This is a genomic window from Pseudomonas sp. MIS38 (genome assembly GCF_019891575.1).
Lineage (GTDB): Bacteria > Pseudomonadota > Gammaproteobacteria > Pseudomonadales > Pseudomonadaceae > Aquipseudomonas > Aquipseudomonas putida_A.
Map to the genome: position 1 here is coordinate 1 of NZ_JAFLXF010000025.1, position 55,616 is coordinate 55,616.

The 55,616-nt window shown below is 61.3% G+C and carries 57 protein-coding genes and 1 pseudogene (1 of these 58 running past the window's edge); 37 read left to right on the plus strand and 21 right to left on the minus strand.

All coding sequences use genetic code 11. The features are described from left to right. Positions 1-105: 105 nt before the first annotated feature. Both J1G18_RS23515 and J1G18_RS23520 read right to left on the minus strand, forming a co-directional pair. Positions 106-1,893 (minus strand): thiamine pyrophosphate-requiring protein, encoded by a 1,788-nt coding sequence (locus J1G18_RS23515; RefSeq protein ID WP_007960474.1) that lies wholly within the window; start codon positions 1,891-1,893, stop codon positions 106-108. A 198-nt stretch (positions 1,894-2,091) separates the two neighbouring features. Beyond that, entirely contained in the window at positions 2,092-2,367 is a 276-nt protein-coding gene (locus J1G18_RS23520; protein ID WP_134786637.1) for a DUF2798 domain-containing protein, read from the minus strand. A gap of 126 nt (positions 2,368-2,493) precedes the next feature. On the opposite strand from J1G18_RS23520, the gene J1G18_RS23525 reads away from it, so the two are divergent. Then, positions 2,494-3,423, plus strand: a complete 930-nt coding sequence (locus J1G18_RS23525; RefSeq protein WP_134786638.1) for a LysR family transcriptional regulator — start codon at positions 2,494-2,496, stop codon at positions 3,421-3,423. Between the two features lie 21 nt (positions 3,424-3,444). Here the strand turns inward: J1G18_RS23525 and J1G18_RS23530 are convergent, their stop codons facing one another. Further along, positions 3,445-4,338 (minus strand): LysR substrate-binding domain-containing protein, encoded by an 894-nt coding sequence (locus J1G18_RS23530; RefSeq protein WP_223008697.1) that lies wholly within the window; start codon positions 4,336-4,338, stop codon positions 3,445-3,447. A 176-nt stretch (positions 4,339-4,514) separates the two neighbouring features. Between J1G18_RS23530 and J1G18_RS23535 the strand changes: the two genes are divergently transcribed. From J1G18_RS23535 to J1G18_RS23555, 5 genes are all read left to right on the plus strand, one after another. Continuing rightward, positions 4,515-5,135, plus strand: coding sequence for a LysE family translocator (locus tag J1G18_RS23535; RefSeq protein ID WP_223008699.1), 621 nt, complete (start codon positions 4,515-4,517; stop codon positions 5,133-5,135). Positions 5,136-5,208: 73 nt separating this feature from the next. After that, entirely contained in the window at positions 5,209-6,048 is an 840-nt protein-coding gene (gene yghU / locus J1G18_RS23540) for a glutathione-dependent disulfide-bond oxidoreductase (protein ID WP_223008701.1), read from the plus strand. 230 nt (positions 6,049-6,278) lie between these two features. Continuing rightward, positions 6,279-6,647 carry a hypothetical protein gene (locus tag J1G18_RS23545; protein ID WP_223008703.1) on the plus strand — a complete coding sequence of 123 codons (369 nt, stop codon included), beginning with the start codon at positions 6,279-6,281 and terminating at the stop codon, positions 6,645-6,647. Between the two features lie 66 nt (positions 6,648-6,713). Continuing rightward, positions 6,714-7,565, plus strand: a complete 852-nt coding sequence (locus J1G18_RS23550; RefSeq protein ID WP_135296022.1) for an AraC family transcriptional regulator — start codon at positions 6,714-6,716, stop codon at positions 7,563-7,565. A gap of 44 nt (positions 7,566-7,609) precedes the next feature. Beyond that, positions 7,610-7,996 (plus strand): cupin domain-containing protein, encoded by a 387-nt coding sequence (locus tag J1G18_RS23555; RefSeq protein WP_098964329.1) that lies wholly within the window; start codon positions 7,610-7,612, stop codon positions 7,994-7,996. Between the two features lie 114 nt (positions 7,997-8,110). Here J1G18_RS23555 and J1G18_RS23560 read toward each other — a convergent pair whose 3' ends face one another. Further along, positions 8,111-8,737, minus strand: a complete 627-nt coding sequence (locus tag J1G18_RS23560) for a TetR/AcrR family transcriptional regulator (RefSeq protein ID WP_262415662.1) — start codon at positions 8,735-8,737, stop codon at positions 8,111-8,113. A gap of 105 nt (positions 8,738-8,842) precedes the next feature. On the opposite strand from J1G18_RS23560, the gene J1G18_RS23565 reads away from it, so the two are divergent. The 4 genes from J1G18_RS23565 (at position 8,843) to J1G18_RS23580 (ending at position 12,789) form a co-directional block, all read left to right on the plus strand. Continuing rightward, positions 8,843-9,943, plus strand: a complete 1,101-nt coding sequence (locus tag J1G18_RS23565) for an alkene reductase (RefSeq protein ID WP_223008705.1) — start codon at positions 8,843-8,845, stop codon at positions 9,941-9,943. Positions 9,944-9,982: 39 nt separating this feature from the next. Beyond that, on the plus strand, positions 9,983-10,771 hold the full coding sequence (locus J1G18_RS23570; protein WP_223008707.1) for an SDR family NAD(P)-dependent oxidoreductase: 789 nt from the start codon (positions 9,983-9,985) through the stop codon (positions 10,769-10,771). 82 nt (positions 10,772-10,853) lie between these two features. Beyond that, the gene (locus tag J1G18_RS23575) at positions 10,854-11,723 is read left to right on the plus strand and encodes an alpha/beta fold hydrolase (RefSeq protein ID WP_223008709.1); all 870 of its coding nucleotides are present in this window, start codon (positions 10,854-10,856) and stop codon (positions 11,721-11,723) included. Positions 11,724-11,790: 67 nt separating this feature from the next. Further along, positions 11,791-12,789: an NADP-dependent oxidoreductase gene (locus tag J1G18_RS23580; RefSeq protein WP_223008795.1), complete on the plus strand. Its 999-nt coding sequence runs from the start codon at positions 11,791-11,793 to the stop codon at positions 12,787-12,789. A 31-nt stretch (positions 12,790-12,820) separates the two neighbouring features. Here the strand turns inward: J1G18_RS23580 and J1G18_RS23585 are convergent, their stop codons facing one another. Next, positions 12,821-14,017, minus strand: coding sequence for an MFS transporter (locus J1G18_RS23585; RefSeq protein ID WP_223008711.1), 1,197 nt, complete (start codon positions 14,015-14,017; stop codon positions 12,821-12,823). Positions 14,018-14,260: 243 nt separating this feature from the next. Here J1G18_RS23585 and J1G18_RS23590 point away from each other — a divergent pair, with 243 nt between their 5' ends. The 5 genes from J1G18_RS23590 to J1G18_RS23610 all read left to right on the plus strand — a co-directional run bounded on the left by J1G18_RS23590 (position 14,261) and on the right by J1G18_RS23610 (position 20,390). After that, positions 14,261-15,193, plus strand: a complete 933-nt coding sequence (locus J1G18_RS23590) for an AraC family transcriptional regulator (protein ID WP_223008713.1) — start codon at positions 14,261-14,263, stop codon at positions 15,191-15,193. A gap of 88 nt (positions 15,194-15,281) precedes the next feature. After that, complete coding sequence (locus tag J1G18_RS23595) at positions 15,282-15,737, plus strand: (2Fe-2S)-binding protein (RefSeq protein WP_011333895.1); 456 nt, start codon at positions 15,282-15,284, stop codon at positions 15,735-15,737. Then, entirely contained in the window at positions 15,737-17,989 is a 2,253-nt protein-coding gene (locus tag J1G18_RS23600; protein WP_223008715.1) for a xanthine dehydrogenase family protein molybdopterin-binding subunit, read from the plus strand. Before J1G18_RS23595 ends, J1G18_RS23600 begins: the two co-directional genes overlap by 1 nt. A 17-nt stretch (positions 17,990-18,006) precedes the next feature. Further along, positions 18,007-19,359 carry a c-type cytochrome gene (locus J1G18_RS23605; protein ID WP_223008718.1) on the plus strand — a complete coding sequence of 451 codons (1,353 nt, stop codon included), beginning with the start codon at positions 18,007-18,009 and terminating at the stop codon, positions 19,357-19,359. An 11-nt stretch (positions 19,360-19,370) separates the two neighbouring features. Next, positions 19,371-20,390: an XdhC family protein gene (locus tag J1G18_RS23610; RefSeq protein WP_223008720.1), complete on the plus strand. Its 1,020-nt coding sequence runs from the start codon at positions 19,371-19,373 to the stop codon at positions 20,388-20,390. 27 nt (positions 20,391-20,417) lie between these two features. Here the strand turns inward: J1G18_RS23610 and J1G18_RS23615 are convergent, their stop codons facing one another. After that, a complete protein-coding gene (locus J1G18_RS23615; protein ID WP_097090345.1) occupies positions 20,418-21,428 on the minus strand; it encodes a zinc-dependent alcohol dehydrogenase family protein in 1,011 nt (336 codons plus the stop codon). 168 nt (positions 21,429-21,596) lie between these two features. On the opposite strand from J1G18_RS23615, the gene J1G18_RS23620 reads away from it, so the two are divergent. Both J1G18_RS23620 and J1G18_RS23625 read left to right on the plus strand, forming a co-directional pair. After that, positions 21,597-22,493, plus strand: a complete 897-nt coding sequence (locus tag J1G18_RS23620; RefSeq protein ID WP_178083245.1) for a LysR family transcriptional regulator — start codon at positions 21,597-21,599, stop codon at positions 22,491-22,493. 52 nt (positions 22,494-22,545) lie between these two features. After that, positions 22,546-23,025, plus strand: coding sequence for a GNAT family N-acetyltransferase (locus tag J1G18_RS23625; protein WP_098964342.1), 480 nt, complete (start codon positions 22,546-22,548; stop codon positions 23,023-23,025). Positions 23,026-23,141: 116 nt separating this feature from the next. On the opposite strand, the gene J1G18_RS23630 is transcribed toward J1G18_RS23625, so the two are convergent. The 3 genes from J1G18_RS23630 to J1G18_RS23640 form a co-directional block, all read right to left on the minus strand. Continuing rightward, positions 23,142-24,095, minus strand: a complete 954-nt coding sequence (locus tag J1G18_RS23630; protein WP_223008721.1) for a helix-turn-helix domain-containing GNAT family N-acetyltransferase — start codon at positions 24,093-24,095, stop codon at positions 23,142-23,144. A gap of 217 nt (positions 24,096-24,312) precedes the next feature. After that, positions 24,313-24,654, minus strand: a complete 342-nt coding sequence (locus J1G18_RS23635) for a hypothetical protein (RefSeq protein ID WP_095136448.1) — start codon at positions 24,652-24,654, stop codon at positions 24,313-24,315. A gap of 86 nt (positions 24,655-24,740) precedes the next feature. Next, complete coding sequence (locus tag J1G18_RS23640) at positions 24,741-25,385, minus strand: ATPase (RefSeq protein ID WP_135296037.1); 645 nt, start codon at positions 25,383-25,385, stop codon at positions 24,741-24,743. Between the two features lie 170 nt (positions 25,386-25,555). Here J1G18_RS23640 and J1G18_RS23645 point away from each other — a divergent pair, with 170 nt between their 5' ends. The 6 genes from J1G18_RS23645 to J1G18_RS23670 all read left to right on the plus strand — a co-directional run bounded on the left by J1G18_RS23645 (position 25,556) and on the right by J1G18_RS23670 (position 32,515). Beyond that, the gene (locus tag J1G18_RS23645) at positions 25,556-25,804 is read left to right on the plus strand and encodes a hypothetical protein (protein WP_027613011.1); all 249 of its coding nucleotides are present in this window, start codon (positions 25,556-25,558) and stop codon (positions 25,802-25,804) included. 103 nt (positions 25,805-25,907) lie between these two features. Then, the gene (locus tag J1G18_RS23650) at positions 25,908-27,065 is read left to right on the plus strand and encodes a GGDEF domain-containing protein (RefSeq protein ID WP_139054763.1); all 1,158 of its coding nucleotides are present in this window, start codon (positions 25,908-25,910) and stop codon (positions 27,063-27,065) included. 8 nt (positions 27,066-27,073) lie between these two features. After that, on the plus strand, positions 27,074-27,568 hold the full coding sequence (locus J1G18_RS23655) for a PaaI family thioesterase (RefSeq protein ID WP_098964346.1): 495 nt from the start codon (positions 27,074-27,076) through the stop codon (positions 27,566-27,568). 108 nt (positions 27,569-27,676) lie between these two features. After that, positions 27,677-28,549, plus strand: coding sequence for a GyrI-like domain-containing protein (locus J1G18_RS23660; protein ID WP_223008723.1), 873 nt, complete (start codon positions 27,677-27,679; stop codon positions 28,547-28,549). Positions 28,550-28,637: 88 nt separating this feature from the next. Beyond that, positions 28,638-30,182 (plus strand): class I SAM-dependent methyltransferase, encoded by a 1,545-nt coding sequence (locus J1G18_RS23665; RefSeq protein ID WP_223008725.1) that lies wholly within the window; start codon positions 28,638-28,640, stop codon positions 30,180-30,182. A gap of 203 nt (positions 30,183-30,385) precedes the next feature. After that, complete coding sequence (locus tag J1G18_RS23670) at positions 30,386-32,515, plus strand: TonB-dependent receptor family protein (protein ID WP_223008727.1); 2,130 nt, start codon at positions 30,386-30,388, stop codon at positions 32,513-32,515. Between the two features lie 31 nt (positions 32,516-32,546). Here the strand turns inward: J1G18_RS23670 and J1G18_RS23675 are convergent, their stop codons facing one another. After that, on the minus strand, positions 32,547-32,915 hold the full coding sequence (locus J1G18_RS23675; RefSeq protein WP_223008729.1) for a lysozyme inhibitor LprI family protein: 369 nt from the start codon (positions 32,913-32,915) through the stop codon (positions 32,547-32,549). Between the two features lie 41 nt (positions 32,916-32,956). On the opposite strand from J1G18_RS23675, the gene J1G18_RS23680 reads away from it, so the two are divergent. From J1G18_RS23680 to argE, 5 genes are all read left to right on the plus strand, one after another. Beyond that, the gene (locus J1G18_RS23680) at positions 32,957-33,187 is read left to right on the plus strand and encodes a hypothetical protein (RefSeq protein WP_096796409.1); all 231 of its coding nucleotides are present in this window, start codon (positions 32,957-32,959) and stop codon (positions 33,185-33,187) included. A 250-nt stretch (positions 33,188-33,437) separates the two neighbouring features. Next, entirely contained in the window at positions 33,438-34,757 is a 1,320-nt protein-coding gene (locus J1G18_RS23685; protein WP_223008731.1) for a flavin-containing monooxygenase, read from the plus strand. A gap of 58 nt (positions 34,758-34,815) precedes the next feature. Next, positions 34,816-35,232: a RidA family protein gene (locus J1G18_RS23690; protein ID WP_003225869.1), complete on the plus strand. Its 417-nt coding sequence runs from the start codon at positions 34,816-34,818 to the stop codon at positions 35,230-35,232. A gap of 118 nt (positions 35,233-35,350) precedes the next feature. After that, on the plus strand, positions 35,351-36,028 hold the full coding sequence (locus tag J1G18_RS23695; RefSeq protein WP_223008733.1) for a DUF1028 domain-containing protein: 678 nt from the start codon (positions 35,351-35,353) through the stop codon (positions 36,026-36,028). Further along, entirely contained in the window at positions 36,025-37,176 is a 1,152-nt protein-coding gene (gene argE / locus J1G18_RS23700) for an acetylornithine deacetylase (RefSeq protein ID WP_223008735.1), read from the plus strand. Before J1G18_RS23695 ends, argE begins: the two co-directional genes overlap by 4 nt. Before the next feature lie 24 nt (positions 37,177-37,200). Here the strand turns inward: argE and J1G18_RS23705 are convergent, their stop codons facing one another. Next, on the minus strand, positions 37,201-38,112 hold the full coding sequence (locus J1G18_RS23705; RefSeq protein ID WP_098964356.1) for a LysR family transcriptional regulator: 912 nt from the start codon (positions 38,110-38,112) through the stop codon (positions 37,201-37,203). Positions 38,113-38,511: 399 nt separating this feature from the next. On the opposite strand from J1G18_RS23705, the gene J1G18_RS23710 reads away from it, so the two are divergent. Together J1G18_RS23710 and J1G18_RS23715 are read left to right on the plus strand one after the other, a co-directional pair. Beyond that, on the plus strand, positions 38,512-39,927 hold the full coding sequence (locus J1G18_RS23710) for a purine-cytosine permease family protein (protein WP_096796404.1): 1,416 nt from the start codon (positions 38,512-38,514) through the stop codon (positions 39,925-39,927). Positions 39,928-40,031: 104 nt separating this feature from the next. After that, complete coding sequence (locus J1G18_RS23715) at positions 40,032-40,655, plus strand: glutathione S-transferase family protein (protein ID WP_223008737.1); 624 nt, start codon at positions 40,032-40,034, stop codon at positions 40,653-40,655. 3 nt (positions 40,656-40,658) lie between these two features. On the opposite strand, the gene J1G18_RS23720 is transcribed toward J1G18_RS23715, so the two are convergent. Then, positions 40,659-41,321: a M24 family metallopeptidase gene (locus J1G18_RS23720; RefSeq protein ID WP_115989532.1), complete on the minus strand. Its 663-nt coding sequence runs from the start codon at positions 41,319-41,321 to the stop codon at positions 40,659-40,661. Between the two features lie 83 nt (positions 41,322-41,404). Next, on the minus strand, positions 41,405-42,283 hold the full coding sequence (gene ptrR / locus J1G18_RS23725) for a putrescine utilization regulator PtrR (protein WP_135296939.1): 879 nt from the start codon (positions 42,281-42,283) through the stop codon (positions 41,405-41,407). 103 nt (positions 42,284-42,386) lie between these two features. On the opposite strand from ptrR, the gene J1G18_RS23730 reads away from it, so the two are divergent. Then, the gene (locus J1G18_RS23730) at positions 42,387-43,778 is read left to right on the plus strand and encodes an aldehyde dehydrogenase family protein (RefSeq protein WP_223008739.1); all 1,392 of its coding nucleotides are present in this window, start codon (positions 42,387-42,389) and stop codon (positions 43,776-43,778) included. Positions 43,779-43,910: 132 nt separating this feature from the next. Here the strand turns inward: J1G18_RS23730 and J1G18_RS23735 are convergent, their stop codons facing one another. Beyond that, positions 43,911-45,455 carry an MFS transporter gene (locus J1G18_RS23735; protein WP_223008741.1) on the minus strand — a complete coding sequence of 515 codons (1,545 nt, stop codon included), beginning with the start codon at positions 45,453-45,455 and terminating at the stop codon, positions 43,911-43,913. A gap of 102 nt (positions 45,456-45,557) precedes the next feature. Here J1G18_RS23735 and J1G18_RS23740 point away from each other — a divergent pair, with 102 nt between their 5' ends. Further along, on the plus strand, positions 45,558-46,454 hold the full coding sequence (locus tag J1G18_RS23740) for a LysR family transcriptional regulator (protein WP_223008743.1): 897 nt from the start codon (positions 45,558-45,560) through the stop codon (positions 46,452-46,454). A 3-nt stretch (positions 46,455-46,457) separates the two neighbouring features. On the opposite strand, the pseudogene J1G18_RS23745 reads toward J1G18_RS23740, so the two are convergent. After that, positions 46,458-46,733, minus strand: a pseudogene (locus J1G18_RS23745) (hypothetical protein); the annotation flags it as partial. Positions 46,734-47,010: 277 nt separating this feature from the next. On the opposite strand from J1G18_RS23745, the gene J1G18_RS23750 reads away from it, so the two are divergent. Both J1G18_RS23750 and J1G18_RS23755 read left to right on the plus strand, forming a co-directional pair. Next, positions 47,011-47,607 carry a paraquat-inducible protein A gene (locus J1G18_RS23750; protein ID WP_003225887.1) on the plus strand — a complete coding sequence of 199 codons (597 nt, stop codon included), beginning with the start codon at positions 47,011-47,013 and terminating at the stop codon, positions 47,605-47,607. Further along, on the plus strand, positions 47,604-48,293 hold the full coding sequence (locus J1G18_RS23755; protein WP_027612991.1) for a paraquat-inducible protein A: 690 nt from the start codon (positions 47,604-47,606) through the stop codon (positions 48,291-48,293). The genes J1G18_RS23750 and J1G18_RS23755 overlap by 4 nt, the downstream gene beginning before the upstream one ends. On the opposite strand, the gene J1G18_RS23760 is transcribed toward J1G18_RS23755, so the two are convergent. Continuing rightward, on the minus strand, positions 48,226-51,252 hold the full coding sequence (locus tag J1G18_RS23760) for an FAD-binding and (Fe-S)-binding domain-containing protein (protein ID WP_223008745.1): 3,027 nt from the start codon (positions 51,250-51,252) through the stop codon (positions 48,226-48,228). The genes J1G18_RS23755 and J1G18_RS23760 overlap by 68 nt on opposite strands. A gap of 159 nt (positions 51,253-51,411) precedes the next feature. Here J1G18_RS23760 and J1G18_RS23765 point away from each other — a divergent pair, with 159 nt between their 5' ends. Next, positions 51,412-52,296, plus strand: a complete 885-nt coding sequence (locus tag J1G18_RS23765) for a LysR substrate-binding domain-containing protein (protein ID WP_223008747.1) — start codon at positions 51,412-51,414, stop codon at positions 52,294-52,296. A gap of 140 nt (positions 52,297-52,436) precedes the next feature. Here J1G18_RS23765 and J1G18_RS23770 read toward each other — a convergent pair whose 3' ends face one another. Continuing rightward, entirely contained in the window at positions 52,437-53,042 is a 606-nt protein-coding gene (locus tag J1G18_RS23770; protein ID WP_135296052.1) for a DUF6338 family protein, read from the minus strand. 183 nt (positions 53,043-53,225) lie between these two features. Continuing rightward, complete coding sequence (locus J1G18_RS23775; protein WP_003225912.1) at positions 53,226-53,561, minus strand: hypothetical protein; 336 nt, start codon at positions 53,559-53,561, stop codon at positions 53,226-53,228. Between the two features lie 186 nt (positions 53,562-53,747). On the opposite strand from J1G18_RS23775, the gene J1G18_RS23780 reads away from it, so the two are divergent. After that, entirely contained in the window at positions 53,748-53,987 is a 240-nt protein-coding gene (locus tag J1G18_RS23780) for a hypothetical protein (RefSeq protein ID WP_098964368.1), read from the plus strand. 61 nt (positions 53,988-54,048) lie between these two features. On the opposite strand, the gene J1G18_RS23785 is transcribed toward J1G18_RS23780, so the two are convergent. Beyond that, positions 54,049-54,246, minus strand: coding sequence for a DUF2188 domain-containing protein (locus tag J1G18_RS23785; protein WP_096796397.1), 198 nt, complete (start codon positions 54,244-54,246; stop codon positions 54,049-54,051). Positions 54,247-54,468: 222 nt separating this feature from the next. Here J1G18_RS23785 and J1G18_RS23790 point away from each other — a divergent pair, with 222 nt between their 5' ends. Then, complete coding sequence (locus tag J1G18_RS23790; protein WP_098964369.1) at positions 54,469-54,831, plus strand: NUDIX hydrolase; 363 nt, start codon at positions 54,469-54,471, stop codon at positions 54,829-54,831. 4 nt (positions 54,832-54,835) lie between these two features. On the opposite strand, the gene J1G18_RS23795 is transcribed toward J1G18_RS23790, so the two are convergent. Beyond that, positions 54,836-55,078 carry a DUF1652 domain-containing protein gene (locus J1G18_RS23795; protein WP_003225919.1) on the minus strand — a complete coding sequence of 81 codons (243 nt, stop codon included), beginning with the start codon at positions 55,076-55,078 and terminating at the stop codon, positions 54,836-54,838. Between the two features lie 109 nt (positions 55,079-55,187). Next, positions 55,188-55,616 carry the end of a polysaccharide deacetylase family protein gene (locus J1G18_RS23800; protein WP_223008749.1) on the minus strand. The gene runs 471 nt beyond the window's last position, so 429 of the gene's 900 nt are visible here — the last part of the coding sequence; its start codon lies beyond the right edge, outside the window; it ends in the stop codon at positions 55,188-55,190.

The window sequence follows — 55,616 nt, forward strand, 5'->3', positions numbered from 1 at the left end:
TACATCCACAAACGCTGTGCCTGACACAACGCTTTCGCGAGCAAGCTCGCTCCCACAGGGTTCAGCGGCGCTCACAGATTTGGAGCGCGACAAGCGCCTACACGATTATTTTTTGCCGGGGAGGACGCTGGCCAGTACTTGCTTGGCGGCTTGCACGATCACGCCCGCCTCGTCCGGGTCGCCTTTGAGCAAGGTCGTGGCAAATTTCTTCGCCTGTTCGAGCTTGATGTGCGGCGGCAATGGCGGCACGTTGGGGTCGGTCTTGAACTCGATCAGCACCGGTACGTCCGAGGCCAGTGCCTGCTCCCAGGCGGCGGCGACGTCTTCTTCGCGGTCGACGAAAATTCCTTTCAGGCCGATGGAAATGGCGAACAGGTGATACGGCACGTCGGGAATGCTTTGCGAGGCTTCGAACTTCGGATCGCCCTCCATCACCCGCTGCTCCCAGGTAACCTGATTCAGGTCCTCGTTGTTGAACACCGCACAGATCCACTTCGGGCTGTCCCACTGGCGCCAGTATTTGGCGACGGTGATCAGCTCGGCCATGTTGTTCATCTGCATCGCGCCGTCACCCACCAGCGCAATCACCGCGCGCTCGGGATGGGCGAACTTGGCGGCGATCGCGTACGGCACGGCAGCGCCCATCGAGGCCAGGCCACCGGACAACGAACATTGCATGCCGCGACGAATTTTCAGGTCACGGGCGTACCAGTTGGCACAGGAACCCGAGTCGCTGGTGATGATCGCCTGATCCGGCAGACGCGGTGACAGCTCGTACACCACCCGTTGTGGATTGATCGGATCGGCTTTGGACATCGCGCGTTTTTCCAGGGTCTTTTCCCAGGTGCTGCGCCAGCCTTCGATTTTCTTGCGCCACTTGTGCGAAGTTTTCTGTTCGAGCAACGGCAGCAGTGCAGCAAGGGTTTCGGCGGAGTCGCCGACCAGATTGACCTCCATCGGATAACGCAGGCTGAGCATGTCTGGCTGCAGATCGATCTGCACGCCACGCGCCTGACCTTCCTTGGGCAGGAACTCGGCATAGGGGAAACCCGAGCCAATCATCAGCAAGGTGTCGCATTCGTTCATCATCTTGTAGCTCGGTTCGGTGCCCAGCAGGCCGATGCTACCGGTGACCCACGGCAAATCGTCCGGCAGCGCAGCCTTGCCGAGTAACGCCTTGGCGACGCCAGCACCGAGTTTTTCCGCGATGGCGATCACTTCATCCGTCGCCTGCAACGCGCCGGCGCCGACCAGAATCGCGACTTTTTCGCCACTGTTCAAAACGTCGGCGGCGCGTTGCAGATCGGCCTCGTAGGGCAGCACTTTCGGCTTGGTGTAACCGACGCCGGAATGCGCGGTGCCGTGTGCCCGCGCCGGTGGCTCATACTCAAGATCCTGCAGATCATTGGGCAGGATGATCGCCGTCACCCGCCGCTCGCCAACCGCCGTGCGCACGGCGCGATCAAGCAAATGCCGCACTTGCGACGGTGCCGAGGCCTGCTGTACAAAAGCCCCGGCCACATCCTTGAACATCGAGACCAGGTCCAGCTCCTGCTGGTAATGACTGCCGAGCGCCGTCCGAGCCTGCTGGCCGACAATCGCCAGCACCGGTTGATGATCCATGCGTGCGTCGTATAAGCCGGTGATCAGGTGCGAGGCACCCGGTCCCGAAGTGGCGATGCACACACCCAACTCGCCCGTGAACTTGGCGTGGGCCGAGGCCATGAAAGCGGCCATTTCTTCGTGCCGCGCCTGAACGAATTCGATCTTGCCATTGGCTCGGGCGAGCGCGCCGAACACGCCATTGATGCCGTCCCCCGGATAACCAAAAATCCGCGTGACGCCCCATTGGCTGAGCCGCTCAACCAGAAAATCTCCCACTGTCGTCGTCATCTCGTTCCTCGCCTGTCACCGATGCATGAAGCCTGCCCGGCGAGATATCCGCCGGGCGGTACATGGGTCTGGACAGTCGGGTCGCCCGCGAAGTTTCGATTGTTTTTACCCGACGGCGTTGCCGAGCCGATCCCTGCAGGAGCTGCCGCAGGCTGCGATCTTTTGCTGTTGTTTTTGAAGATCAAAGATCGGGGCTCATCAACGATGCGGATGCACCGTCATCGCCACCAGCTTGATCACGATCGGCCGCACCACGAGGATGCAAAGGAAAGCCACCGGCATCGCCAGCTTGTAGGCGTGCAGCGCATTACTCAGGTAGTCGTTATCAATCCCGGAGTTGGCCGCAGTGATCACCAGCGACATCAGGAACGCCATGATCGTCGCCATGTACAACGCAAACACATACGGCGTCGCCCGTGCAGAAAGCTTGCGTCGACCGAGATACAAGGCATCGGTAGTGGTTCTTTGATTCATATGGCTTTTCCATCCATTGACAGGGAGCCGGCACCTTAGCAAAGCCCCCTGCCCTCAACTAGACGGCCCGCCACAGGTACTTTATAAAGCACAACTTACGAATCAAACCCACGCGGCGGGACACGGATGAATCTGTTGGCGGCGATTGCCAGTTTTATCAAAGTGGTCGAAGCAGGCTCCATCGTCGGCGCCGCCAAGACCCTGGGCGTCAGTGCGGCCGCGGTCAGCCAGACCCTCAATCGCTTGGAAACGCACCTCGGCGTTCGCCTGCTGCAACGCACCACCCGCAGCATGGCCCTCACCGAAAATGGTGCGCTGTATTACGAAAAGGTCCGACGCATCGCGGCTGATCTGGAGTCGGCGCAAAGTGCGATCGTCGGCGATGAAAGCGAACTGCAAGGGCGTTTGAGCATCGCCTCCACCAGCGCCTTCGGCCGTCACGTCCTGGCGCCGTTACTCGCCAGTTTCGCCGCGCTGCATCCGCGCCTGCTGGTCGAGCTGTCGACCACCAACGGCAAGATCAATCACATCCAGGACGGCATCGACCTGAGCCTGCGGATCAAGCCGCAACTGGAAGACGGCATCGTCGCGCGCCGGATCGTGTCCCTGCCCTTCGTCTTCTGCGCCGCTCCCGCCTACTTTGCGCGCGCCGGCGTACCGCAAACACCGCAAGACCTGCAGCATCACGCCTGCCTAGCATTCCGCTATCCACTGGATGGGCGCTTTCTGCGCTGGGGTTTCATCCGAGACGGCCAGCACTACGACGCCCCGATCAACGCCACCGCCATCAGCGACGACATCGATGCCTTGGCGCAAATGGCAGTCAACGGCGCAGGTGTCACGCGCCTGGCCGAATTCGTCGCTGCACCCTATCTCGAGAGCGGTCAACTGGTGCAACTGTTCGAAGATCTTCCGGGTGAAACCCACGGGCATGTCGAACCGATGGACATCTATGCATGCGTGCAGGAACGAGCAGCGATGACGCCGAAGGTCAGAGCCTTCATGGATTATTTGACGGAGCACTTGAATAGGCGCTGGCCAGTGCAAGCTGGTTGATCCACAGCAGCTCTTGCACTTTCAAGGCTGCAGATCACCCCCGAGCCATTGGCTGCACGCACTCATCTGCTGGGTAATCCACTCGCGAAAAAGCATGGCATTGGCGCTCTGTTCGAAGGGTCGCGGTGACAGCAGGCAATAACTCGAACCGTCGCGAACGAAGCCGAACGGCGCGATCAACTGGCCGGATTTGAGTTCGTCCTGCACCATCAGAAACGACGCCATACCGACGCCCAGCCCGGCCAGCGCGGCCTGAATGCACAGGTAGAAATGCTCGTAATCGACCCGACTGCCCCCTGCCGCGCTGATCCGGGTCTGTCGCATCCAGTTATCCCACGCCTGCGGGCGGGTCTTGCTGTGCAGCAGGCAGGCGCCGCGCAAATGATCGCCGTCAGGACGACTGGACGGCACGCAAACCGGACCGATCCACTCCTCGCAAATGGTCACGCCGTGCACGGTCTCGTCCCAATGGAAATCGTCACGGCGGATCGCCAGATCCACGCCTGAACGAGCGAAGTCGATCGGTCCGCCGGCCGTCAGCAATTGCACCTGCAACTGTGGGTGTGCGCTGTGGAAGTCAGGCAAGCGCGGGATCAACCACTTCATGGCGATGGTTGGCTCGCAGGACACCACCAGCACATCGTCGTGGACTTCACGCTGCAGGCGATAAACCGTGCTCTGCAACTGTTCGAACATCGGCGCGGTGACATTGAACAGCAGGCGCCCGGCATGGTTGAGAAAGATCGCGCGGTTGCGCCGTTCGAACAGCTCGACGCCGATCGCCTCCTCCAGCAAGCGCACCTGGCGGCTGACCGCGCCGTGGGTGACGTGCAGCAGCTCGGCGGCCTTGACGAAACTCTGGGTCTGGGCGGCGGTGTTGAAGAAGCGAAAGGCAGCCAGCGGAGGCAGGTTCATATAGACGATGATTTCTCACAGATTTTCGCGACTATAAATCGTTTTTCTTGCCAAAGACACTTCTCCATCATGTCGCCGCTCAGGGCCTGTTAATTCCATCCACGCTGTTGGCGGCGATGCTGCAGGCGCTGTATCTGTGAATTCAAGTAGCGCAAATAACGCGATGGAGCGTATGGATGAATGAATTGTTTCTGGTAATCGCCATCACTGTTCTGGCGGTGATCAGCCCCGGCCCGGACTTTGCCATGGTCACCCGCAACAGTTACGCCTACGGGCGGCGCAGTGGTTTGCTGGCTGCGCTGGGCATCGCCTGTGGCGTGCAGGTTCACGTGTTCTACACGGTGTTCGGGGTGGCGCTGATCATCACCCAATCGCCGCTGCTGTTCTGGATGATGAAACTGCTGGGTGCCGGCTACCTGGTCTATCTGGGCATCAAATCCTTTACCAATAAATCTGTTCTGACATTTGCCGATGCGAGCGCTTCGGCACCCCGTGCCTGGAAGGTGTTCTGCTCAGGTTTTCTGACCAATGCACTGAATCCGAAAACCATGTTGTTCGTGGTGGCGGCGTACAGTCAGGTGGTGGAGCCAGGCAGTTCGCTGACGATGAACTTCGCCTATGGCCTGTTCATGTCGGTCATTCATTGGCTGTGGTTCAGCCTGGTCGCGCTGTTTTTCTCCACCGAACGGTTACGCCGGCGCCTGCTGGAAAAACAGCGGCTCCTCGACAAGGTCATCGGGATCGCGTTGATGGGTCTGGCGGCGTGTTTGATCATTCCGGGGGTTGCGCAGTCTTGAGCTAGAGCGTTTATGCTGTCTGGTCTGATACCCGTCAGGTCATTCTCGGCAAGTTCACCATGAGGCCCATTTCATGAGTAAAGCGCCCTACGTACCGCCCAAAGTCTGGAAACACGAAGCCCCGTCCGGCGGCCATTTCGCCAGCATCAACCGCCCGATTGCCGGGCCGACGCATGAAAAGACCCTGCCCGTGGGCAAACACCCGCTGCAGCTGTATTCACTGGCGACGCCCAATGGCGTCAAGGTGACCATCCTGCTGGAAGAATTGCTCGCACTGGGGCACACCGAGGCCGAGTATGACGCGTGGCTGATCCGCATCAACGAGGGCGATCAGTTCTCCAGCGGTTTTGTCGAGATCAATCCGAACTCGAAGATTCCGGCGCTGCTCGACCACAGCGTACAGCCGCCGATTCGGGTATTCGAATCCGGTTCGATCCTGCTGTATCTGGCAGAGAAATTCGGCGCCTTCCTGCCGAAAGGTCCCGCCGGCCGGACGGAAACCCTGAACTGGCTGTTCTGGCAGATGGGCGCCGCGCCTTATCTGGGCGGCGGTTTCGGGCACTTCTACGCGTATGCGCCGGAGAAGCTCGAATACCCGATCAACCGCTTCACCATGGAAGCCAAGCGTCAGCTCGATGTGCTCGACCGACGCCTCAAGGAAAGCCGCTACCTGGCCGGCGACAGCTACACCATCGCCGACATCGCGGTCTGGCCGTGGTACGGCCAACTGGTGCGTAATAACGTGTATTCGGCGGCCGAATTCCTCGCAGCACAGGAGTACACCCACGTACAACGCTGGGCAGAAGAAATCGCCGAGCGCCCGGCAGTCAAGCGTGGCCAGCGGGTCAATCGCACCTGGGGTGACGAGGCGAGCCAGGTTGCGGAGCGACATCAGGCCAGCGATCTGGACTGACGCCACATTCCCACAAAGATTTGTGCTGGACAGGGGCATTCCGGTTCACAGCAACCTTTGTGGGAGCGAGCTTGCTCGCGAAGGCGCCAAGTCAGTCAACACTGACATAACAGACCTACCGCTTTCGCGAGTAAGCTCGCTCCCTCAGGGAATTCGGGTTGGACATGAGGATTTGTGAACCTCAGCAATTACATTGAGACCACACCACCACTGTCGTCAAAGGATCTGCAATGCCCCCTGGAAAACGTGAACTGGCGCGGATCGAGCGGCGCTTGATTGCCACGCTCACCGACGCATGTGAAGCCGCAAAAGCTGAAATCCAGGGCTTCACCTGGCTAACCCACACCGCTGACCTGAACGCATTGGCGGCGACCCTGAATGTCATTTGGGTGTTCGACACCGAAGCCGACAAAAACCTCGCCCTGACTGACGCCAAGGCACGCCTCTTCGAACTGACGGCCACTGCGCTGAGGGAGGCCGATATCGACCTGTCCCCTTCAGAGCGCAACGTGCGTTTCGACTCCGAGGAGGCGTGCCAGCGTAATCACGGTGGCAACTGGCGTGAGCGTCTGGCGCAAAATACGCGAGGGCAACGGTGACACCCTGCTTTCGATCAGGTTGGCTATCATCGCTCGCAGCAGGCTTCTCTCAGAGACAGTGAAACCATGGAACAGCCCAGACCAGATCCAGATTCCGATTGGGTAGTGCGCAGCACTCAACCGGGGCGGATAGAACGTATCGAAGCCCGGTTTGGCGGCCATGGCTACCACCCACATCGGCACGATACTTACTCGATCGGTCGCACACTCTCTGGCGTGCAAAGCTTTCACTACAAGGGCAGCCTGCGCCACGGCTTACCGGGAAATACCTTGCTCCTGCATCCTGATGAACTGCACGATGGCATGGCCGGGACCGAAGCGGGGTTTCGCTATCGAATGGCCTATATCGATCCGGCTTTGATTCAGCAGGTGTTGAAGGGTGAACCGCTACCCTTCATCGCCGGCGGTCTGTCCAGCGACCCACGCCTGTATCGCGCCAGCGAAGCGTTCGTCCAGGCGATGGATTACTCACTTGATCCGCTGGAAGAACAGGACGCCCTGTTTGATCTGGCAATGGCCCTGCGCACCGTGGCCGGCAAACCTCGCGGGCGCAAACTGCTCGATTACCCGGCAGCCGAGCGCGCAAGGGAATTCATCATGGCTCACCTGCACCAGAGCATTACGCTGGAAATGCTGGAGCGCGCCAGCGGCCGTGAAAGATGGAGCCTCTCTCGGGACTTCAGAGTGCTGTTTGGCACCAGCCCCTATCGCTTCGTGACCCTGCGTCGCCTGGATATATTGCGCACGTTGCTGCTTGACCGATTCTCGCTGGTGGATGCCGCACTGGCTGCGGGTTTTCACGACCAAAGTCATATGACCCGGCACTTCACCCGCACTTATGGGGTATCTCCGTCGCGTTGGCTGGAACGCGTCCTGGGGCAAAGGCAACTTGCAGGATCGTACAAGCATCGCCAATAGCGCCTTCGCTAGGCTGACGACTTCTATCTGATAGAGGATTTGTCATGCCACATACCAGCAAAGTACCAGCACTGCACGCCATCAATCTGGCGCAGAAATCCGCGCTGATCGATCAGCAGTGGAGCCCCCGTGTGGTCGCCGAAATGAATGACTACCAGTTCAAAGTGGTTCGCATCGAAGGTGAATTCATCTGGCACTCCCACCCGGAAACCGATGAGGCCTTTATTGTGATCGAGGGCACGCTGCGGATCGACCTGCCCCATGGCCGCGTATACGTCGAACCGGGTGAGCTGTACGTCGTGCCGTGCGGGATCGAACATCGGACGGCAGCGGAAGGAGAAGCGCGCCTGATGATGATCGAGCCTCGGGGTGTGCGTAACACCGGGCACGAAGGTGGCGAGCGCACGGCTGACAACGACGTCTGGATCTGAGCAGGAGGCGCCGTCAATCTGCGATTTGACGGCGCTTTTTTTGAGTGGCGGGCCGTTGGTTGGCCGCTGATTGTACGGGCGTTTTTGTGCTGGGTTTACTGAGCGAGCGTCGCCTCAGACCACCTCCTCGTCAACCGGCAACGAAGCCAGCATTTCAGCGCGGCACACCTCAAGGATCTCGTCGGCCAGCGCGGAATCATCCGGACAGGCGCGCGACAGCACAATCGCGCCGACAGCCCGCGACAGCAGGTCGATCATTTTCTTTCTCCCCTCGCCCACCACGGCGTCCGGCCCGGTTGGATATTTGTCTCCGAGGGTCTGCAGGGTGCGCTCGATCCCTTCGGCAAACGTCGTTTTCACCTCATCCGATTGACGCGCCGCGTCGCCACACAGCGCGGCCATGGTGCAACCGCTGCCACGTCCGTCGCGATGTTCTCTCGTCACATAGACATCGATGAAGCCTGGCACGTCGAGCGCTTCGGCACCTGCCAGCGACTTGGCAAGACTGCAGGACGCGGCTTCAGCCATCAGGTCGGCCTTGGAGCCGAAATGCTTGTAAAAACCACCGTGGGTGAAACCGGCAGCCGCCATGAGATCCGCCACACCGACGCCGTCAAAGCCCCGCTCACGGAACAGCTCGGAAGCGGTCTCGACGATGTGTTCTCGATTGGCCTGCGCCTGGGCCTTGGTCACTCGCACGTGCAGTACCTCGTGTTCATTGGGAATGCGTGCGCCAATCATACATAGATGCTGGTCATAATCAAAACCGTTGACAGTTTAGATTTCGATCATCATCCTAATTGCACGCACACCGATCTCCACCAACGGGCACGGAAGAAATACCAGATGAGTAACCAGACTCTGTTCACCCCTTACACACTTGGCGACCTGACGCTGTCGAACCGCGTCGTCCTCGCACCGCTGACTCGCAACCGTGCAGGCGCAGGCTTCGTACCCAGCGAGTTCGCCGCCACCTATTACAGCCAACGGGCCAGCGCAGGTTTGCTGATCAGTGAAGCCACGCAGATTTCCCGACAAGGTCAGGGCTATCAGGACACCCCGGGAATCTACACGCCGGCGCAGATTGACGGCTGGCGCCAGGTGACCGATGCAGTCCATGCCAAGGGCGGAAAAATCTTTCTGCAACTGTGGCATGTCGGCCGCGTGTCGCACGTTGATCTGCAAGAAAACGGCGCCGCCCCCGTGGCCCCTTCTGCGCTGCGCGCCGCCACCAAAGTCTTCGTCAACAATCGCTTTGAAGATGTCTCGGCGCCGCGCGCGCTGGAGACCAGTGAACTGCCGGGCATCGTCAACGGTTTTCGCCAAGCTGCGGCAAACGCGATTACCGCCGGATTTGATGGTGTGGAAATTCACGGTGCGAACGGCTATTTGCTCGATCAATTCCTCAGGGACAGCGCCAATCTGCGAACCGACGCCTATGGCGGCTCGATTGAAAACCGGGCGCGTCTGTTGCTTGAAGTGACGGCGGCCGTCGTTGATGAAATCGGCGCCAATCGCACCGGTGTGCGCCTGTCTCCGGTGTCGCCGGCCAACGGCGTCTCCAGCAGCGATCCGCAGGCGCAATTCGATTACGTCGCCGAGCAACTCGATGCCCTCGGCGTGGTTTATCTGCACGTGGTCGAAGGCGCGACCGGTGGCCCGCGCGACGTGGCGCCCTTCGACTTCGGCGCACTGCGCCAGCGCTTCAAAAACACCTACATCGCCAACAACGGCTATGACCTGGACCTGGCGACTTCGCAGCTCGCCGAAGACCACGCCGACCTGATCGCCTTCGGTCGCCCGTTCATTGGCAACCCGGATCTGGTGGAGCGCCTCAAGCAGGGCGCGCCGTTGTCCGCGTTCGATCCCGCCACCCTCTATGGCGGCGGTGCGGCAGGCTACATCGACTACCCGACGCTGGCTGAATCAAGCGTCAGCGCCAGCTGAGCGCGTTCTGTTTCTCACACCCTGAAAGAGAGATCCCCCATGAGCACTCGCCCTACTGTTCTGATCACTGGCGCCTCCACCGGCATTGGTGCGGTCTACGCCGAGCGCTTCGCGCAACGCGGCCACGATCTGGTATTGGTCGCCCGCGACCAGGCACGCCTGGACGCACTTGCAGCCCGCTTGCGCAGCGAACACGATGTCACCGTCGATGTGATCCCGGCGGACCTGACCCAACTCGCTGATCTGAGCACCGTTGAAAACCGCCTGCGCGACGACGCCCGTATCGGCATCCTCGTCAATAACGCCGGCGCCGCCCTCTCCGGTAACTTCATCGACCAAAGCACCGACAGCGTTGCGCAACTGGTCGCCCTCAACACCACCGCACTGGTGCGCCTGGCCAGCGCCATCGCTCCACGTCTGGTCAAGGCCGGTGACGGCGCGATCATCAACATCGGTTCGGTGGTGGGTCTGGCACCGGAGTTCGGCATGACCGTCTACGGTGCGACCAAGGCCTTCGTCCTGTTCCTGTCCCAGGGACTGAGCCTGGAACTTTCACCTCAGGGCGTCTACGTGCAAGCCGTACTCCCCGCCGCCACCCGTACGGAAATCTGGGATCGCTCCGGCATCGACATCAACACCTTGAGCGACATCATGGAAGTGGGCGATCTGGTGGATGCCGCTCTGGTCGGCTTCGATCGTCGCGAACCGGTAACCATCCCGCCGCTGCACGAAGCGCAACGCTGGGATGATCTGCAAGGCGCACGTCAGGGCCTGATCGGGCAAATCCGTCAGTCTGCGGTTGCCCAGCGCTACCTCGACCCACAGTGATTGTCTGGTAGCGAACACGCGCGGCGGATTCGATGCAGGCGCAAGTCACTGCATCGAATCCGGCTCGCGATCCGGAGCAGAAATGAATCAAACCCTGGCAAATAACCACACTTGCACGTCGACGTCGTTCAGCAACGCGGCGAATCAGTCGATCACGGTCAACGGCGTGCGCTTCGCTTACCGCGACATCGGCCCCGCGATCGGCGTGCCTCTGGTGCTGTTCAACCATTGGGGCGCCGTGCTGGACAACTTCGATCCCGCGATCATTGATGGCCTGGCACGAACCCGACGGGTCATTACCACTGACTATCGCGGTATTGGCGGCTCTGGTGGAACCGCGCCACTGACTGTCGGTGAAATGGCAGACGATGCCATTCAGTTGATCCGGGCGCTGGGCTTGGAAACCGTTGATGTACTGGGATTCTCGCTCGGCGGCTTCGTTGCTCAGGACATTGCCCTGAAGGCGCCTGATCGGGTGCGTCGCTTGATTCTGACCGGTACCGGTCCGGCCGGCGGCAGCGGTATCGACAAGGTCGGTTCGGTGACGTGGCCATTGATCCTCAAAGGCTTGCTGACCTTGCGCGATCCCAAGGTCTACCTGTTCTTCACCTCGTCAGCCAATGGCCGTCGATCTGCGTCGCAGTATCTGCAACGCCTGAAAGCACGCAAAAACAATCGCGACAAAGGCCCGACACCGAGCGCTTTTCTGCGCCAGTTGAAAGCGATCACCGCGTGGGGCCAACAACCGCCGCAAGACCTCGGACGCTTGCGCATACCCACGCTTATCGTTAACGGCGACAGCGACATCATGGTGCCCAGCGTCAACTCGATGGCGCTGGCCAAGCGTATTCCCAACGCACAACTGGTGATTTATGAGGATGCCGGCCACGGCGGGATTTTCCAGCACTGCGTTGATTTTGTCGCCAAGGCCCAGGCATTCCTCGACGCCTGACGACACGGCGCAGCAACACCGCAACGCGCCAGCTACCCTCCTCACAACCGCCAAGAGCCGCACTACGATGAAAGCATTTCTGATTGATCGCTATGGAAACAAGCCTGGGCGCATTGGCGAAGCGCCTGCCCCTGTGGTGGGTGCCCGTGATGTCTTGATCGAGGTACACGCCAGCAGCGTCAATGTGCTGGATTCGAAGATCAGCAGTGGCGAGTTCAAGCTGATTCTGCCCTATGCATTACCGCTGATACTGGGCAATGATCTGGCGGGTGTGGTGGTTGAGGTTGGCTCACAGGTGACGCAGTTCAAACCGGGAGACGAGGTCTACGCTCGCCCGCCGGAAACGCGGATCGGAACGTTTGCCGAATTGATCGCCGTGGACGAAAACGCGGTCGCCCGAAAACCCGCCAATACCAGCATGGCGCAAGCCGCATCCCTGCCCTTGGTCGCGTTGACGGCGTGGCAAGTACTGGTCGAAACCGCACAACTGAAAAAGGGTCAGAAAGTACTGATTCACGCAGGCTCCGGTGGTGTTGGCAGCATTGCTATCCAGCTGGCCAGACACCTCGGCGCCTTCGTCGCCACGACCACCAGCACCGCGAAGGTCGAATGGGTCAAGGCACTGGGCGCCGATCTGGTCATCGACTACAAACAGCAAGACTTCGAAAGCGTCCTGCACGACTACGACGTGGTGTTGAACAGCCTTGGCCCGGACGTTTTGCAAAAATCACTCAAGGTCCTGAAGCCCGGCGGCCAGCTCATTTCCATCTCGGGCCCGCCCACTGCACATTTCGCACAGGAACAAGGCTTGTCCTGGCCATTGCAACAGGTCATGCGCCTGTTGAGCTTCGGTATCCGGCGCAAGGCGCGCAAGCAGGTGGTCAGCTACACGTTCGTCTTCATGCGGGCCAATGGTGCACAACTGCAAAAAATTGCCACGCTGGTCGAGGAGGCAATCATCCGACCGGTGATTGACCGCAGCTTCTCGTTTGCCTCGACGGCAGAGGCGTTGAAGTACGTCGAGCAGGGGCGCGCCAAGGGCAAGGTCGTCGTTACGCTCAAATGACAACGTGTCCCCCGGCGGCCGGCTGAACTCGTCAGCCGGCCGCGTTCGACTCGACCAGATGAACTTCAGTCGCACTGCGACCGGCGCACCAAGCGAGCACCGACGCAATCACCAACACCGCCGCGCTGAGTTCGAAGGTGGCTTTATAACCGCTCAGATCAAACGCCAGGCCACCGACGATGGCCCCTCCGGCGATGGCCAGTTGCACGATGGCCACGAGCAGCCCTCCGCCGGCTTCGGCATCGTCCGGGAGTGTCTGCGCCAGCCAGGTCCACCAGCCCACGGGGGCCGCCGTGGCGACCAGCCCCCACAATCCGAGCAGCACCGCAGTCAGCAGCGGCGATGCGCCGAAGTTGACCAGCGCCAGCGCAATGACCGCCATTATCAGCGGGATAACTGTCAGCGTGCGGTACAGGCCAGTGCCGAGGAATCTTTCGATCACAAAGGTCCCGATAAAACCGGCAAGCCCCAGCCCCAGCAGCATCAAGGACAGGGTTGCAACGCTGACCCCGGTGACGACCTCCAGAAAGGGCCGCAGGTAGGTGAACAGCATGAACTGCCCCATGAAAAATACGCTGACGGCGACCATCCCCAAGGCGACCGGCCATTGCTTCATCAACCGCAGGGCATTACCGCTACCGGCCTGACGCTCAAGCTTGAAGGACGGCAGACTGATCAGCAGCCATATGGCCGCCAGCGCGGCGACCGGAACCACACAGAAGAACGCGCCACGCCAGCCTATCAACGCGCCGAGGAAACTCCCCGCCGGAGCGGCGATTACCGTCGCCAGCGCGTTTCCGCCGTTGACGATCGCCAGTGCCCGGGACACTTGGTCAGGCGGCACCAGACGCATCGCGGTTGCCGCCGACAACGACCAGAAACCGCCAATGGCGATGCCGATCAGGGCCCGCCCGAACATGAACGACGGATAGCCCGGCGCGAATGCGACCACCGTCCCCGAGACGATCATCAGCAAGGTCAGACCCAGCAACAGCTTCTTGCGCTCGACGCGAGCAGCGACCGCTGCAATCAACAGGCTGGTCATCAGGGCGAATGCACCGGACACGGAAATCCCCTGCCCGGCCTGGCCCTCGGTGATGTGCAGTTCGGCGGCAATCGGCGTCAGCAAACTGACCGGCATGAACTCTGAAGCGACCAGCGCGAAGGCGGCCAACGACATGGCCAGCACGGCGCTCCAGCCGCGTTGTTCTGTAGAAAGGGAAGTCATTGGGATTACCTGTATTGCGATAGGCGTCCGGGCGATTGCCCGGACCCACTGTTTTTCACGGTGCGAGGATCGCGTTGTCGAATCGCGGCTCTCCTGTAATGGTTTGACACATTCTCCCGGTCGATTCACCTCTGCCCTAGTGCATTCCTCTTGAATGCTTGCCTGATCCTCTGAGGATGCAGGGTGGTGTATAGGAATCGCCTGTGCAGCGGATTAGAGTTCGTTCAACAGGAGTTGCCCGACATGATCCCTACCCCGCTGCGCCACCAATCACCTCTGGCGTTGAACATTGACTCGCGCGTGAGCGTAGCGGGCGACTTCGCCACGTCGATACCCGGCCTGTCGCTGTTTCGTCGCGATCAGCCGGCGCCACCGGCCGTGTGCATGATCGAGCCGAGCCTGATTTTGGTGGGCCGCGGGGAAAAGCGCTTGTGGGTCGGCGGTGAGGGTTACCGCTACGACCCTTCGCGGTTTCTGGTCACCTCGCTGGATCTGCCCGCCAACTCTGAAGTGATGCTCGCCAGCCCCGAACAGCCCTGTGTCGGGCTGGTGCTGAGACTGGATGTCGGCATGCTCGCCGAGATCCTCAGCAAAGGTGGCTTGCCTGCGAAACGGCAGCCGTCGATGAACACCGGCGCTGGCATTGGCAACCTGTCGTGCGCGCTGGAAGGCGCGCTTGAGCGCCTGCTGGCATTGCTCGACGAGCCTGAGGCGATCCCGGTGTTGGCGCCGCTGGTGCTGCGGGAAATCCACTATCGGCTGCTCCATACCGATCAAGGCGCGCGGCTGCGGCAGATCACGGCCGTCGATGGCCAGGGTTATCGCATCGCCAAAGCCATCGACTGGCTCAAGGTCAACTACACCGAGGCGCTGCGCATCGATGAACTGGCGGCGCGGGTGCAGATGAGCGCACCGACCTTTCACCATCACTTCCGCCAGCTCACCGGTATGAGCCCGCTGCAGTACCAGAAGTGGCTGCGACTGAACGAGGCGCGCCGGCTGATGTTGATGGAGCGTCTGGACGTTTCGCGAGCGGCATTTGCGGTCGGTTATGAAAGTCCCTCGCAGTTCAGCCGCGAATACGCACGCCTGTACGGCACCGCACCCAGTCGGGACATCGCGCTGCTGCGTGGCGAGCCCTTCGCCGCAGAAACGCTGGGCAACGCGGCCAGTTGAACAAAGAACACGCTTTACCGGTGAGGCGCCACGCAGCGTTTCACCGCTTATAAAAATGCACGTCAACCGATGATCGAGCGGGTGAACCATGGAACTACGAATCAACCAGAAAACCTATCAGGTCGATGCCGACGCCGATACGCCCCTGCTGTGGGTGATCCGCGATGATCTGGGCATGACCGGCACCAAATACGGCTGTGGACTGGCGCAGTGCGGCGCCTGTTCCGTGCTGGTGGACGGCAACGTGGTGCGCTCGTGCGTCACGCCGGTGGCGGGCGTAGTTGGCCGCGAGGTCACCACGATTGAGGCGATCGAGGCCGATGAAGTGGGCAAACGGGTGGTCTCGACCTGGGTCGATCTGCAGGTCGCCCAGTGTGGTTACTGCCAGTCCGGACAGGTGATGGCCGCCACGGCGCTGCTCAAGCAAAACCCCAAACCGAGTGACGCGCAGATCGAGGCGGCGATGGTCAACCTGTGCCGCTGCGGCACATACAACGCCATTCATGCCGCCGTGCATGAGCTGGCCGGCAAGGGAGACGCCTGATGAGCGTGCGTATCGATCCTGCTCAGGAAGGCTCGGCACTGGCTCTGCACGAACCGATCAACGTGTCGCGCAGACGTTTCCTGGCCGGCACCGCTGTCGGCGCACTGGTGCTCGGTTTCGGCCTGCCGCTGGGCACGACTCGGGTGCAAGCGGCAGTGGCGGCCGCGACTGCCGAGCGTGGCACGCAGGTGCCGGCGTTTCTGGAAATTCGCCCGGACAACCGCGTGCGCCTGCTGTGCCCGTTCATGGAAGGCGGACAAGGTACGTTCACCGCGATGGCGCAGATCGTCGGTGAAGAACTGGATGCCGATCCGACGACTTTCCTAGTCGAAGCCGCACCACCCGGCGAAGCCTATGTGGTGATGGAAAACGGCATGCGCATCACCGGCGGCAGCATGTCGGTGCGCATGAGTTACCCGGTGATGCGCCGCCTCGGCGCCCTCGCCCGCGCCATGCTGCTGCAGGCCGGTGCGCAGAAACTTGGGGTGCCGGTCAGCGAACTGACTACCGAACCCGGCAAAGTCGTGCACACCAGGTCGGGGCGATCCGTGGCCTACGGCGAACTGGCCGAGCACGCCATGGATCTGCCGGTTCCCGATCCGGCTTCGGTGCAACTGCGTGATCCGAGCCAGTTCCGCTGGATCGGCAAACCGGTGAAGCGCGTCGATGCCTACGACAAGTCCACGGGCAAGGCGCTCTACAGCATCGATCTGAAGGTCGACGACATGCTCCACGCCGCCGTTCAGCATGCCCCGCGTTTGGGCATGACCGTGGGTAACCTGCGCAACGAAGAGCAGGTTAAAGCGATGAAAGGCGTGCATTCCGTGCATCGCCTGCCGGGGGCCGTGGCGGTGGTCGCCGAGCGCTGGTGGCACGCCAAACGTGCAGTGGAAGCGATTCAGGTCGACTGGCAGGAACCCACGGCCGACAGCAAAGTACGGCCGATGCCCGCGGATTTTTCCAGCGACGCCTGGCTCAAGCGCCTGGCTGACGACAAAGGCCCGGCCAGGGATGATGAAAATGAGGGCGACGTGGCTGCAGTTCTGGCCAGCGCCAAAACGCGGATTGACGCCACTTACCACAATCAGTACCTGAACCACGGCCAGTTGGAGCCGCCATCGGCGCTGGCCCGATTCAATCCCGACGGTTCGCTGGAAGTCTGGCTGCCCAATCAGGCGCCGGACATGTTCCGTGCCGACATCGCCAAACGCACCGGGCTGGATCCGTCGCGCATCACCTTGCATTCGCCATTGCTGGGGGGCTTCTTCGGTCGGCATTTCCTCTACGACGCCGCCAGTCCCTACCCGCAGGCAATCGAGTTATCGAAAGCGGTTGGCCGCCCGGTCAAACTGATCTGGAGCCGCGAGGAAGAGTTCCTGCGCGACGTGCTGCGTCCGGTGGCAGCGGTGAATTTCCGTGCGGCGCTGGATAATGACGGCTGGCCGCTGGCGATCGAAGCAATCAGTGCCACCGAAGGCCCGACCGAGGCGCTGGCCGGCAAACAGGGTGAGAAGCTCGACCCGACGGCGCTTGAAGGCTTGTCAGGCAAGTCCTATGCGATCCCCAACAAGCGCATCGCGCAGATCTACGCCAAAGGCCCGGCGATGCTGGGTTACTGGCGTTCGGTGGGCAATTCGCTCAACGACTTCTTCTATGAATCGTTCCTTGACGAACTGGCCGACAAGGGCGGCAAGGACCCGTTCGAATTGCGCCTGCATCTGCTGCGCGACAACCCGCGACTGACCACGCTGCTGCAAGCGGTGGGCGAGCTGTCGGGTGGCTGGAAGCGTGGGCCGTTTACCGCGGCGGACGGCAGCAAACGCGCGCGAGGCGTGGCGATGGCGTCGCCGTTCGGTACCCAGACGGCGGTGATCGCCGAGGTTTCCATCGAGCACGGTCAGGTCAAGGTGCACGACATCTGGCAGGCGATCGACCCCGGCAGCATCGTCAATCCGGCGATTGTCGAAGCACAGGTCAATGGCGCGGTGGCGCTGGGCCTGTCGCAGACCCTGGTGGAGGAAGCCGTGTGGATTGATGGCAAACCGCGCGCGCGCAACTACGACCTGTATCCGATCCTGCCGCCTGCGCGGATGGCCCGGGTCCACGTGCGTGTTGTCGAGAGCGGGGAAAAAATGGGCGGCATCGGCGAACCACCGTTGCCCGCTGTCGCGCCCGCCGTCGCCAATGCGGTGGCAACGCTGACCGGGCAACGGGTGCGCAGCCTGCCCATGAGCCGCCACACCTTCACTTGATCAGCGCCGGAGCGTCCATGAACAACAGCCGATTCGCAAGAACCGCAGGCTGGCTGGCAGTGCCGTGCCTGGTCGCGGCAGGCCTGCTGGCCTGGTATGTCACCCGCGAGCCTGTCTCGCGCCTTGAAAACACCCAAACTGCCGTGGCCGATATCGACCCGGCGCTGGTCGCGCGTGGCGAATACGTCGCCCGACTCAGCGACTGCGTGGCGTGCCACAGCGTGCCGGGCGGTGCGCCGTTCGCTGGCGGCCTGGAAATGGCCACACCACTGGGCGCGATCCACGCGACCAACATCACCCCGGAGCCGGAAACCGGCATCGGCCGCTACAGCCTGGCGGACTTCGACCGTGCGGTGCGCCACGGCGTGGCACCCGACAGCCGCCGTCTGTATCCGGCGATGCCCTACCCGTCCTACGCCAAGCTCAGTGACGACGACGTGCGGGCGCTGTACGCGTTTTTCATGAAAGGCGTGGCACCGGTCAAGCAGGCGAATATCCCGAGTGCGATTCCTTTTCCGTTGAACCTGCGCTGGCCGATTGCGTTGTGGAACGGTGTGTTTGCCGATACCGAACCTTACGTGGCCAAACCGTCGCAGGATGCCGTGTGGAATCGCGGCGCTTATCTCGTTCAAGGCGCAGGACACTGCGGCAGTTGCCATACGCCGCGCGGTCTGGCGTTCAACGAGAAGGCACTGGATGAATCCGCCACGCCGTACCTCGCTGGCGCCTTGCTCGATGGCTGGTACGCGCCGAGCCTGCGTAATGATCACAACACCGGCCTGGGCCGCTGGAGCGAACCGGAAATCGTGCAGTTCCTCAAGACCGGGCGCAACAAACACGCGGTGGTTTACGGCTCGATGACCGAGGCGTTCAACAACTCCACGCAGTTCATGAGCGATGACGATCTGACCGCGATTGCCCGTTATCTCAAGTCATTGCCGGGGGATCCTCAGCGCGACGGCCAGCCATGGCAGTACCAAACGGTTTCGGCGACGGAACGTCTGGACGCGCCCGGTGCCCATACCTACGTCACGCGCTGTGCTTCGTGCCACGGTTTGGACGGCAAGGGCCAGTCGGAATGGATGCCGCCGCTGGCCGGCGCCACGTCGGCACTGGCCAAGGAAAGCGCCTCGGCGATCAACATCACCCTCAACGGTTCGCAACGGGTGGTGGCCGCCGGAGTACCGGACGCCTATCGCATGCCGGCATTCCGTGAACAGTTGTCGGATCAACAGATCGCCGAAGTGCTGACCTTCATGCGCAGCACCTGGGGCAATCAGGGCGGTGCCATTGAACCGCAGGCCGTCAACAAGCTGCGTGAACGCACGGATCCGGCCAGCAGCAGCCCGATCATCCTGCAAATGCGTTAGAGGAACGTTTGATGGAAAGCATCGACTTGCTGGTCCTGCGCACCGCGCGGGACTGGCTCGCCGCCGGCGAGCAAGTGTTGCTCGCCACGGTGGCGCGCACATGGGGCTCTTCGCCGCGCCCGACAGGCTCGATGATGGCCTTGCGTAACGACGGGCGTGTGGTCGGCAGCGTGTCCGGCGGCTGCATCGAGGACGACCTGATCGATCGCTACACCACCGCGCATGGCGGCAGCGGCCTCAAGGACAGTGCGCCCGAGGTGGTGCGCTACGGCGTCAGCGCCGACGAGGCGCATCGTTTCGGTTTGCCCTGTGGCGGCACGCTTGAGCTGATTCTCGAGTTCAACCCGTCGTGGCAGGTGCTGGACGAACTGCTGATGCAACTGGATGCCGGGCAACTGGTGCGCCGCTGCCTGGCACTGGATAGCGGCCAGGTCACACTGCAAGCCACGGCAACTCCTGAGCAATTCAGTTTCGACGGCCAACAGATGCTCAATACCCTCGGGCCGGGGTATCGGCTGCTGATGATCGGTGCCGGCGCGCTGGCCGAGTATCTGGCGACCATGGCGCTGTTCAACGGCTTCAAGGTCGCGGTGTGCGACCCACGTGCCGAATACATCGACACCTGGGCGGTGAACGGTGTGGAGCGGATCATCGGCATGCCGGATGACGTGGTGCGCGACTTCGCGGTCGATCTGCGCACCTGTATCGTCGCCTTGAGTCATGATCCGCGACTCGACGATCTGGCACTGCTCGAGGCCCTGCACAGCCCGGCGTTTTACATCGGCGCCATCGGTTCGCGGCGCAACAGTCAGCTGCGCCGCGAACGTCTGATCGAGCATTTCGGTGAGACCCAGGCATCACTCGAACGGCTGCACGGGCCAATCGGCATCTACATTGGCAGCAAGACACCGGCGGAGATCGCGGTCAGCGTGATGGCCGAGATCCTGGCCGCGAAGAATGGCGCCAATTTGCCGAAGGCGTTTTCGATTGCCAGAGCCAAGGCGCAACAGGGTCTGGCGCAATCGCATTGAGCCCCGTTGCTTGGCCCTGTGCCTATATCAGGCGACTTTGATCACCACTTTGCCAAACGCGCCCTTCGCCAGATGCTCGTACGCCTCGCGCGCTTTCTCGAACGGATACACCTGATCGATCACCGGGCGAATCTTGTGCTGGTTGAGGAAGACGTTCATCCGGTCGAAGGATGAGCGCGGTGCCACGGCGATACCGCGAATGGTGGTCTGGCGGAAAATCAGCGGCATCAGATTGAGTGCAACGGTCTGCCCGGTCAAAAAACCTATCTGTGCAATGCGCCCGGAAGCCTTGGTCGCTGCAACCGACTGATTGATGCCGTTGCCACCGGCCACGTCGAGCAGCAGATCCACGCCTTTGCCGTCAGTCAGCCGCAACACTTCATCGGCCCAGTTCGGTGTCGTTCTGTAGTTCACGCCCGCGACCGCTCCCAGTTCCTTCACGGCTTGCAGATTGTGCTCGCTACTCGATGTGGCGATCACTTTGGCGCCCAGCGCCGTGGCGATCTGCACGGCAAAAATCGACACCCCGCCCGTGCCTTGAACCAGCACGGTCTGGCCGGGCTGGATCTGTCCAAAGTCGACCAGTGAGTACCACGCCGTGAGCGCAGCAATCGGCAGCGTCGCCGCCTCTTCGTCGCTCATGTTGTCCGGCGCGGCAACGGCGCTGTCTTCATGGATGATCATGTATTCGGCCAATCCGCCGGGCAACGGCGAACCAAAGCAGTAGTCCGGTTCATTCGGCCCCGGCTCGCCATCCAGCCAGCGGGAATACAGATGCGAGTTGACCCGATCGCCGACCTTGAAGCGGCTGACGCCGTCACCCACCGCGACCACGGTGCCCGCTGCGTCGCTCACCGGAATCAACGGTTTGGGCACCATGTGCGGCTCGTAGATGCCGTCAACAATCGCCTTGTCGCGAAAATTGAGGGACACGGCGCCGACCTTTACCAGCAATTCGCCGGACTGTGGCTGCGGGGTCGCTGTCTCTTCCAGGTGCAGATTGTCGAGGCCGAAATCTTTCAGTAACCAGGCTTTCATTGCGAATCTCCAAAAACGGATCAATGGCTGCAAACCACCAAGGGTTTGCCTGGGCACATCTTTCGCTGTTGGCCTCGCGCAATAAATACGCAAAAAGGCACATGATTATTCTATCCTCAAGCAACAATTGAATTCCGTCAGGTCCCGATCATGGAATTGCTGCAATCGATGCGACTGTTCGCTCGGCTTGCCGAGCTCGGCAGCTTCACCAAAGCCGCCGAATCGCTGGACATCGGGCGCCCCCAGGTCACCCGTTACATCCAGGAGCTGGAAACATCCCTGGGTGTGCGTCTGTTTCAGCGCACCACCAGAAAAGTCGCGCTCACCACCGAAGGCCAACTGTTCTATGAGCGAGTGCAGGAAATTCTCGCGGATATCTCGGCCGCCACTTCGATGTTCGACCGCAGCGGAGCAACGCTCGAAGGCCGGCTTCGGGTCGATATCCCGACCGCGTTCGCGCAACTGGACTTCATCAAAAACCTGAAAGCCTTCACCAGCGCCTTCCCCGGGATCGACATGGTGCTGGGCGTGACTGATCGGGCGGTCGACCTGATCGGTGAAGGTATCGACTGCGCGTTACGAATTGGCGAGTTACCGGACTCGACCTTGATCGCTCGCCCGATCGCCATGGCGACCATGGTCACGTGCGCAGCCCCCGAGTATCTGCAGGAACACGGCGAACCGCGGACACTCGACGATCTGAATGCCCATCGCGGGGTGAATTTTCTTTCCGGCCAAAACAACAGGACATTGCCCTGGCACTTCTCGGTCAAAGGCAAAGACCGCGCGTTCATCAGCAACGCCGGCATCACCGTCACCGAGTCGAATGCCTACGTGCAGTGCGGCGTAGCGGGCTTTGGAATCATTCAGGCGCCAGGCATCACCGTGGCCGAATACCTGGCCAGCGGCACCCTGGTGGAAATCCTCAGCGCCTATCGGCCCACCCCGCGCCCGGTATCACTGCTGTACCCCAGCCGCACGCACCTGGCTGCGCAAGTTCAGGTATTTGTCGAATGGCTGCAGCAGCACTTTGTGCAGATCTATCCTGACTGGCTGGAACAATAACGATCAACAGCGCCGTTCGCGGCTTGCGCGTAATCAAGGAGCACCGCACGACATGGAACAAATCACTTACCGCACCGCGACGGGCGCAGACGCGTTGAGCATGTGTGAGCTGGGGCAATTGCTTAACGACGTGCATCACACTGCCCGCCCCGACATCTATGCCCCGCCCACCGCGGAATTTTCCCGCGACCTGCCCCACTGGTCAGCGCTGTTCGAGAAACCCGGTCACGTTGTGTTCATCGCCCATGTCGACGATCAACCTGCGGCGTTTATCACGGCCAGCCTGTCGGCCAGTTCAGGGCCGTTGATGCAACCGCAGAATGTCGTTCGCATCGGCTCGGTGTGTGTCGCCGAACAGTTTTCGGGACAGGGTATCGGCCGTGGGCTGATGAATCTGGTGAAAAACTGGGCGATCGAACAGGATGCCCAGGATCTGCGTTTGACCGTCTGGCCGTTCAATAACCGTGCAGCGCGGATGTATGCGGAGTTCGGCTTTGAGACTCGGGCTGTCGAAATGGGCATGCGTTTGTAGCGGTTTGCCCTCGTCCAGACTTTTCCGGGACTGTGCGCAGCGATCTGGAAATCACGGCTTTCGCCAACCGGCTGGCGGACATGTTCAGCGCCTACGTGATGACGCTGAATCAACCTTCAACGTGAGGCGGCTGCACGGGTGAACTGCTGTTCCGTCACCACGCTGCCCCACTGACTGCCCGGCTCTTCCATGGTCAATTCGAACCCGGCCGCTTCGTACAGTCGGCGCGCGGCGTCCAGGCCCTTGAAGGTCCAGAGCTGAATCGCATCAAAACCCTGCTGATCGCAAAACTCCACTGCCGCGCTCAGCAGTTGCCGGCCGACGCCACTGCCGCGGCAGCCGTCGTCGAGGATGAACCAGCGCAAATGCGCCTGATTGTTGCCCAGATCCTGGCCGTCGATTGCGATTGAGCCGACGATGCGCTCATCAAGCGTGGCTACCCAGATCTGGTTGCAGGGCTGATCAAGGCGCCCGACAAACTCCGCCGTTTCACGGGCGACGCGGCTTTCAAAGATCGCGCCGAAACCGGAATGCCGCGAATAATAATCCGCATGCATTTGCGCCACGCGGCCGATCAGACCGGGGCGATAGCCGGCGCTGATGTGCAGGTTCGGCGTGAGTGGCCGGTCGGCGCCCAGACGGATGGTCTTGAGCGCATGCGCGTAGGTTGACAGGCCCTGCGCCACGCTCTGTTGTTGCGACGGATTGAGCGTGTCCAGTGCCTTGCTGACCTGGGCCTGGCCATAGGCATGAATGTCGGCGACGGTCTGCCGGCCCTGCGATGTCAGGTGCAGATGCTTGACCCGGGCGTCCTCGGCAGCACGCTCCTCGATCTCCCCGGCCTTGATCAGTTTGCCGACCATGCGGCTGACACTGGATTTTTCCAAGCCAAGGCTTTGCGCCAGTTGCGCAGCGCTGACGCCGTCCCCTGCCTCGATTTCCAGCAATGCGTGCACGCCGGAGGCGGAATAGTCGGTCGCCGCCAGGGTGGCGCGCAGGAAACCGAATTCACGCACTATCGTGCGCGACGCTGTACGGATTTCTTCGATCAAGGCTGTAGGGATACTCATGACACACCACCACTGAAATTTAGTTGTACCATACAACCATGTTTCAATATGACGGCGCAAGAAGCCGACGACTCCGGGCGAGCGGTCGATTGTCGGCGTCGCCACAGCAGCAAACGTCAGACAAAAAAAGCCCCGCAACCGAATGAGGTGCGGGGCAAAGTATTGGTTGGTTGCGGCCAACCAAAGGAGCTCGGTTAAAACGGGTTGCGCACCCGGGTCAGATGCAGTCCTGGGCGGCGCGTTCAAAACTGGAAGGCAGGAAGTTCGAAGCCAGCAAGTGGCGCTCGTAGATGAACACCTTGCCGCCGTTGCCGGCCTTGTAGGCTTCCAGCACGTTGTCTGCCGACACCTTGCTCGGCACCACGATCCGGTAGCTGCGCTGGGTCTGCGAGACGGTCGGGTTCAGCGCACTGCCCTGCAGCTTCGGCACCACGCAATCGGCGTATTGCGCCGGAGTCTTGTTGGTCTGCAAGGTCAGCGTCGGGTCGTTCGGTGCGGAGGCGCAACCGGCGAGCAGCAAGGAAGCAACGGCCAGGGTCGGGGCAAACAAAGCACGCATCGGGGTCATCCTGAAAATAAAGGTTCGGTTCATCTGGCAGCGATTTAGCGTCACGGCGCCGCCGCTGCCCTTTTGGTTTTGAGTGTTCAGCTGGAAGCCACCAGCGCCTTGAGCGAGGCATCGAACTGCTTCAAGGCATTGAGTTGCAGGTCACGTTGCTGCTCGATCTGCGCGGCAATCTCGTGCGCCGCTTTGTCGTGTACCCAGACCGACGAAATCTGTTTTTCCACCGAGCCCTCGGCTTTGCCGATGTACTGCAGGTCGGCATCGTAGAAACGCGCGATGAAATGCGCCTCGTACAGGCTGTTCTGCTGAGTCAGCAAGCGGTTGAAGGTGTCGAGTTTCACCACTATGTCCGGGTGTGCCTGAATCAGCGCATCAAGGTCGTCGTAAACGGTCACCGACAGAAACTGGCGTTGCAACGAGCTGAGCAACCAGTCGATCGCCAGTTCCGGGTCGGAGCTGCTGACAAAGGCTGCGCGAATTCGCGGATCCAGTGCATCCTTGGCCCCGTGCAGCGCCATATCGTGGTAGCGCGTCAGGTATTGCAGGTTTTCCCGGGTGTTTTCGCTGTACAACACACCCACGGTCTGTGAATGCTGCAAAGTCGCGCTGCTGCCGGCGATTGGCTGAAGATGACACGCACAGGCGTCGTCGGCGTAAGACGGTGCCGTGGCTACCATGCCGCTCATTAGCAGAGCGGTCAGCGCCAGTCGGGTCAGGGTCTTCATCGCGCAATTTCCTTGAGCTGCGTTTTCAATGAGGGCAATTTTCCGCCTATTGCCAGCAAAGCTGAACTTGCGTTTCGTGATGGTCACTATTACTTCTAGCGATAGTTGCGCACGATAAAGACGGGTACACACTCATCCCCAATGACTAAAACAACAGTGAGGAAGCCGATTTGAGAACCTTTGACCTGATCCGCGACGCGGTTCTGCCCGACTTTCGCGAGCGGGTGGCGGAATACCTGGTGCAGTACGAAAACGTGTTGCTGGACAAGGACATCACCGATGCGCAGCTCAAGCGCGATACCGCCAATCAGTTGCGTGGCTATTTGCGCGGGCTGAACACCACCCGGGTGCTGGGCATGGCGTACTGGGAAGAACTGGATCGACGGGTCGTCGACACCTGGCTCACGCCTCACGAATGAGCGTGGACGCCGGTCGGTGACGATCGTATGCGGCGCCTGCCAAAACGGCCCCGAACGCTTACAATCGGCGGCCTTACCGACCTTCTGACAGGCTCCCCCGGAAATGCCGCTCGACCCACCAACGATGCTGACCATCTCGATCGCTCTCGCAGCCGCTGCCGCGCTGTACCTGGCGGTCGAGTGGCGCAGCATTCGTGAGCCTTCGCTGCTGTTCTGGAGCGCCGGTTTCGCCACCATCACCGTCGGTTCCACCCTGGCTCTGCTGCGTAGCAACGGCTTTTTGCTGATCGGCATCTGGTTCGCCAACGGCTTGCTGGTGACCGCGCACTTCCTGTTTCTGCTGGGAGTGGCGCGCTTTACGCAGACCCGCCTGTCACGCGCCTGGTACCTGATTTTCGTCACCTGGCTGGTTTTGCTGTTGCTGCCGGACGGGCCGTTGTGGTCGAAAGTCATGCTGGCCGCCAACTCGCTGCTGGTCGCCGCCTCGACGCTCAAGGCCAGTCTGTTGTTGCGCCCGCATGGCAAGTCGCTAAGCGTCGGTGCGGTGCAATTGCGCTATGTGCTGCTCGGTCACGGCATCTTCTATGTGGCCAAGGCCCTGACCGTGGTGATCCCCGGCACGCTGATCGACCTGGCTGCATTCCGTGGCGTAATCATCCAGATCTCGCTGGTCGAGGGCGCGATGGCGATCATGCTCATCGCACTGTCGATGACCGGGACCGAACGCTACCGGCGCGAGGAGCAGATCGCCCGACTGGCCGCCCGCGATCCACTGACCGCGCTCTACAACCGCCGCGCCCTCGACATGCGCGCGCCGGGCCTGCTGCGGGGCGTGTCTGCGGCGCATCCCGGCGCCCTGCTATTGATCGATATCGACAACTTCAAATCGGTCAACGATCAGTACGGCCACAGCGCCGGCGACCGTTTGCTGGTGGCGTTGAGCGAAATGATCCGCGCCGAGACCACCGATGAGGCGCTGGCCGCCCGTTTGGGCGGTGACGAGTTCGTGATTTTGCTGAGCAACGCGCCCAGTGATCACATCGTCAGACTGGGCGATGCCCTGCGCGATCAATTTCAGCGCAGCGCCGCCCAGACCTTCCCCACCGCCGAACCGGTGACGCTGAGCATCGGCGCCACCCTGTTCAACCAGCCACCGGCCAGCCTCGCGGCATTGATCGAACAAGGCGACGCCGCGCTGTATGAATCCAAGCGCGGTGGGCGCAACCGCCTGCGCCTGACCGGGCTCACCACTTCAGGATGATCAGACCCATGACCCGCTCCGAAACGCCTCTGCAAGACCTCGCCGCCCCCGAAGGCGTCTGCTACGGCTGCGGCAGCCGCAACCCCCATGGCCTGCACGTCAAAAGCTACTGGCACGAGGACGGCGTGCACGTCATGGCCGAACACCTGCCGGACGACAAATACTGCGGCTGGCCGGACCTGGTATACGGCGGCCTGCTGGCAATGCTGGTCGACTGCCATTCCAACTGGACCGCGATGGCTTACCACTACCGCGCCGAACAGCGTGCACCGGGCAGCCTGCCGCGCATCGACTGCGTCACTGGCAACCTCGGCCTCAAGTTCATCAAACCCACACCGATGGGCGTCACCCTGACCTTGCGCGCCAGGGTCGAAGGCGACGTCGGGCGCAAAACTCGGGTGATCTGCGAGGTGTACGCCGGAGAAGTGCTGACGGCGGTGGGCGATTCGGTGTTCGTGCGGGTCGATACCGGGCAACTGGCGGACGCGGCGCACGGCCGCTGACTCCACACGCGCCCCTGTCGGAATGACACTTGAGCAAACTCGGCTAGGCGTGCCGACCCGGAAATCGACGAGGCTATAGCAGACCGCACTTCCAGGAGCTTCCAACCCGTGTCCGACCTGCCGACCCACCGCGCCTATACCCGGCGCTTCAACAGCGTGCTCGCCTACATCGATGCCCATCTCGAAGGTGACCTGTCGGTGAATACGTTGAGTCAGTTGGCGAACTTTTCGGTGTTTCACTTCCATCGGCAATTCAGCGCGTTCGTTGGCGTGCCGGTCTCGCGCTACGTGCAACTGATGCGTTTGCGCCGGGCTGCACATCGGCTGGCCGCACAGCCGCAACACTCGATACTGGACGCCGCGTCTGACGCCGGTTTCGAGAGTCCGGAAGCGTTCAGCCGCGCCTTTCGGCGCGACTTCGGCATGACGCCAAGTGCCTTCAGAAAGCAACCGAACTGGCAGACCTGGAATGCGGTATTCGCCATCCCCCACTTTTCCAGGAGCGTCATCATGCAAACCAGAATCATCAATTTCCCAACCCTACGGGTCGCTGCGTTTGAACATCGCGGCGCGCCGGGGGAGGTGCAGCAAAGCGTGCAGAAATTCATCGCCTGGCGCATGCACAGCGGGCAGTCACCGGTGGCCTCGAGTCGCACCTTCGGCATTCCCTACAACAACCCCGACACCACTGCGGCGCAGGATTTTCGCTTCGCCATCTGTGGCGAGATCGACGAAGCCGTGGCGCCCAACACCTTCGGCGTGCGCGAAGCGGTCATCCCCGGCGGGCGTTGTGTGGTGGTACGGCATGTCGGTTCACCGGATCACATCGGCGAAACCATCTATCCCGTCTACCGCGACTGGCTGCCGGCCAGCGGTGAGGAATTACGTGATCATCCGCTGTTTTTCCATTACCTGAGCGTCTTTCCCCAGACGCCGCAGGAGCAATGGCAGACGGACGTGTACGTGCCTTTGCAAGGGTAAAGGTCACCGAGGTGTTTTTTCGCTTGTCGTGTGCAATGCCAAGCCCTTATAAGAGCGCTCTTTCTCTCTCGAAATAAAGGATGCGCACATGAGCAATGCCTGGAACGAAGGGTATTTCACCGACGAGGGCTACACCTACTCGTATAGCCGGGAAATCAACCCGGTGTTCCAGCGCTTTTGCCTGTTGCTGCGTGGCTTTGCCACGCTGGAGAACGCCGGCGGCTACCACTGCGAACTGGGCTTTGGCCAGGGTGTTTCCATCAACATCCACGCCGCCGCCAACCCGGGCAACTATGTCGGCACCGACTTCACGCCATCTCAGGCCGCGCATGCCATCGCATTGGCGAACGACTGGAACAGCCAGGCCCGTCTGTATGACGACAGCTTCGAGCAACTGCTGGCCCGCGATGATCTGCCGGCGTTCGACAGCATCAGCCTGCATGGCATCTGGTCCTGGGTCAGCCGCGACAATCAGCAACTGATCGTCGAGTTCGCCCGTCGCCACCTCAAGCCCGGCGGCATGTTGTACGTCAGCTACAACTGCTTCCCGGGCTGGTCGCCTTCGGCGCCCCTGCGCAATCTGTTCAGCCTGCACAATCGCTTTGCCAGCCAGGCCTCGACCAGCCCGGCCAAACGCATCGATGCCGCGATGGAGTTTTCGGAAACGCTGTTGGCGGCCAATCCGAAGTACGCCAGAGCGGCGCCGGCCCTGGGTGCCCAGTTGCAGAGCATCAAGGGCCAGAACCGTCAGTACGTGGCCCATGAGTATTTCAATCGCAACTGGGACTGCATGTATTTCATCGACGTGGTCGATGCCATGACCGCAGCCAAACTCGACTACGCCACTACGGCCGTACCGCTGGACACCGTGGCTGCGCTGAATCTGAGTGCAGAAGGCATGGACTTTCTGGAAGGTATCGAGCACCCGATCATGCGCGAACAGGCGCGCGACTACTTCATCAATCAGAACTTCCGCCGGGATCTGTACGTACGTGGCGCCAATCGGCTATCTGCCGCCGAGCAGCGCGACAGCTTGCTGAGAAGCCGGTTTGTCCTGCTGCAAGCGATTGAGAGCATTCCCGGCACGGTCACTGGTCCCGCCGGCGAGGCTGCGCTGCAAACAGAGATTTACAGCCCGGTGCTCGAAGCGCTCGCTGCCAGTGCCTACGCACCGAAAACCCTGCAGCAGTTGTCGATGGCCGTCGGCTCCGTGTCTTACGACGACCTGGTGCAGGCTGTCACCGTGCTGATCGGCATGGGCGTCGCCGCCCCGTGCCAGAGCGAAGCCGCCGAAAGGCAGGTGCAGGAACGTTGCGACACCCTCAACCTGCAACTGTGCAAGCGCGCCCTGTTCAACAGCAACATTCAGGTGCTGGCCAGCCCGGTCACCGGCGGTGGTGTGCCGATCAGCCGCGTGCAGCAGCTGTTCCTGATTTCGATCAAGCAAGGCATGACCGACCCGCAAGACTGGGCGCAGTTGGCGTGGGCCGTCATCGGTGATCAGGGCGAAGTGCTGCACAAGGGTGACCAGCCGCTGCTCACGGCTGAAGAAAACCTTGCCGAGATGACCGAACAGGCCCGGGCATTCGCCCAGACACCATTGGACATTCTCATGGCGCTGAAGATTGCTTGATCCAGATATACGCCGGACGACTGGCCGCGATAAAACGCGGCCAGTCGTCTGCGTGTATGGTCCTGACTGCCGCCTCCTGAGCCATCCTGCCCCCACCTGCCACGCAGCGCCCCGTTAAAAAAGCAAAATTGCCATGTGTTTCCGTCGTTCCTTCTTGCGTCGCACTGTTCAATGCCCGTTCCTGTCTGCCTGGAGTTTCTTCGATGCCGTCGCCCACATCCCTGCCCTCTGCCCTGCTGGGCCTGGCCCTCGCCTGCCCGGTCATGGCCGAGGAACCCAAAAGCATGGAGTTGGGACAGGTGCTGATTTCGGCTGAAGAACAAAGTGACGCCGACGCCTCTGTAGCCGAGGCCCAATCGCGTCTGGCGCAGGTGCCCGGCGGCAGCAACGTGGTTGACCTGCGCCAGCCGTTGCAGGGCCGGGTGGCGAGCAATCAGGATGTGCTGGCGTATCAGCCTGGGGTCTACGCGCAATCGGCGGGTAATGAAGGGGTGAAAATCTCGATCCGTGGTTCGGGGATCAACCGCGCACCGGGCGCGCACGCTTCGGGGTTGTACACAATGCTCGACGGCCTGCCGCTGACCGGCCCCGGCGGCACGCCCTACGAATTGCTCGAACCGCTGTGGCTCGACCATGTGGAGGTGCTGCGCGGTGCCAACGGCTTCGATCGCGGTGCACTGGCGCTGGGTGGCGCCATCGATTACGTCAGCCACACTGGCTATGACGCGCCGAAATTGCAGGTGCGCTATGCCACCGGCAGCCACGGTTATCAGCAGCGTCAGGTGAGTTCCGGGCAAGTGCTGGGCGACTTCGATTACTACGTGTCGCTGACCGATGCGAACGCCGACGGCTATCAGGATCACACCGCCAGCGAGAGCAAAGGCGTGATCGCCAACTTCGGCTATCGCTTCAATCCGAACCTGGAAACCCGCTTCTATATCCGCTATCGCGAGACCGACAACGATCTCGCCGGCCGCGTGACCAAACACTCGATCGAGCACACTCCAAGGGCGGCCAACCCGGCTTATGTGTCGCGCGACGACAGCCGCAAACAACCGGGCAGCACCTTCATCGGCAACAAGACCACCTACTACATCGACGACGATTCGAGTATTCAGACCGGGCTGGTCTATCACGACTACCCGATGGACCTGCGCGAAGGCCCGAACCGTCTGAAAGTGGCCTACACCGACGTCAGCGGCACGTTCGACTACAAGCGTCGCGACACTTTGTTCGGCATGGAAAGCCGCAGCACCGTGGGCCTGCGCACCACCAAACACCTGCCCAACGACGGCGCCAGTGAATTCGTGCGCATCCCGTCCGGCAACACCGCCGCGTATGCGCCGGGCACCCGCATGCGCAACTTCACCTATCAGGGTTCGGACACCGTGCTGCATGTGGGCAACGACCTGGAACTCGCCGACGACCTGTGGCTGACCACCGGCCTCGCCGCGATCTACACCCGCCGCGAAAGCGCCGTCACCTACCCGCAAAGCGGCGGCAAAACCAGCCTGAATGACTGGGATTACGCCCCGCGTCTGGGCCTGCGCTATCAGGTCTCGCCGGACCTGCAACTGTTCGGCAACCTCAGCCGCTCAGTCGAGGCACCGCACCCGTGGTCGCTGATCTACAGCTCGAACATCCGCTTCCCCGCCGGCAACGGCGCGGCGACCGGCACCCAGAGCGACCCGATCAAACTGCAAAACCAGACCGCGACCACCCTCGAACTCGGCGGTCGCGGCGACAGCGCACTCGGCCAGTGGAGCCTGGCGTGGTACTACGCCCAGGTGCGCCACGAATTGCTGTCGGTACTGCCGGACGCCAACGCCGTCACCCCGTACGAACTCAACGCCAGCCCCACCGTGCACCAAGGCGTGGAAGCCAGCCTGCAAAGCACGCTGTGGTCAGCCGCCGACGGGCGCAAACTGAGCCTGCGTCAGGCCTACACCTTCAGCGATTTCCACTACCGCGACGACCAGCGTTTCGGCGACAACCGCCTGCCCGGCCTGCCGATGCACTACTACCAGGGCGAACTGCGCCACGACTGGCCACAAGGTTTCTTCGCAGCGGTCAACACACAACTGGTGTCCAAAGTCGCGGTGGATTACGCCAACAGCTACTACGCCGATCCCTACGCACTGTTCGGCGCCACCGTCGGCTACAACGCGCCGAAAAACGACTGGCAGACCTGGTTGGACCTGCGCAACCTGACCAACCAGCACTACGCCGCAACGGTCACACCGGGATATGACGACAAGGGCCTGGATGCGGCGCGGTCTACGCCGGGTGAAGGGTTCGGGGTTTATGTCGGGGTGTCGTGGAGTCTGCTCTGACGGCATGCCCTGACCAGACAAACGCAGCGGGTCAAAACGGCCCCTGCGTCATCACCCGCGTCTCGATAATGCTGCGCAGCGCAACGACCCGCTTCTGATACAGATCGGTCAAACAATCGAGCTTCGCGCCACAGGCCTTGCGGCGTTTGAGGAACTCCTGCTGCTCACCGATCAGCGCATCGCGCCCGCCCATCGGCAGCAGGCGTTTATCGAGGCTGAACAGCTCGCCCATGGTGACGTCCAGGTCGTTCAAGGCGCGGTTGGCGCAAACGGCTTTTTCGTCCATGGATTTTGCCTTGCCGCAGTCAAAACTGGCGGCTTGCGTCGAATTGGCAGCGATCAGCAACGCACAGCCGAGGGCGGCTGCGGTCACCCGTGAAATTTCTCGAACTCCCGTCATGGCTTCGTATCCAACGTTGTAGGTCAATGGAGGTATGAAAAATGAAAAGCACCGACGATATCAAGCCTGCAACACCTCATAACGCGCCACCGCTCGACTCCTCGGGCAAACCGGTGGATGTGGTGAACCGCGATCTGCAGGACAGCGACGACGACACCCGCGCCGTGGACGAGGTGATTACCCCCACCTCCACCCGCGTCATGGAACAGGACACCGAGGAGCTCAAGCGTAAGACCGATGCGATCGAACGCAAGGTCGCCGACGGTAACTGACGCGACGCTCCCCCTCCTTAAAGTGAATTTTCACCTTCCTGTCCCGGGTTTTCCTGCCCGGGACAACCCTCCCCCTGTCCTGCAAGCCGCGTTTTTACTGGCTTCGCCCCTTCTGCTTCAGCAATTTGTATTCACATCCCAGCTTAATAATATTTTACCGATACCCCCCTCCTGCCTAGTCTGACCGCAAGCAAAACGGACAAGCCTGAAGCGATCCGAATCCACTTGCCTTGCCAGGAAGGATGTAGAAATGACCACTGAAATAATAAAAACAGACACGCTTGTCGTGGGGGCCGGACAGGCCGGTGTGGCGATGAGCGAGCACCTGAGCAAACTCGGCGTGCCGCACCTGGTGCTGGAGCGCAGCCGCATCGCCGAACGCTGGCGCACCGGGCGCTGGGACTCGTTGGTAGCCAACGGTCCGGCGTGGCACGACCGCTTCCCGGGGCTGGAATTCGATGATGTCGATCCCGACGGTTTCGCCCATAAGGAGCGCGTGGCGGACTACTTCGAAGCCTATGCGAAGAAATTCAACGCGCCGATCCGCACCGGGGTCGAGGTCAAAAGCGTGGTGCGCAATGTCGGGCGTCCGGGCTTCACCGTCGAGACCTCCGAAGGCGTGATCGAGGCCAGCCGCGTGGTCGCGGCAACCGGCCCGTTCCAGCGCCCGGTGATCCCGCCGATCGCCCCGCAAGACCCGCGTCTGTTGCAGATCCACTCCGCCGACTATCGCAATCCGCAGCAACTGCCCGCAGGCGCAGTGCTGGTGGTTGGCGCTGGTTCGTCAGGCGTGCAGATCGCCGATGAACTGCAGCGCTCCGGCAAGCAGGTGTACCTGTCGGTAGGTGCGCATGACCGTCCGCCGCGTGCCTATCGCAACCGTGATTTCTGCTGGTGGCTGGGGGTGCTCGGCGAGTGGGATCAGGCGGCGATGAAACCCGGCCGCGAGCACGTGACCATCGCGGTCAGCGGCGCGCATGGCGGGCGCACCATCGACTTCCGTGGCCTGGCCCATCGTGGCATGACCTTGGTCGGCGTCACCGAGTCGTTCAACAACGGCGTGGTGACTTTCAAGCAGGACCTGCGCGACAACCTCAAGCGCGGTGACGAGAACTATCTGGCGCTGCTGGATGCCGCCGATGCCTACATCGAGCGCAACGGTCTCGACCTGCCGGAAGAACCCGAAGCACGCGAAACCTATGCGGATCCCGATTGCGTGAAAAATCCGCTGCTCGATCTGGATCTGGCCAAGGCCGGGATCACTTCGATCATCTGGGCCACCGGGTTCGCCGTGGACTATTCCTGGCTGCAGGTCGCAGCGTTTGACGACAAGGGCAAACCGCAGCATCAGCGTGGCGTGTCCAGCGAGCCGGGGGTGTATTTCCTTGGGCTGCCATGGCAGTCGCGCCGTGGCTCGTCGTTTATCTGGGGCGTGTGGCACGACGCCAAACACGTGGCCGATCACATCGCCACCCAGCGCAAATACCTCGATTACAAGGATGCCGAGCAGCGTGAAGCCGCCCTGCATTCGACCGCCAGCACGAAAGCCGCCGATACCGTCGACGCTTGATTGCCCTCTTTCGCGGCGGTGCCCGGTGCGCCGCTGAACACTCAGTCTGGAGCTGTACATGAGCAAGCCAACCCACACCCGCATCCGTATGTTCAACACCAAGGACACCTACCCGAATCAGACGCTGGATAACGACCTGTGCCAGGCCGTACGCGCCGGCAACACGGTGTACGTCCGAGGTCAGGTCGGCACCGATTTCGACGGTAATCTGGTGGGCCTCGGGGATCCGCGTGCGCAGGCCGAACAGGCCATGCGCAACGTCAAGCAACTGCTGGAAGAAGCCGGCAGCGACATGAGCCATATCGTCAAGACCACCACCTACCTGATCGACCCGCGCTACCGCGAGCCGGTGTATCAGGAAGTCGGCAAGTGGCTCAAAGGCGTGTTCCCGATTTCCACCGGGCTGGTGGTGTCGGCACTGGGGCAGCCGCAGTGGCTGATGGAGATTGATGTGGTGGCGGTGATTCCCGAGTAAGTCGGCAGACCGAGTCGCGGCCATCGCGAGCAGGCTCACTCCTACAAAGGAACGCATTTCAAGGTAGGAGTGAGCCTGCTCGCGATGAGGCCAGTCAAGACACACAAGGAGTAAACAGATGACCTTTTCAATCGCAGCCCGTTGCCCCGAAACCGGCCAGTTCGGTGTCGCCATCAGTTCCTCCAGCATCGCCGTCGGCGCGCGTTGTCCGTGGCTGCTGCCGGGTGTCGGCGCGGTGTCGAGCCAGAACATCACCCTGCCGTCCCTCGGCCCGGAAGTCCTCGCGCTGATGGAACAAGGCCACGCGCCCGACGCTGCGCTGGACCAGGTGCTGACCCGCAACGGCTACAGCCAATACCGACAGATCACCGCGATCAACCACTTCGGCCAGACCGCGCATTTCAGCGGCGCGCAAACCCTCGGCGTGCACAACGCGGTCTCCGGCGAACAATGCGTGGCCGCCGGCAACATGCTCGCCGGGCGCTCGGTAATCGAAGCGATGGTCAGTGCCTTTGAGGACGGCGAAGGCCAGTTGGCCGACCGCTTGCTCAAGGCCTTGCACGCCGCACAAGCCCTCGGTGGCGAAGCCGGGCCGGTGCATTCGGCAGCCGTGGTGGTGGTCGGCGAACAGACCTGGCCGATCGTCAATTTGCGCGTTGATTGGGCCGACGAAGACCCGATTGGCCAGTTGCAAAAACTCTGGGACGCCTATCAGCCGCAGTTGCAGGACTACATCGACCGCGCACTCGACCCGGCCAAGGCGCCGGGTTATGGCGTTGCCGGTGATGATCGATGAGCAGCAGCGTCGCGTTGCTCAAGACGCTGGTGGGCTTCGACACCACCAGCCGCGAATCCAACCTGCAGCTGATCGAGTTCGTGCGTGATTACCTCGCAGGCTTCGATGTGCCGTGCGAGCTGATCTACAACGCCGAGCGCAGCAAGGCCAATCTGTTCGCGACCATTGGCCCGGCCGAGCAACCGGGCATCGTGCTCTCGGGGCACACCGATGTGGTGCCGGTCGATGGTCAACCATGGACAGTAGCGCCGTTCGAACTCAGCGAACACGACGGCAAGCTGTTCGGGCGCGGCACCGCCGACATGAAGGGCTACATCGCTTGCGTGCTGGCGCTGGTGCCGGCGCTGGTCGCTGCAGAGCTGCGCATGCCGGTGCACATCGCCCTGTCCTATGACGAAGAAGTCGGCTGCCTCGGGGTACGCTCGTTGCTCGCCGAGCTGGAGCAGCGGCCGGTCAAACCGCTGCTGTGCATCATCGGTGAACCGACCGAGTTGAAACCGGTGCTCGGCCATAAAGGCAAACTGGCGATGCGCTGCGACGTGCGCGGCCATCCGTGTCATTCGGCCTACGCACCGCTGGGGGTCAACGCCATCGAGTACGCCGCCGAGCTGATCGGTGAGCTTGGGCGCATCGGCCAGCAACTGAAGGCGCCCGAGCATCACGACGCGCGTTTCGATCCGCCCTACAGCACGGTGCAGACCGGAGTGATCAGCGGCGGTAAAGCGCTGAACATCGTCCCTGCCGACTGTCGCTTCGACTTCGAAATCCGCGCCCTGCCCTCGCAGGATCCAACCCAGGTCGCGCAGCAGTTGCAGGCTTACGCCGAGCAGCAAGTGCTGCCGCGCATGCGGGCAGTGAGTGAGCACAGCGCGATTCGTTTCAGTGAGCTGTCGGCCTATCCGGGCCTGGCTACCGATGCGCAGAGTCAGGCGGCGGAGTTGATCGCGGCGTTCTGCGGTTCGCAGGAGTTTGGCACCGTGGCGTTCGGCACCGAGGGCGGGCTGTTCGATGCGGCGGGTATTCCCACCGTGGTCTGTGGCCCCGGCAGCATGGATCAGGGGCACAAACCTGACGAGTTTGTCAGTCGTGCGCAACTCGATGCCTGCGATGCGATGCTGCAACGGATGCTGGCCTCGATTCGCGCCTGATCCTTTCGGCCTGACTGCCTGCCTTCAAGCGTGCAGTCGGGCCAATTCCTCACGGCAATGATCAACGAACAACTGCACCGGTTTGGTCAGTTGCACCCGACGCAGCCAGGCTGCCGACAAGCCCGAGCCAGTCACGGTTTCCGCCAGTGGCACGCACACCACTTTCTGCCCGTCGTAGGTATACTCGCCGAACGGCCGGGTCACCAGAATCGAAAAGCCGAAACCGCGCCCGACCATGCCGCGCACCATCTCGATCGACGGTGAGCTGAAGACGATGTGCGGGGTCAGTCCGCGCTCCTCGAAAATGCTCACGAAGTAGGTGCGGCTGGGCACCACGTCGAGCAGGATCATCGGTTCCAGCACCAGATCGTGCAGCGAGACTTTCGCCTGTTGCGCAAAACGGTGGTCGGCCGGCAGCAAGGCATAAGGCTGCTGCGGCGGCATCAGCGGTGTGGTTTCGATGGTGGTGTCGAGGTCGTGCTCGAACAGCATCGCGACATCGATGCTGCCGGCGGTCAGCGCCTGCACCAATTCCTGTTGTTCGCCATCGCGAATACGGATTTCCACGCCCGGCCAGCGCTGCTTGAACCCGGCGATCAGGCGCGGCAGGTACAACGGCGCGACGGTTTCGAAACAGCCGATATCGATCTGCCCGGAGACCACATCGTTATCCGCCAGCGCGTTCTGCTCGAACTCATGCGCCACTCGCAGCAATTCCAGCGCCTTGCGATAGAACCGCGAGCCGCTGGGCGTCAGCGACACGCCTTGGGCGTGATGGCGGATGAACAGCTGCACACCGAAGCTTTCTTCCAGATGCTTGATCGCGGTAGAGACGGACGGCTGGGCGATATAGAGCTTGCGCGAGGCTTCGGCGACGCTGCCGCAATCGGCGGTGGTGACGAAGTATTTGAGCTGGCGCAGGTTGTAGGCGGCCATATAAAAACCTCTGCAAGTGAGACAACGCTTTTGTGGTGAGGAGATTTATCTGTTGTCAGGACATTTATCTGTAGTCAGGAGGCTCTGTGGTGAGGGGATTTATCCCCGATGGGGCGCGAAGCGGCCCCTGTTTCTAAAGTCAAAAGAGGGGCGGCTTCGCAGCCCATCGGGGATAAATCCCCTCACCACAAAACTGTGTAAATCCAGGACAGAGTGAAGCCTGAACATACCGGAGCTACGCATTACACGCGGCATATATTTTTTAAGGTCTGAAGCAACAAACTTACTAATTTATCTATCCCGGGCCTTTGCACATGATCGCTTCAACAAGAAATGCGCCGTCCGTGTCGGCGCTTACCGAAGTACGTCCACGTACTCATCCTTGCCTTGGAGTTCGTCATGTCCACCTCTGCAACAACGTCCGCGCCGCTCATTGAAAAACATACGATAGGATACGTGCCCCCCGAAGATCGCCACGGAAAGGTCAGGGATCTGTTCACGCTGTGGTTCGGCGGCAACATCGCGCCGTTGCCGATCGTCACCGGCGCGCTGGGCGTGCAGTTGTTCCACTTGAATCTGGTCTGGGGCATCGTCGCGATTCTGGTCGGTCACCTGGTCGGCGGCGTGCTGATGGCGCTGCACTCGGCGCAAGGCCCGCAGATGGGCATTCCACAGATGATCCAGAGCCGCGCACAGTTCGGCTCGCTCGGCGCGCTACTGGTGGTGCTGATTGCCGGGGTCATGTACATCGGCTTCTTTGCCTCCAACATCGTGCTGGCCGGCAAGTCGCTGCACGGCGTGGTCGACAGCGTGCCGGTGCCGGTCGGCATCGTTATCGGCGCTCTCGGGTCGGGGATCATCGGCATCATCGGCTACCGCTTCATCCACGTGCTCAACCGCATCGGCACCTGGGTGCTGGGGATCGGCATCGTCGTCGGTTTCGGCTACATCTTCACCCATATTCAAACCGACGACTTCCTCACCCGCGGCAGCTTCAACCTCTCCGGCTGGCTCGCCACCGTGTCGCTGGCCGCGCTGTGGCAGATCGCGTTTGCGCCTTACGTGTCCGACTATTCGCGTTATTTGCCGGCCGACGTCAAGGTCTCGTCGACGTTCTGGACCACGTATCTGGGTTCGGCACTGGGCTCGAGTCTGGCGTTCATCTTCGGTGCCGTCGCCGTGCTCGCGACCCCCGTGGGCATGGACACCATGGATGCGGTCAAGCTCGCCACCGGCTCGATTGGCCCGCTGATGCTGGTGCTGTTCCTGCTCAGTGTAATCAGCCACAACGCCCTCAACCTGTACGGCGCGGTGCTGTCGCTGATCACTCTGGTGCAGACCTTTGCCTATCGCTGGATTCCGACCGCCAAGAGCCGTGCGGTGATCTCGATCATCGTGCTTCTGGCCTGCTGCTTCGCCGCCGTCGGCGCGTCGAAGGACTTCATCGGCCACTTCGTCGACATGGTGCTGGTGCTGCTGGTGGTGCTGGTGCCGTGGACGGCGATCAACCTGATCGACTTCTACGCCATTCACAAGGGCCAGTACGACATCCAGTCGATCTTCCAGGTCGACGGTGGCATCTACGGACGTTACAACCCGCAGGCGTTGCTGGCCTATGCGATCGGCATTGCGGTGCAGATCCCGTTCATGAACACCCCGCTGTACGTCGGCCCGGTGTCGGCGCACATCAACGGCGCCGACCTGTCGTGGCTGGTGGGGCTGCTGGTGACCTCGCCGCTGTACTTCTGGCTGGCCAGTCGTGACAGCGCCTATCGGCGGCGGATGATGGGCGGGAAACTGGTGGGCAGTCACTGAGATTGATTCGATGTAAAAAGAAGGCCCGCCATGCGCGGGCCTTCTGCGTTGTGGTGTGGTATTTCTTGATGCCCCGACAGGCACCCACGAGACAGGGAAAACTCATGCTGCGAATTCTGGGCAAGGCGTCATCGATCAACGTGCGCAAAGTGCTGTGGACCTGCGCGGAACTGCAGATCCCGTTCGAGCGTGAGGATTGGGGCTCGGGCTTCAAGCCGACTGATACGCCGGAGTTTCTAGCGCTCAACCCTTGCGCGATGGTGCCAGTGATTCAGGACGGCGATTTCACCCTGTGGGAATCCAATACGATCATTCGTTATCTGGCAGGCGCCTATGGCGGCGCCGACCTCTACCCCATCGAGCCGCGAGCCCGTGCACGGGTCGATCAGTGGATCGACTGGCAAGCGTCGGAGCTGAACCGCTCGTGGTCGTATGCGTTCATGTCGCTGGTGCGTCAGTCACCAGATCATCAGGACAGCGCCGCGTTGCTCAACGGCATCGAGCAGTGGTCGCAGACCATGGGCATCCTCGATCAACAGTTGCAGAAGACTGGCGCCTACGTCAGTGGCGACCGGTTTTCCCTCGCCGATATCCCCATCGGGCTGTCAGTCAACCGCTGGTTCGAAACGCCGCTCGCGCATCCGGACTATCCCGCCGTCAGCGCGTATTACCAGCGTCTGAGCCAACGCGAAGGCTTTCGCCTGTACGGCAGAAACGGTACGCCGTGACAATCAGATCAACAGATCTTCATAAAACGCGCCGAACGGTCGCTGCGGGTGGGCGATCTGGATTTCCAGAATCCACACCCCGGCATTTGGCGTCTGGTCGAAATCGCCGAGATTGCCGCCTCGATGGATCGCGTGAGGGAAATCGCTGACGCGGTGGCCCTTGATATCGAGATTGAGTTTCCAGCCCATGGCTTCAGCCTGATCGCTGGCATAGCGGTACAGTTCGACACCGCTCACGCCTTGGCGCCACAGTGCCTCGACACGCTTGAACAGCTCCTTGGACGCCGCCGCGCAGGCGATCATTTCCGGATCGGAGCCGGTAGTGAAGGTTGCGCCGGCATCGCCTTCGTGCCCCTGCCAGACCACGCCCATGTCAATGAAGAAAATATCGTTGTCACCGAGCACCGGATCGCCTTCGGAACGCTCCTTGAACGCCTTCAGCGTATTGGCGCCGAAGCGAATCAGCAGTGGATGCCAGATGCGGTCCATGCCCAGTTCGGCGAGAATCTGCTTGCCCCGCTCCTGGGCTTCGGACTCACGCATGCCGGGCTTGATCACCTGGGCGATGGCGTCAACGGCGTTCCAGGTCAGATTCTGCGCGTGGCGCATCGTCTCCAGCACAAACCGCTCACCGACTGCTTCTTTACCGCTCAGGGCTGCACTCATTTGCTTGTTCCTCATGGCTACGCTGTGTAGTTTTTTATATTGCGAAACGCCGATCAAGATACAGCCATGACACAACGTGTCAATTACTCTTCCGCACGCACCACACCGCGCTCCTCCAGCAAACGCACGAACATGCTCAAGCTGCGCGACACCGTGCCCCGGCGCCACACCAGCCAGGTGGTCAGATAGCGAAAATCCGCCGCCAGCGGCCACACGCTGACCGTTGCGCTGCCAGGCATGCTCTGCAGCATTTTGCGCGGCATCAGCGCCAGCCCGGCGCCGGCGCTGACGCAAGCGAGCATGCCGTGGTAGGACTCCATCTCGAAAATCTTGCCCGGCACGGCAGCGTCGGTGCTGAACCATTTTTCGAAGTGATGCCGATAAGAACAGTTGGAGCGGAACGCATAGATATTCTCGCCGTTCACATCCGCCGCGCGCTGCACCGAGGGGTGATTGAGTGGCGCGATGATGACCATCTCTTCCTCGAACGCCGGCACGCCTTCCAGCGCCGGGTGCAGCACCGGGCCATCGACGAATGCCGCCGCCAAGCGTCCTGAAAGTACACCGTCGATCATCGTTCCGGATGGCCCGGTCGACAGGTCCAGATCGACCTTGGGATGCAATTGGTTGTACGCCGCGAGCAGTTCGGGGATGCGCACGGCGGCGGTACTTTCCAGCGAACCGAGGGGAAATGCGCCCTGCGGCTCCTCACCGGCGACCGTGGCCCGCGCTTCCTGCACCAGATCGAGAATGCGCCGCGCGTATTCGAGAAAACTCCAGCCAGCCGGTGACAGACGCAAACGGCTTTTCTCGCGAATGAACAGATCGACGCCCAGATCCTGCTCCAGCTGTTTGATCCGCGTGGTCAGGTTCGATGGCACGCGATGAATCTGCGCCGCGGCGGCGCTGATGCTGCCGTGCTCGGCAACGGCCTTGAAGATTTCCAGCTGCACCAGATCCACAGTCATTCTCCAATCGTGAAAGAAACGATCTTTATTATTCAGTTTCCAGAAAACAAACGCCACCCTACTCTAGGCCCATCCACTGAACTCACAGGAGCCCGCCATGAGCCAGATTTCCAGCCAGACCCACGCCATCTCGATCAACCCTGCTACCGGCGAGCAGATCGGTCACTACGCCTTTGAATCCGCCGAAGCCCTCGACGCTGCGCTGACCCGCGCCGCGTTCGGTTTCTCGAAATGGAAACGCAAGCCGCTGCAGGATCGCTCCCGCGCCCTGACCGCCCTCGCCGGCGCCCTGCGTGACAGCGCCGAAGCCATGGCGACCATGATCACCCTGGAAATGGGCAAGCCGATCGCCCAGGCCCGTGGCGAAATTGAAAAATGCGCCAAGCTCTGTGAGTGGTACGCCGAAAACGGTCCGGCCATGCTCGACGCCGAACCGACTCAGGTTGAAGGCGGCAAGGCGCGCATCGAGTACCGACCACTCGGCCCGATCCTCGCGGTGATGCCGTGGAACTTCCCGATCTGGCAGGTGCTGCGCGGTGCCGTTCCGGCGCTGATCGCCGGCAACACCTACGTGCTCAAGCACGCGCCGAACGTAATGGGCAGCGCCTACCTGCTGCGCGACGCGTTCAAGCGCGCCGGTTTCGCCGATGGCGTATTTGAAGTGATCAACGTCACCCCGGAAGGCGTTTCCACCGCCATCGCCGACCCGCGCATCGCCGCTGTCACCCTGACCGGCAGCGTCCGTGCCGGTATGGCCATCGGTGCCCAGGCCGGTGCCGCGCTGAAGAAATGCGTGCTGGAACTGGGCGGTTCCGATCCGTTCATCGTGCTCAATGATGCGGATCTGGATGAGGCCGTGCAGGCTGCCGTGATTGGTCGTTATCAGAACTCCGGCCAGGTCTGCGCCGCGGCCAAGCGCCTGATCATCGAAGAAGGCGTGGTCGAAGAGTTCACCCGCAAATTCGTCGAGGCCACGCGTCAATTGAAAGTCGGCGATCCGCTGTCCGCCGACACCTACATCGGGCCGATGGCGCGTTTCGATCTGCGTGATGAACTCGACCAGCAAGTGCGCGACACCCTCGAAGAAGGCGCCACCCTGTTGCTCGGCGGCGGTAAGGCGCAAGGCCCGGGCAACTACTACGAGCCAACCGTGCTGGCCGATGTCACCGACCGCATGACCTCGTTCAAACAGGAACTGTTCGGCCCGGTGGCATCGATCATCACTGCCCGCGATTGCGCCCACGCCGTGGCCCTGGCCAACGACAGCGACTTCGGCCTGACTGCGACGATCTATACCGCCAACGTCGCACTGGCCCAGCAACTGACCAGCGAACTGGACACCGGTGGCGTGTTCATCAACGGCTACTCCGCCAGCGACCCGCGCGTGACTTTCGGCGGCGTGAAGAAAAGCGGTTTCGGTCGCGAGTTGTCGCACTTCGGCGTGCGCGAGTTCTGCAACGCGCAGACGGTGTGGCTGGATCGCAAATAATCAGGACTCCAACACGCACAGGTGGGAGTGGGCTTGCTCACGAAGGGGCCGGCATGTTCAGCATTGATCGTGACTGACCTGACGCCTTCGCGAGCAAGCCCGCTCCCACACTCGAAAATTCCGCACACACCGCTATAGCAAGTCGGGCGCTGTTTTTTGCGGCTGCGCAACCGCCGGCCCCTTGCTCAACAGCCCAAGCACCACTGCCGCCGAAGCCAGCGTGATCACGGTCAGGATGTGCAGCAGGTACTGAAACGCCGAGGCATAACCTTGCACCAGACGCTCGCTGGCCAGCCCCGGAACCATGTTGAGCGCATGCGCCATGTCGCCCGTGGTAACCCGGTGCGCGGTCTCGGCAATCAACGCCGCATCGACACTGCCTGCCACTGCCCCCGTCAGATCGGTATGCAGCAGCGAAGTCAGCACAGCGCCCACCACCGCCAGCGCAATACCCTCACCCGCCACGCGCACGGTATTGAAGATCCCCGCCGCCATCCCCGCGCGCTCCTTCGGCACGACGCTGACCGACAGACCATCCATCAAGCCCCACGGCAAACCGGTGCCAATCCCGATCAACAACATCGCAATGACCAAGGCGGATTTTGGCTCGCCGACGTTGTACAGGCTCAACCCGTGCAAGCCCACCGCAGCGATCAGAAAACCGATCCCCGACAGGATTCCCGCCGAGACAAACCGGGTCAGCGACGCCGCCAGCATCGGTACCACCAGCATGGGCGCCGACAGCGCCAGCAACAGCAGGCCGGCATCGATTTCGCTCAAGCCTTCCACGCCGATAAAGCGCAATGGCAACATCACCACCAGCACGATGTAGCAAAAACAAGTGCCGATTGGCAGCATCTGCACGCCGATGAAGCGCGGAAAACGGAACAGACTCAGATCGAGCATCGGATGTTTGACGCGCTTTTCGATGATCACGAACAACCCCAGCAACAATGCCGATGCACCGAGCAGACCGACTACCAGCGGGCTGCCCCAACCGCTTTCCGGGGCCTGAATCACGCCGAAGGTGAACAGCGCCAGCATCGCGCTGAAGGTGATCGTGCCCGGCCAATCCAGTCCCGTGGCATCCGGGTTGCGGCTTTCGCGCATGCGCGGCAGGCCGAAGACCATGGCGATTACGCCGATCAGCGCGGTGAAAACAAAAATCGCCCGCCAGTTGAACGCCTCGATCAACGCGCCGGCCAGCAGCGGCCCGAAAGCCAGACCAATGCCGAATGTGGTACCGAGTACGCTGTATGCACGGGTTCGCGCATGGCCTTCGAATTCCTGCGCCAGCGACGCTGAACCGCTGGCCAACGCCGCAGCACCGGCCACGCCCTGCACTGCACGCAGCCCATCCAGCCAGTACACCGACGGTGCCAGGCTCTGCGCAATCGATGCTGCGGTGAACAGCAACATGCCGAAGCTGAACAGGCGTTTACGCCCATAGACGTCGGCCAACGCTCCCGCCGCCATCAGCAAACTGCCGAACGACAACATGAACGCATTGGTGATCCAGGTCAGGGCCACGGGGCTGCCGCCCAGATCACGGCCAATGGCGGGCGTCGCCACCGCGCCACCGGTAAAACTCAATGGCAGTACCAATGCCGACAGGCACACGGCCGCGAGGATCAGCAGCTTGTTATGCGCGCCTGGTTGATGAGAGACCGTTGTCATGCATTCATCCTTTAAAGAAATTGCCAGGCTGCGACTTTAAGGCCGTTAGATTGATGCGATAATCCCAGCAATTTTGCATGACTTTGTGAAAGGCATTCACAGATGAAATCACCCTCAGCGGCAGACCTTTGCGTATTTCTCTGTACGGCGCAGCACTTGAATTTCAGCAAGGCCGCCGTCGAACTCGGGCTCACCCCGTCAGCCCTGAGCCATTCGGTAAAGGCTTTGGAGAATCGCCTCGGTGTGCGTCTGTTCAATCGCACCACCCGCAGCGTGGCGTTGACCGAGGCCGGTGAGCGCTTTTACGCGCGCCTGAAACCGGCGTTCCGCGACATTGACGATGCACTGGAAGACCTCAACCATTTTCGCGACAAACCCACCGGCAACCTGCGTATCACCTGCGGACGCCAGGCGTGCGAACTGGTATTGCTGCCGATTGCCAGCGAGTTCTTGCAGACGTATCCGGACATTCGCATGGAGGTGGTCGAAAGCGAAGCATTGCTCGATATCGTCGCTGGCGGATTTGATGCGGGCGTGCGCTTTGGCGATCGACTGCAGGCCGACATGGTCTCGCTGCCGATTGGCCCGGCGATGCGTTCGGTGGTGGTGGCTTCGCCGGCATTCCTTGAACGCTATCCTGCGCCGCAAAAACCCGAAGATCTGCGCGATTTACCCTGCCTGCGCCACCGCTACCCCAGTGGTACGCTGTATCGCTGGGAATTCGAACGCGATGGCATTGCCCAGGAAATCGAGGTCAACGGCCCGCTGACCCTGGGCGACGTCAGCTTGATGGTCGGCCCTGCACTGCAAGGCCTGGGATTGGCGTATGTGTTCGATGACATGGTCAGCGAACACCTGGCATCGGGGCGTCTGATCCAGGTGTTGGCCGACTGGTGCCCCTACTATCCGGGCCTGCATCTGTACTATCCGAGCCGGCGCCACGTACCGGCGCCGCTCAAGGCTTTTATCGACTTCGCGCGCGAGCGCAGTGGTCACTAGGGCTTACAGATATTTCAGCCAGGCAATATCGCGGCGCCGCGATTTCAGCGCGGAAAACCAGCGCACCGCCGGGTACAGTGCCAGCGCCAACAGCAGTGACACCAGCCAGATTGCCGCTACTGAATCGAAGCCGAAATAGCTACCGTGGTTAAGGCCGAACAGCGCCACGGCATTCAGATACAGCACCTTCAGGCCGTACAGGTGCAACAGATAAAAGAACATCGGCGCCGAACCGAAGACCGTCAGCCAGCGAATCCAGTGCCGCGTCTGCAGCCGTTCAGCAGCATGAACAGGATGACCAGACCTCTCAGTGCATCAATAGACAGCAAGCGGCCGGTCGGCGGCGGGTTGGAACGGGTACACACAATCGTCATGGAGATTTCGCCAACGAGCAAATGAATCAGGGGATCGCAACCGCACGCCCCGCCAAAAATTCGCGTTACTCTATAACATTAAAATGTCGATTCCCAACCCAAACGACATTTGCCCAATCACGTCAGGCTTCTATAGTGATCAGGCGCCCCCTGCGCTTTGCGCCTGCTGTCGAGCGTTGCCCATGACCTCAACCGAACACCTGATCATCTGCGAGCATTGCGACTGCGTGTACGAAAAGGTCGTGCTCGGCAAACACCAGAAAACCCTCTGCGTGCGGTGCGGCGGCGTGCTGCAGCGCTACAACGGCTTGACCGTCGAGCAGCGGCTGGCCCTGAGTTTCACTGCGGCGATGCTGTGGCTGTTCGCCAATTTCTATCCGGTGATGAGCATCAGCATGAAGGGCCTGAAGAACAGCGCGACGCTGTGGGATTCGGTACTGGCGCTGAGTCAGGGGCCGATCACCTTCATGGCGATGGTCGCGGCGATTTCGATCATCATCGCCCCGGCGTTTCAACTGGTGCTGTTGATCTGGGTGCTGAGTTTCGCCTTGTCATCGCGCCGGGCGCCGGGCTTCAAGCTGTGCATGCGCTGGCTGGAAACCCTGCGTCCGTGGAGCATGCTCGAAGTGTGTCTGCTGGGGGCGATGGTGGCGGTATTCAAACTGGCCGGGCTGCTCGATGTGCTGCCGGGTATCGGCCTGTTCGCTTTGGCGGTGCTGAGCCTGATGATGATCCGCATTGCCGGCCGCGACATTCGTGATCTGTGGGACATTCTATGAAGCGACCCGCGACCGCCAGCGAACTGAATCTGTGCCTGTGCCACAGCTGTGGGCTGGCCTGTGACATGACCGACGAGCCGCACGAGTGCCCACGCTGCGATGCGCCGCTGCATCGGCGCAAGACCAACTCCCTGACGCGCACCTGGGCCTATCTGTTCGCCGCGTTGGCGTTTTACGTGCCGGCCAATCTACTGCCGGTGATGAACACGGTGATGCTCGGCAACGGCGCCGACAGCACGATCATGAGCGGCGTGCTGGAGTTCTGGGAGGGCGGCGCGTGGGACATCGCACTGATCATTTTCATCGCCAGCATCGCGGTGCCGGGGATCAAATTCGTCGCCCTGTCGCTGCTGCTGATCACCGTGCAGCGGGGCAGCGACTGGGCGCGCCGTGAGCGTTCGAAGCTGTACCGTTTCGTCGAGCTGATCGGCTACTGGTCGATGCTCGACGTGCTGGTGGTCGCACTGGTCGCGGCGCTGGTGAAGTTCCAGGCGCTGGGCGATATCGAACCACGCCCGGGCATCCTGTTTTTCGGCATGGTGGTGGTGTTCACCATGCTCTCGGCGATGAGTTTCGACCCACGGCTGATATGGGACAATGCCCCGGACGACGAACCGCTCAGCGACGCACCACCTCAAGCAGCACCTGCAACGGATGGCGCAGCGCCCGATCCGACTGGCGCTTGACCTGACTGCGGCACGAATAGCCGGTGGCCAGTGCTTCGCCCTGCTCCGCCGGCGCCTCAACCTGCCGCGCCCACGATTGCTCGTAGATCACCGCCGAGGTTTCGCGGTTGCGCGCTTCATGGCCGTAGGTGCCGGACATGCCGCAGCAGCCGGTGGCCTGCGTCGCCAGTTTCAATCCGGCTCGCTCGAACACTTGCTCCCACTGGCGAGTGGCGGCCGGCGCGTTGGTTTTCTCGGTGCAGTGTGCCAGCAGACGGAATGACCGGGCCGCATCGGCAGCGGCCTGCTCCGGCATCACCTCGAGCAGCCATTCCTGTACCAGCGCGACTTCCGGGCATTGGTTCATGCCGGGCACTTTCAGGTATTCCTGGCGGTAGACCAGCGTCATCGCCGGATCCAGCCCCAGCAGCGGCACGCCAACGTCCGCCAGCTCGCGCAGTTGCTGCGCATTGCGCAACGCCGCGCGGTTGAACGCTGACAGGAAACCCTGCACATGCAGCGGCTTGCCATTGGCACTGAAGGGTGCCAGATACACCTGATAGCCAAGTCGTGAAATCAACTCCAGCAGATCCGCCAGCAGCGGCGCTTCGAAGTAACGGGTGAAGGCATCCTGCACCAACACCACACTGCGCTCGCGCTGGGCCGGGGTCAGCGCCGACAGATTGGCGACCGTCGCCGGCTGCACCTTCCAGCGGCGCAGCGCAGCGTGGAAATCAAAGCGACTGAGCAACGGCACATCGACCATGCCGCCAAGACGCTCCAACTGTTTGCGCACAAAGGTTGCGCCCATCAAACCGTTGTACAGCGCCGGAATCCGCGCCATGTACGGAATGCTGTACTCCAGCGAAGCAATCAGATAATCCCGCGCCGGGCGCAGATAACGGCTGTGATACAGCTCAAGGAAACGCGAACGGAATTCCGGCACGTTGACCTTGACCGGGCACTGTCCCGCGCAGGATTTGCACGCCAGGCAACCGGCCATGGCGTCGTACACCTCATGGGAAAAGTCTGCATCCTGCGCGCGGCTGTTGCGCCAGCGTGTCCACAGGTTGCGGAAAAATGCCGGACGACGGATCGCCTCCGACAGCACATCCACCCCTGCCTCGCCCTGCAAACGCAGCCATTCTCGGATCAGCGATGCGCGACCTTTGGGCGATTGCGCACGCTCGCGGGTGGCCTTCCATGACGGGCACATGGCGTCGTCGGGATCGAAGTTGTAGCAGGCGCCGTTGCCGTTGCAATGCATGGCTGCGCCGTAGCTCTGCCAGACCTTTTCGTCGATTTGCCGGTCGAGTTCGCCGCGCAGGGTCACTTCGTCGATTTTCAGCAACGCCGCACCGGTATTGGCCGGGGTGGCGATCTTGCCCGGGTTGAACTGGTTGAACGGATCGAACGCGGCTTTCAGCGCTTGCAACGCCGGGTACAGCTCACCGAAAAACGCCGGCGCGTATTCCGAGCGCAGGCCTTTGCCGTGCTCACCCCACAACAGGCCGCCGTAGCGCTGGGTCAGCGCCGCGACACCGTCAGACACCGGACGCACCAACGCCGCTTGCTGCGGATCCTTCATGTCGAGAATCGGCCGTACGTGCAACACGCCGGCATCGACGTGGCCGAACATGCCGTACTGCAAACCGTGGCTGTCGAGCAGTTCACGCAGTTCAGCGATGTACTCGGCCAGGTGCTGCGGCGGCACTGCGGTGTCCTCGACAAACGGCTGCGGCCGCGCTTCGCCGGCAACGTTGCCGAGCAGGCCGACTGCGCGTTTGCGCATGCCATAAACCTTGTTCACCGCCGCCTGACCGACCGCCAGGGTATGGCCGAGGCGTTCGACCGTGGTGTCGCTGCTCAAGTGTTCGAGGAAGGCTTCGACCCGGTGTTGCAGGTCCTCGGGATCATCACCGCAGAACTCCACCAGGTTGATCCCCAGTGTCGGGCGCTCGGCACTTGCCGGGAAGTATTCGGCGACGCCGTGCCAGACGATGTCCTGCATCGCCAGCAGCAACACCTTGGAATCCACGGTTTCAATCGACAGCGGCTTGAGCGCCATCAGCGCCCGGGCATCGCGCAACGCATCCATGAACCCGGCGTAGCGAATGTTCACCAGCATCGTGTGTTTGGGGATCGGCAGTACGTTGAGCTTCGCCTCAACCACAAACCCCAGCGAGCCTTCGGCGCCGCACAGCACGCTGTTGAGGTTGAAGCGGTTGTCGGCCTCGCGCAGATGCGCCAGGTCGTAGCCGGTCAGGCAGCGGTTGAGGTCAGGGAACCGTTGTTTGATCAACTCGCCCTGCTCATCAATGATCTGCCGCGCACAGCGATAAACTTCACCCACCCGATCTTCACGGGCGCACAGCGCTGTCAGTTCGTCTTCCGCAAGCGCTGCGCCGTGCAGGCGTTCACCGCCGCGCAGGACCATGTCGAGTTCCAGCACATGGTCGCGGGTCTTGCCGTAGGTGCAACTGCCCTGGCCGCTGGCGTCGGTGTTGATCATGCCGCCGACGGTGGCGCGGTTGGAGGTCGACAGCTCCGGGGCGAAAAACAGCCCGGCTGATTTCAGCGCGGCGTTGAGCTGATCCTTGACCACCCCGGCCTGCACCCGCACCCAGCGCTGCTCGACGTTGATTTCCAGAATACGGTTCATGTGCCGCGACAGGTCGACGACGATGCCATCGGTCAGCGACTGGCCGTTGGTGCCGGTGCCACCGCCACGCGGAGTGATCACCACTTGCTGATAAGCCGGCTCGGCGATCAGCCGTGCGACCCGCGCCACATCCTCCGCATCCATCGGAAACACCGCCGCTTGCGGCAGGCGCTGGTAGATCGAGTTATCGGTGGCCAGCACTACGCGGCTGGCGTAATCGGCACTGATCTCGCCACGAAAACCGCTGGCCTTCAAGGCTTTGAGGAATTGCTGGTAATCGGCGGTCAATGCCGTGGCGGGCTTCAGCTGGGCAATCATCGGTCAGGAAATCTCAGTCAAAAACGGGCCGTGCGGCGGTGAACAGTTGTGCGCAATGAATGATTGCGTCACGCTCCCGCCATCTCATGGTGCTTATGATCATTGCTTGGCGCCGTCGGGACAAACGTAAAATCGACCCGCAATCCATGACTAAAACGAATGAATCCGCGAACCCTCACCCCTTCCATGTCGTTATTGCTGGCCTTCGAGGCTGCCGCACGCCATGAAAGCTATACCCGCGCCGCCCACGAACTGTCGCTGACGCAAAGCGCGGTCAGCCGTCAGGTGCAGATTCTGGAAAAGATGCTCGGCATGCGCCTGTTCAGCCGCGAAGGCCGGCAAGTGGTGCTGACCGATGTCGGGCGCATGTATCAGCGCGAACTGGCCGAAGCCCTCGGGCAGATCCGCAGCGCGACGTTGCAGGCCATGGCGTTCGGTTCCGGCATTCATAGTTTGCGTCTGGCGACGCTGCCGACCTTCGGCTCGAAATGGCTGCTGCCGCGACTCAAGGACTTCTACACCGCACACCCCGGCATGACCGTGCACTTGCATTCACGCATCGAAGCGATCGACTTCGACACCAGCGAAATCGATGCGGCGATCTGTGTCGGTGCGGGGGATTGGCCGGGGCTGAGCGCCCTGCCCCTGCACACTGAAGAACTGGTGGTGATTGCCAGTGCGCAGTTGTCATTGGCCGAGCGCGATGAAGCCGAACAGCACATCGCCGGGCAGTTACTGCTCAATGTCAGCAGCAATGTCCAGGCCTGGGCGGAATGGTTCACCCATCATGGTTTGCCACACCGCAGCATGCGCATCGGGCCGAGCTTTGAAATGACTTCGCACCTGATTCAGGCGGTCCGGGCGAATATTGGCGTGGGGCTGGTGCCACGGATTCTGGTGGAGGATGAATTGCTTAACGGCGAGCTGCAGCAACTGGGGGAGCCGATCACCAGCCGCCGCAGCTACTACCTGGTGTATCCGCCGCGTAATGAGGCGTTACCGTCACTGAAAGCTTTCAGGGATTGGTTGGTACGATCGTTATGACAGATCGTCTCGCCCGAGCAACGTTCACCGCTTGGGAGGTGGTGGAGCGCTAGGACCACGGGCAGTTTGCGGCGAGTTCCTGTCGTTCGAGCCAAGGTAGCGTGCCACATCTGGCGGCATGGGTCTCGGTGCTTCGGCGGTCATGGCTGGCTCTCTTTTATGGTGGTGAATTCAACCCACTGAACTTTCGACGAATCTATCACCAACAGGTCGGCGTCAAAAGGCTGGGCAACGCCATCGTCACCCAACCATTTCGGGCTCTGCATCACAAACTGTCCATTCGCAGGTTCGGCAGGCCATTCACAAGGCCAGCCAAACAGGCGCCTTTCGTCGTTCAAATGCAGCGTAATGAGCCGATCGTGGCGTGCAAAGGTGCTGTACCACTGGCTGGGAAATGACGTTTTTCTGGTTACATTTCGAAACCGTAACCAGGCATGCAACTTGTCATTTGAAGCGAGATTGCAGGAAAGAAATCCGAGTGTCACTGACACAAAGAACGCCCATATTGTCTGCGCCTTGCCATCCCATATTCCTACAGAAAATCCCTTCGTCCCCACCCATAGACAGATTGCACCTATCCCCAATACAGCCCCATGAATCACAAACGTAAAGATCAACGCCTGCACAATCTGCCCAAACGTATCAGGCCGTTTGAACGCGGTGAGCGTGTAGAAAATCCAGGTAGAAACAAATCCGGGAATCAGATACTGCAACAACGGAATAACTTCTTTGACCAGATCATCCATGATCCGTGGCTCCTTGAAAGGCATGCCCCTCCGGTTACCGGGCGGCACTCAGAAGCCTAGCGCACACTGGGATACGCCTCGTGCCGATCTGTCACAGCGCATTTCGCAAAGCAAAAAAAAGCAGAAACCATTGATCCGGTTTCTGCTTTTTGTGCGGCTGGTTTTTGCAGCGGAGGCTGGGCTTTACAGGCAGTCACGCACCGATTTGCGCAACGACCCGGACTTGGCCCATGGCGGTCCCTGATACAGGGAAACGCGACTACCGTCCTTGTATTTGATGATGTCGAGAATCTCGTCGGCGGTGACGAGGCTCGGCGCCTTGATCCGGTAGCCGTTGGAAATGGACGTCTGCGTGGTCTTAGGAATGTCCTGCTGCCACAACGGCAACAAGCACGCGGCATAGTCTTTAGGCGCTTTGGTAGTGGTTTTGCTGAGATTTGGCTCGCCCGGCACCAGCGATGCTGGCAATGAGCAACCCGCCAGCAATGCCAACGCCAAACTCCCGATCCATATCCGCATGGTGTTTCCCTGATCTTGAAAAACGCGAATGTAACGTGTAACCGGGTGTACATCCAGCGCGGCACGTCGCCCACAAGGGAGATTGGACAAATATTTACATGCATGCAGCCCGGTGGCAGACGAGCTGCGCATCATCGAAGAAAAATGCGACTACTCTGTTCTACCGAGAATGTTCCGGAGGTGATCATGCGGCTCAATGAATACGAACACGAACTTCAGCGCGACCTGCAAGCCGTTGCATCGGATCTGAGATGGTCGGCGGTCGACCTCAAACGCATCGCCGAACAGCTGCGCAAGAGCGGCAATGAAGCGGATGCCCAGGCGGTACTCAGGTCCTGCGAGGTGCTGCAAAGTGATGAAGAACGCTTGCAGCTGTATGCCAAGGAAGTGAAAACGCGCTCCATCAGCCGGATCAAAGTCCACTGATCCCCCCCTTTACCTCAACAAAAGCCCCGGCAATCACCGGGGCTCTTTCGTTACATTTGCTTCAACTTGCAGTGTGACTTCGCGCTCGCACCGAGCGTTTTCTGTAACCCGGCAACGCAGCGGCATAGGCCAGTGCCTCCTCTCTGCTACCGAACGACGCAAGCCGGTCGCCTTGAGTACAAACCCGCCATGGGCCGTTGTTCACGCTGAGTACGTCGTAGCCGTTCATGTGCATTTTGTTCAAGACCGGAATGCTCATGGGTACCTCCTTTTTGCCGACGGTGGATTCAGCTCTGCCTTTTTAACTTACGCCCGGATGCCGCAGCTGTGCCGACCGGGTATCGCCATCGCGATGCGCCAAGGCTCTGGCACTTTCCGCCAGGCCAAACACTCAAAACCCCGAGGGAACCTTTGAATCCGGGCCCGGCTCGAATATTGCAGTTTTATTTCATTTATGTGACATGCAGTAAACAGGTAACAGATGAAAGTACGCGCCACCGTTATTTGCGAGCAGGATCGACACGTTCTCCTGGTGCGCAAACCCCGCTGCCGCTGGACACTGCCCGGGGGCAAGGTCGAGCCTGGGGAAACCAAAGCCGGGGCGGCGACGCGCGAGCTGCAGGAAGAAACAGCACTGGATGCCGAGCAGATGTTGTATCTGATGGAACTGCACAGCGGCAGCACCCAGCATCATGTCTACGAGGCGTCGGTGCTCGATCTTGAGCAGTTGCGCCCGCAAAACGAGATCACCGAATGCATCTGGCATCCGCTGGACGCGGTGCAGAATCTGCCCACCAGCGACGCGACGTTACGTATCGTGCAGGCGTTTCAACGGCGCTTGTGAGAGATCAGCCGGCGAATGCCCGGCGTCCGGCGCTCATTTCCGTGCGCAATTCGCCAATGAAGTTGGAAATGTCGCGGATCGTCACCAGATGTTCCGGTGAGACGCCATTGAGCAACAACTCGACTCGCCCGGAGTCAGGCTCATAAACCTTGATCCGCAACAGTCCCTGCTCCACTTGTGTGCATTCGCATTCAAGCGACGGAAAGCCGGATTCGACAATCCGGCAGATGTCGGCAATGGCTAGCATGGGCGCACGCCTCGCAGGCGATGAGTCGATCGACCCGTTGAGCATAGATGAGCCCTCAGCAACCCGCCGCCCCGAGAAGTGCCAACCCGATCACATTTTTCGCGCAGCCTTAGTGGGCGTCATGATCCCAGATCCAGTTCCACATCCCCGGCAACTGCACCGGCTGCGAACTCTGCTGAACCGTACGCGCCAGGGCCGCCGTCAACAGCGCCGCGTGATCATCGTAGAACGGTTTGTCCGCCAGTTTCACGCCAGTGGCGGCGGCGCTGTCGAGCAGGATTTGCAGGTATTCGCGGGTATGCCGCGCGGTGTAGCGGTTGAGGTCATGAAAGGTCACCACCACCGGAATCACCCCGTCTACGGTCGGAAATTCGCCGAGGGCAATGCGCTCGCGGACTTCCGATAGCTGGCGCAGCATATTCGCCCGACGTCGGGGACTGGCGTTGAAGCCCCAGATCTTGCCGTCATTGGCGCTCAAATCGGTCAACAACACGTGCAAGCCATACTGCTGATACGCGGCGAAGGTGCGCTTGTCGTA

Bases quoted from the DNA above. Each gene is read 5' to 3' on its own strand.
- J1G18_RS23515 (WP_007960474.1), bottom strand. From the start codon at position 1,893: ATGACGACGACAGTGGGAGATTTTCTGGTTGAGCGGCTCAGCCAATGG.
- J1G18_RS23520 (WP_134786637.1), bottom strand. From the start codon at position 2,367: ATGAATCAAAGAACCACTACCGATGCCTTGTATCTCGGTCGACGCAAG.
- J1G18_RS23525 (WP_134786638.1), top strand. From the start codon at position 2,494: ATGAATCTGTTGGCGGCGATTGCCAGTTTTATCAAAGTGGTCGAAGCA.
- J1G18_RS23530 (WP_223008697.1), bottom strand. From the start codon at position 4,338: ATGAACCTGCCTCCGCTGGCTGCCTTTCGCTTCTTCAACACCGCCGCC.
- J1G18_RS23535 (WP_223008699.1), top strand. From the start codon at position 4,515: ATGAATGAATTGTTTCTGGTAATCGCCATCACTGTTCTGGCGGTGATC.
- yghU (WP_223008701.1), top strand. From the start codon at position 5,209: ATGAGTAAAGCGCCCTACGTACCGCCCAAAGTCTGGAAACACGAAGCC.
- J1G18_RS23545 (WP_223008703.1), top strand. From the start codon at position 6,279: ATGCCCCCTGGAAAACGTGAACTGGCGCGGATCGAGCGGCGCTTGATT.
- J1G18_RS23550 (WP_135296022.1), top strand. From the start codon at position 6,714: ATGGAACAGCCCAGACCAGATCCAGATTCCGATTGGGTAGTGCGCAGC.
- J1G18_RS23555 (WP_098964329.1), top strand. From the start codon at position 7,610: ATGCCACATACCAGCAAAGTACCAGCACTGCACGCCATCAATCTGGCG.
- J1G18_RS23560 (WP_262415662.1), bottom strand. From the start codon at position 8,737: ATGATTGGCGCACGCATTCCCAATGAACACGAGGTACTGCACGTGCGA.
- J1G18_RS23565 (WP_223008705.1), top strand. From the start codon at position 8,843: ATGAGTAACCAGACTCTGTTCACCCCTTACACACTTGGCGACCTGACG.
- J1G18_RS23570 (WP_223008707.1), top strand. From the start codon at position 9,983: ATGAGCACTCGCCCTACTGTTCTGATCACTGGCGCCTCCACCGGCATT.
- J1G18_RS23575 (WP_223008709.1), top strand. From the start codon at position 10,854: ATGAATCAAACCCTGGCAAATAACCACACTTGCACGTCGACGTCGTTC.
- J1G18_RS23580 (WP_223008795.1), top strand. From the start codon at position 11,791: ATGAAAGCATTTCTGATTGATCGCTATGGAAACAAGCCTGGGCGCATT.
- J1G18_RS23585 (WP_223008711.1), bottom strand. From the start codon at position 14,017: ATGACTTCCCTTTCTACAGAACAACGCGGCTGGAGCGCCGTGCTGGCC.
- J1G18_RS23590 (WP_223008713.1), top strand. From the start codon at position 14,261: ATGATCCCTACCCCGCTGCGCCACCAATCACCTCTGGCGTTGAACATT.
- J1G18_RS23595 (WP_011333895.1), top strand. From the start codon at position 15,282: ATGGAACTACGAATCAACCAGAAAACCTATCAGGTCGATGCCGACGCC.
- J1G18_RS23600 (WP_223008715.1), top strand. From the start codon at position 15,737: ATGAGCGTGCGTATCGATCCTGCTCAGGAAGGCTCGGCACTGGCTCTG.
- J1G18_RS23605 (WP_223008718.1), top strand. From the start codon at position 18,007: ATGAACAACAGCCGATTCGCAAGAACCGCAGGCTGGCTGGCAGTGCCG.
- J1G18_RS23610 (WP_223008720.1), top strand. From the start codon at position 19,371: ATGGAAAGCATCGACTTGCTGGTCCTGCGCACCGCGCGGGACTGGCTC.
- J1G18_RS23615 (WP_097090345.1), bottom strand. From the start codon at position 21,428: ATGAAAGCCTGGTTACTGAAAGATTTCGGCCTCGACAATCTGCACCTG.
- J1G18_RS23620 (WP_178083245.1), top strand. From the start codon at position 21,597: ATGCGACTGTTCGCTCGGCTTGCCGAGCTCGGCAGCTTCACCAAAGCC.
- J1G18_RS23625 (WP_098964342.1), top strand. From the start codon at position 22,546: ATGGAACAAATCACTTACCGCACCGCGACGGGCGCAGACGCGTTGAGC.
- J1G18_RS23630 (WP_223008721.1), bottom strand. From the start codon at position 24,095: ATGAGTATCCCTACAGCCTTGATCGAAGAAATCCGTACAGCGTCGCGC.
- J1G18_RS23635 (WP_095136448.1), bottom strand. From the start codon at position 24,654: ATGCGTGCTTTGTTTGCCCCGACCCTGGCCGTTGCTTCCTTGCTGCTC.
- J1G18_RS23640 (WP_135296037.1), bottom strand. From the start codon at position 25,385: ATGAAGACCCTGACCCGACTGGCGCTGACCGCTCTGCTAATGAGCGGC.
- J1G18_RS23650 (WP_139054763.1), top strand. From the start codon at position 25,908: ATGCCGCTCGACCCACCAACGATGCTGACCATCTCGATCGCTCTCGCA.
- J1G18_RS23655 (WP_098964346.1), top strand. From the start codon at position 27,074: ATGACCCGCTCCGAAACGCCTCTGCAAGACCTCGCCGCCCCCGAAGGC.
- J1G18_RS23665 (WP_223008725.1), top strand. From the start codon at position 28,638: ATGAGCAATGCCTGGAACGAAGGGTATTTCACCGACGAGGGCTACACC.
- J1G18_RS23670 (WP_223008727.1), top strand. From the start codon at position 30,386: ATGCCGTCGCCCACATCCCTGCCCTCTGCCCTGCTGGGCCTGGCCCTC.
- J1G18_RS23675 (WP_223008729.1), bottom strand. From the start codon at position 32,915: ATGACGGGAGTTCGAGAAATTTCACGGGTGACCGCAGCCGCCCTCGGC.
- J1G18_RS23680 (WP_096796409.1), top strand. From the start codon at position 32,957: ATGAAAAGCACCGACGATATCAAGCCTGCAACACCTCATAACGCGCCA.
- J1G18_RS23685 (WP_223008731.1), top strand. From the start codon at position 33,438: ATGACCACTGAAATAATAAAAACAGACACGCTTGTCGTGGGGGCCGGA.
- J1G18_RS23690 (WP_003225869.1), top strand. From the start codon at position 34,816: ATGAGCAAGCCAACCCACACCCGCATCCGTATGTTCAACACCAAGGAC.
- J1G18_RS23695 (WP_223008733.1), top strand. From the start codon at position 35,351: ATGACCTTTTCAATCGCAGCCCGTTGCCCCGAAACCGGCCAGTTCGGT.
- argE (WP_223008735.1), top strand. From the start codon at position 36,025: ATGAGCAGCAGCGTCGCGTTGCTCAAGACGCTGGTGGGCTTCGACACC.
- J1G18_RS23705 (WP_098964356.1), bottom strand. From the start codon at position 38,112: ATGGCCGCCTACAACCTGCGCCAGCTCAAATACTTCGTCACCACCGCC.
- J1G18_RS23710 (WP_096796404.1), top strand. From the start codon at position 38,512: ATGTCCACCTCTGCAACAACGTCCGCGCCGCTCATTGAAAAACATACG.
- J1G18_RS23715 (WP_223008737.1), top strand. From the start codon at position 40,032: ATGCTGCGAATTCTGGGCAAGGCGTCATCGATCAACGTGCGCAAAGTG.
- J1G18_RS23720 (WP_115989532.1), bottom strand. From the start codon at position 41,321: ATGAGTGCAGCCCTGAGCGGTAAAGAAGCAGTCGGTGAGCGGTTTGTG.
- J1G18_RS23730 (WP_223008739.1), top strand. From the start codon at position 42,387: ATGAGCCAGATTTCCAGCCAGACCCACGCCATCTCGATCAACCCTGCT.
- J1G18_RS23735 (WP_223008741.1), bottom strand. From the start codon at position 45,455: ATGACAACGGTCTCTCATCAACCAGGCGCGCATAACAAGCTGCTGATC.
- J1G18_RS23740 (WP_223008743.1), top strand. From the start codon at position 45,558: ATGAAATCACCCTCAGCGGCAGACCTTTGCGTATTTCTCTGTACGGCG.
- J1G18_RS23750 (WP_003225887.1), top strand. From the start codon at position 47,011: ATGACCTCAACCGAACACCTGATCATCTGCGAGCATTGCGACTGCGTG.
- J1G18_RS23755 (WP_027612991.1), top strand. From the start codon at position 47,604: ATGAAGCGACCCGCGACCGCCAGCGAACTGAATCTGTGCCTGTGCCAC.
- J1G18_RS23760 (WP_223008745.1), bottom strand. From the start codon at position 51,252: ATGATTGCCCAGCTGAAGCCCGCCACGGCATTGACCGCCGATTACCAG.
- J1G18_RS23765 (WP_223008747.1), top strand. From the start codon at position 51,412: ATGAATCCGCGAACCCTCACCCCTTCCATGTCGTTATTGCTGGCCTTC.
- J1G18_RS23770 (WP_135296052.1), bottom strand. From the start codon at position 53,042: ATGGATGATCTGGTCAAAGAAGTTATTCCGTTGTTGCAGTATCTGATT.
- J1G18_RS23775 (WP_003225912.1), bottom strand. From the start codon at position 53,561: ATGCGGATATGGATCGGGAGTTTGGCGTTGGCATTGCTGGCGGGTTGC.
- J1G18_RS23780 (WP_098964368.1), top strand. From the start codon at position 53,748: ATGCGGCTCAATGAATACGAACACGAACTTCAGCGCGACCTGCAAGCC.
- J1G18_RS23785 (WP_096796397.1), bottom strand. From the start codon at position 54,246: ATGAGCATTCCGGTCTTGAACAAAATGCACATGAACGGCTACGACGTA.
- J1G18_RS23790 (WP_098964369.1), top strand. From the start codon at position 54,469: ATGAAAGTACGCGCCACCGTTATTTGCGAGCAGGATCGACACGTTCTC.
- J1G18_RS23795 (WP_003225919.1), bottom strand. From the start codon at position 55,078: ATGCTAGCCATTGCCGACATCTGCCGGATTGTCGAATCCGGCTTTCCG.